The sequence below is a fragment of the Novosphingobium rhizovicinum genome, assembly GCF_040813635.1.
Lineage (GTDB): Bacteria > Pseudomonadota > Alphaproteobacteria > Sphingomonadales > Sphingomonadaceae > Novosphingobium > Novosphingobium rhizovicinum.
The window spans coordinates 1-47,867 of sequence record NZ_JBFNXR010000016.1; the positions used below are offsets into that span (position 1 = coordinate 1).

The window sequence follows — 47,867 nt, forward strand, 5'->3', positions numbered from 1 at the left end:
CAACGCCCACAGGTGACGCGGGGTGGAGCAGCCCGGTAGCTCGTCAGGCTCATAACCTGAAGGTCGTAGGTTCAAATCCTACCCCCGCAACCACCGGTGTCATACAGCCCTCAGCCACGAGGCGGGGGCTGTTGTCGTTTCTAGACCCCGGATTCGCTCGAGCTCCCGCAGCCGCAGCGAAATCCAGCATGCGGAAGAGATCCCCATGCGGTTCCATGGCGATCGGCCCCTAGCGCTGCTCGGAGGGACGGATCACGACCTTGTCGATAAGCGCACGGATTGTATCGCGAGCATAGGTCGCTTCCTCGCCCGTGAGATGCTCCTCGAGGTCGGCGACCGCCTGCTTGTAGATCGCAGCGTTGTTGGCCGGCAGGCGAACGACGTTCGCCGCTGGGGCCGAGGCTACTGCTGCGGCCAATGAAGCTGGGCACCGCTCGAGCGGTCCTGTACCGACGAGACCGTGATCCCAAGTCTCCCCGCCTCGTCGCGACCATCGAAACCTAGCGGAAGATCAGGAACAGCGCGCCACCGGGCTTCAGTGTGCGCAGGCAGCGACCGGATTGCGTGCCTCCAACAGCGTCCACCACAACAAGATCGACGTCGCGCACGATCTCGTGCGCCGCGACCCGGGTGTAGTCGATAAATTCATCGGCCCCCAGATCACGCAGCATTGCCTCGTTCTTGCCGACGCGACCGCGATGACGCGGGCGCCCCGCCATTTGGCGAGCTGGACTGTGAAATGGCCGACCCCGCCGCCGGCTCCGTTGACGAGAACCGTCTTTCCGTCGAGCGGCACCGGCACATGGCGATACGGCTGAACCGGGTTTGGCTCGTCATAACCCACATCGATCAGAAACTGCCACGCCGTTAGGAGCGACATGGGTGCGGCTGCCGCATGGATATGATCGATGCCGACGGGCTTCCGCTAAGTGGGTCGTCTAATAGTCCTTTTGTCGAGCCAGCCATTCATTCGTTCATAACTGATACCATGCGTATGCCGAGTACAGGGTCGTCTACGCGTTCGATGCAAAGTTGATCGCCGCAGGATGGGGCTTCAGCATCGTGTGCACGATTACCGCCAATTTGCGCGCGAGGGTGACTGCGGCTCGCTTGAAGCCAAGCCGCTCCTTCAGCGCCAGAGCCCAGGCGCGCAACGTGTTCGTCTCTATCGACCTGTTCAAGATGACCGAGGCCGCGTCGTACAGTAGGGTGCGTAACTTAGCGTGTCCGCAGCGCGAGATGTGCCCTTCATAAGCCACCTCCCCCCAATTGATATCGCTTCGGGGTCCGCCCGATCCAAGGGCCCACAGCGCGCGAGTTCTTGAAGTTGATCGAGTCCTCGACTGCTGCTGCAAAGTTGTAGCGGTGACCGTGCCCACACGAGGCACCGAGGTGAGCAGCCGGCAGCGTTGATCCGCGCCAGCCATCGCGATCAGCGGCTTGGCCAACTCTGCCACGCGAAGCCGAATGTCGCCCCAGGCCTGAAGCAACGGTAGAATCGTTCGCATCGGTCTTGTTTGCAGCTATGTCGAGAGCCGCCTTGGCATGGCGGGCGTCTATGCAGATCGCTGGCAAACCCTCCGCAGTCAGCGCATGAAAAAACTACACCGAAAGAGGCCTATCTCAACAACCACGCGCTTACATTCGGGGCGCGTTTGCGGATCACTTCTGTAAGCAGTTTTGGATCGGACGGACACTTGCCGCGCCAAACGCGCTTGCCATCCTGACAATCCGAAATCGAAGTGTCTTTCAGAGAAACATCGAATCATGCTGGGCTCGGTCCAAAGTCGTGAGCCCGTTCTTCATCTTATCGGGGGGGCAACCAACCTTCGAGCAATCCCGTGCATCTGGCCGGTGGCCGGCGCTCCCGCGATTACGTCATGTTCGTGCAGTGGGACATTTCGGTCTTTCCAACCACAACCAGGGAACGTCCGCTCCTGCCGAAAAGGGCCATTGTGGATGAGGCCGATGCACGCTCATGTATGGGGAAGACTTGGTGGAAAGCAGTCGTTCCGCGTTCGAGACTTTCGAGAGTGTACGATTGCGCGCGCGCGATGTACCAAAGCAACAGCTCGCGTTCAATGACTAGGTCGAGAGTGGTCATGTTTAAACCCTTCGATTGATTAAAAGCCGTGTTAGGATCAGCGCTGGCGTCATCAACTCGCGCTTAGTGTTTTGGGGAGAATGCAATGCTGTCGATCATCATGCTGGTTCTCGCCGCGCCCGTGTCGTCAGAGGCTGCGGCAGAACTCCCTCATGACATCGTCGTCGAAGCACAACGGATCGATGCCACGCTGAGCGGTTGCCTTACGCGCGGTTGCCCTACCGCAGAGGACATTCGTCTCTCGATAGCGCTTGCTGAAGCGCATTTCGCGAACGGCGCCTACAGAGATGCACACGACGTGCTTCGTGCTGCGATCGGACGAAATCGGCTTGCTGCAAAATCTTATCCCCGGATGGTCGCCGCACTTTATGAGGCGAGCGGGACAGTCAGTCTCCATCGCGGGGACATGGACGCGCATCGTACGGCGCACATAGGCCGATCCAGGACGCTTCGGGAGGGCCTGCCACCTGATGACCCCCAGGTGCTGCTCCTGGCCATCGAACAAGGCGACTTCTACGCAAAACAAGGCAACTGGCGCGAGGCGGATCGGCGGTATGCTGCCGCCGAACATCGCTATGTGGCGGCACAGGAGCCGCGGTTGGCCGCGCTAGTGGCATTGCGGCGGGCGTACCTGGCGTTCGCCCGCGAGGATCTCCCGCTCAGCGAGAGCCGGCTGCGTACAGTGGCGGCGATGCCTGCGGCGAACGATCCCGCCGTCGCGCAGTTACGGGCAGTGCTGGGCGCGCGCATTGCCTCCGCGCGTGGGGAGCAGGGCGGCATCGACACCTTGCTAGAGACGCTGCGGACGGACCCGGCCGAAGTGCCTGTGCTGCTGCATGAGGCTCCAGTCGAGCCACGCGCTGAAAGGCGCGCAGCAGACATGAACCAAAACCCTTCCCAGCGGAGCGCTACGCAGCCGGAGTCGAGCGCCGTCGCACCGATTCAGTGGGCCGACATCGGCTACATGGTGGCACCTGACGGCACTGTGTCCCAGGTGGATGTGCTGCGAGGCAATCGCGACCTTCGTTGGACGGCACTGCAGGTGAAGCGTATCGCAAGCCGCCGCTATGCGCCGCTCCGGTTGGCTCCGGGTCAGCCGGGGCTCTACCGGGTCGAACGCGTCACTTGGCGCGCTCAGCATGTTGTGCCGATAGGTTCTTTCATTAAGCGAGCTGCAGGAGTGCATTCTGTGCAAGTGCTGGACATGACAAAAGTGGCAGCATCGGCGCCCGATTGAGCCCGCCCCGCGCAGCGCAGCGCTACAATCGCCGCAGCTAAAGCCGCAGACCGTGCTGCAACGCCAAGCCGCTCAGGATGCATCTGCAGCAAGGGCAGGTGGTCACGCCGGTTCTATGTTCCGGTCGAGGATACACGTAGCTCCGGCCCTCCCAAAGAGGATCGGGATTCAGGAATGGCCGCGCCGTGGGGTTGTTGTCTGTCGGCGTTCAGGAGAGATTACAGGACTAGCTAACGTAACAGCTATGTTCGCCTTCACCTGAGGAGTTCCCTTGAGATACGTTGCCATCCTAATCTTGGTCACCGCGTCGGTCGCATCTCAGCCGCCCCGATCTCCTCCCAAAGGATCAGCAGAGCAGCAAGCTAACTATGAGCGAGGGCAGGCAAGCCAAGCCGCCTTCGAGCACAAGGTTTTCGCCGAAGCTGGAATTGAGCGATTAACGCACGCTGCAGCAGAGAAGCGGAACGTGAAGCAGGCGCTGTTCCAAGATCCAGCATGATGGTGCCCGTACAGGCGTCGAAATAGAGCGAATGGCGAATGGGCCGATCGCTCTGCGGGTGGTTAGTCGTGGCGAAAGAGTTGCTCCAGCAGTCCTGCCAGCTTCTGCCTGGGTACGTCTCACCACTCTTCAAGGCTCGTTGTTCATGCGAAAGCCGTATGCGCCTTGGGAACCGCCCAAGGCTGATGCGCCGCCTCTCCCTCCACCGCCGATCTGCCACGGTTGGATCGTTCGCTTTGGCACAGTGGATGCCACCGGGATCCGTACTGCAAGCTGGGCTTAATGTGGCGGCAACGAGCTTGGGGCGGCCTACGCTACTGAGATTGCTAAGTTGGACGTTTCGACACGCCCGGCCTGCAAGTTCGAGGAGACCAATCCCTTCTGGTCCTTCCGAGCGTGCTCTTCTCCTCCACCCAAATCATAAGGGCAGGCACGGGACCAACCTGCCGATCGTAAGGCTACTTTTAGGCCAAAGGCGCTGCAACACCACCTTTCGCCTTGCAGCGCTAAGCTGCTTTCTTGGCGATGCCGCTCAGGCCCTTTGTGAGCTGGAAGAGGCCATTCAGGCGTGACTTGGGATCGCCCCAGACTCGGGTGAGTACCAGTTTGTTGTCGGGCCGCAGTTTGACTGAGCCTTGCAGCCGCTCGGCGTAGGCGATCAGGCCCTCCGGGTTTGGAAACGCGTCATTGTGGAAGCTAACCAACGCGCCCCGGGCACCGACGTCGATTTTCGCGATGTGAGCGTCGATTGCCTGGCGTTTGATCTCGATCAGCTTGACGAGGTTTGCCGTTGCTTCCGGTAATGGACCGAAGCGATCGATCATCTCTGCTGACATTGCCTCTACCTCGGCGGCGCTCTCCGCATCGTTCAAGCGGCGGTACAAGGCCATTCGAACTGCCAGGTCCGGAACATACTCCTCAGGGATCATGATTGGTGCGTCGACGGTGATCTGAGGGCTGAGGCCCGAGGTGCTGCGCTCCAGGCCGGCACCTCCGGCTTTGGCTGCCAGAATGGCATCCTCCAGCATCGACTGGTAAAGCTCAAATCCGACTTCCCGGATGTGTCCCGATTGCTCGTCGCCCAAGAGGTTTCCAGCGCCTCGGATATCGAGGTCGTGGCTGGCGAGTTGGAAGCCCGCCCCGAGGCTGTCGAGATCGCCGAGCACCTTGAGGCGCTTTTCCGCGACTTCCGAGAGAACGGTATTGGCCGGGGTCGTCAGATAGGCGTAGGCGCGTAGTTTGGAACGTCCAACGCGGCCGCGGAGCTGGTAAAGCTGGGCAAGCCCAAAGCGGTCCGCACGATGAATGATAATCGTGTTTGCGCGTGGAATGTCGAGGCCGCTTTCGACGATCGTAGTAGAGAGCAGCACCTCGTACTTGCCTTCGTAGAAGGCGCTCATCCGTTCTTCCACTTCACCGGCCGCCATCTGACCGTGGGCGGATATCGCCTTTACCTCGGGGACATGCTTGGCGAGCCACTCCTCAATCTCAGCCATGTCGGCAATGCGGGGTACGACGATGAAGCTCTGCCCCCCGCGATGATGCTCGCGCAGCAGAGCCTCGCGCATCACCATATCGTCCCACTCCATCACGTAAGTGCGAACGGCAAGTCGATCGACGGGCGGAGTCTGGATCGTGGAAAGCTCACGCAGGCCGGACATCGCCATCTGCAGGGTGCGCGGGATCGGCGTCGCCGTCAGCGTCAGGACGTGGACATTGCTGCGCAGCTGCTTGAGCTTCTCCTTGTGGTTCACGCCAAAGCGCTGCTCTTCGTCGACAATAACGAGCCCGAGGCGCTTGAATGTCACGTTTTTCGACAGGATTGCATGCGTCCCGACGACCACGTCGACAGTGCCGTTTGCAAGCCCTTCACGCGTGGCCTTGGCTTCCTTGTCGGACACGAGGCGCGAAAGCCTCCCGACTTGAAGGGGAAAACCTGCAAAACGGTCCGAAAAACCCGCATAGTGCTGACGGGCGAGGAGGGTGGTCGGTGCGACAACCACGACCTGATGGCCTGCCATGGCCGCTACGAACGCCGCTCGCAGAGCAACCTCCGTCTTGCCGAAACCGACGTCTCCGCAAACGAGACGGTCCATCGGCTTGCCGTCCGAGAGGTCGTGGAGCACATCCTCGATCGCGCGTTCTTGGTCGTCCGTCTCATCCCAGGGGAAGCGGTCGACGAACTGATTGTAGGACGAGCCTTCCGCTTCGAAGACCGGCGCCTGACGGAGGGCCCGCTCGGCCGCAACTTTCATCAGTTCGCCGGCAATCTCGCGAATGCGTTCCTTCAGGCGAGCGCGACGCTTCTGCCAGGCCTCACCACCCAGCTTATCGAGCGGTACCCCCTCGCTCTCCGAGCCATATCGAGAGAGGACGTCGAGGTTCTCGACGGGGATATAGAGTTTGTCGCCGCCGGCGTACTCCAGCATCACACAATCGTGCGGGCTGGCACCGACGGGAATGGATTGCAGCCCTTCGTACTTGCCGATCCCGTGGTCCATGTGGACAACGAGATCCCCAGGCGTCAGTGCTGCCAGTTCTGCCAGGAAGGCATCGGAATCCTTGCGTTTCTTCTTCCGGCGAACGAGCCGGTCGCCAAGAATATCCTGTTCGGTGACGATCTCCAGGTCATCATTGGCGAAGCCCGTTTCCAGCGGCAGCACCAAAGCGGCAGGCCGGCTCTTGCTTGCCTTGCCCAAGGCGTCCTGCCAACTCTCTGCCATGGCCGGCTCGGGCGCTTTTGCCTCGCCCAGAATGGATGCGATGCGGGCGCGACTGCCGGTCGTGTAAGCGGCCAGCAGTGCCTTCTTCCCCGACTTCGTAATGGCGTGAAGGTGTCGGGCGGCAGCATCGTATGCGTTATCGCCGCGGGCGCGCTCGGGCGTGAAGTCCCGCGCATTGGTAAAGCCGAAATCGATAACCTTTTCGCTCTCAGGCTGGGCGAAGGGGTCGGCGCGGTGAGCCGGCCACTGCGTGGTGCAGGTCTCCAGCTCCTGCGCCGTCAGATACAGCGCCTCAGCAGCAAGGGGCCGATAACTGCCGGCCTTTTGCCCGGAGGTCTCCAGCCGCGACCTGTGGTAGTCATCAATGTCTTTCAGCCGCTCATCAACGGCGCCTTGCGCGGCACTGTCAAAGACGATGAGATCATCCTTGGACAAATGATCGAAGAGCGTGACAAGCCGCTCTTCAAACAGGGGCAGCCAGTGCTCCATCCCCGCCATGCGCCGCTCATCGCTTACGGCCTGATACAAGGGGTCGGCAGTGGCGTTCGCGCCAAACTGCTCGCGATAGCGGGCGCGGAAACGCTTAACCGTCTCCTCGTCCATGAGTGCTTCGCTGGCGGGCAGCAGGAGATGTTCGGCAACGGGACCTGTCGACCGCTGTGTCGAAGTGTCGAACAGGCGTAGCGTCTCCAACTCATCACCGAAGAAGTCGAGCCGCAGGCCCTGCTCCAGCCCCGAAGGTACGATGTCGAAGATGGAGCCTCGCACGGCAAACTCGCCGGCGTCGATGGCCGTGTCACTGCGTTGGTAGCCCTGCCGACGCAGGAGCCCGATGAGACTTTCATGGCCGATCTCCATGCCCGGCCTGAGCAGACGCACGGATTCCCGGATGCGAAACGGTGTGAGCACCCGTTGGAGGAGTGCGTTGACCGTTGTGACGAGGAGCTGTGGCCCCTCGCGTCGGGTCTGCAGGCGATGCAAGGCAGAGAGCCGGCGCGCGCTCACCGACAGGGCGGGGCTGGCGCGATCGTAGGGCAGGCAATCCCAGGCGGGGAACTCCACGATGTCGAGTTCAGGCGCGAAATACGAAGCAGCCTCGGCCACAGCGCGCATCTCACCCTCAGCCGTGGTGACGAAGACGGCACGACCGCCCTTTCCGCTCGTTGCAGCCGCCCGGGCGAGATCCGCCATGACGAGAGGCTGCGCTCCGCGGACGACGGAGGCAAGGATCAGCGGGGTTTTGGCGGAGAGTATCCGTTTAAAATCGGGCATGTGCGGGTGGAAGTCGCAAGAATAGAGGAGAGTTCCTGCCGCCGATAGGTCTACCGGCCATGTTCCACAAGCTCTCTCGGGGTTGCGGCTCGAAAGTCGGAGCCCGCCGACCGCGACAGCTGCCAAGCAAACAGATCAGCGAGGTATGTCCACGTAGTCCAGTTCCTGCATGCGGGTGAGCAGGGGGCCGGCAAAACGCTCAGGCACAGGCTGGGTCTTGAGTGCCCATGCCATGACGTCGACATCGTCTTCCTCGAGCAGATCCTCGAACCATTGGATTTCGTCGTCGGACCACTCGTGGTGAAAGCGATCGAAAAAGCACCCGATCATGTAGTCGGCTTCGCGCGTTCCACGATGCCATGCGCGAAAACGCATCCGTGCGAGGCGAGGTGTAAGCGCAGAGGAATGCTCTAGGGGGGTCTGCTCGGCCATGGCGGCGCCGGTAGGACACGGCGCCGCTTGAGGCAAGGTCTCACCCCTTGAGGGCACTGACGATCTCCGCCGTCGGCCGACCCGCCATCGTCTTCGCAAGTTCCTTCAGCAACACGCCTTCGAGCTGCTTGTGATAGCGTTTGCGCATCTCGCCGAGAGAGCGCGGGTCTGCGATGATGACTAGCTTCTCGATCTTGTGCTGTAGCACTTGATGGTTCAGCCAGTCCGCAGCCGCGATGGCGTGTGCGCTCTCGTCGAAGCTGTCGTTGCTGCCATCGCCTGTCCGGGAGGTATGAGGCAGGTTCACATCGTTCCGGCGCATGCCCGCGCTGAAGTTCGTCACCTCCAGTTCTGGAACTGGCAGCGGGTCAAGCTGCGGCTCAGCCTCAGTGCCGCTGTTGCGGTAAAGCTCAAAATTCCGACCGTCGACGAGTGCGAAAACGGTTCCGTGAGGCAATAGCATGACATCTCCTGCGTTTCTTGAAAGCAGGGTTGAAACGAGCGCCCCCGCAAGCACGTTCCGAGCGACTGGCGAAATGCTCCAGACACGGGCTAGAAGGCGCCGCATGCGACCAGAAGCGCTCAACCCCTTGTTCATCGAAGCCGAAGCGCTTGAAGGCGTCGGTCCTAAACTCCGGCGGCCGCTGGAGAAGCTCGGCCTGAAGCGAGTGAGGGACATTGCCTATCACCTCCCGGAGCGTTTTGTAGAACGTCGCGCGGTGGCTGATCTGGACGCGGCTCAGGTGGGGGAGAACGTGATCGTCGAGCTCACCGTTCGTGAGCACAGGTCCTCCCCCGGTCGTGGACCCTTCCGCGTGCTTGCCGAGGATGGGAAGGGGAATGTCTGCACGATCACCTATTTCGGGCGCGCGGCCTATTCGGGCAAGAAGGCCCTGCCGGTGGGGGCGCAGCGCTGGGTAGCAGGACGGCTCGATCAGTACGGCCAGATGCTCCAGATCGTCCATCCTGACCACGTGGCGGAGAGCGCGTCAGCCCTGGCAGGCCAAGTACGCGAGCCGGTCTACGGTCTGTCAGAGGGGCTGACACAGGGACGCATAGCGAACCTTGCCTTACAGGCGCTCAAGCGGGCACCACAGCTCCCGGAGTGGTGCGAGCCCGGCCTGATCGAACGCATGAGTTGGCCCGCCTGGCACGGTGCACTCGCCACGGCTCACCGGCGTAACGATGCCGCCGCAAGGGATCGCCTCGCCTACGATGAGCTCCTTGCGAACGCGCTCGCCCTGATGCTGGTCAGAGCGAGCAATCGTTCGCAGAGAGGATTGCCGCTGGTTGGCGATGGGCGGTTGCGCGCTCAACTGAGCCTGCCGTTCGCCTTAACCGGGGCGCAGCGCCGCTCGATCGGGGAAATCGAGGGCGATCTCGCGCAGCAAGCACCGATGCTGCGGCTGCTGCAGGGCGATGTCGGATCAGGCAAAACGGTGGTTGCGCTCTCCGCCATGCTGATCGCCGTGGAAGCAGGCGCACAGGCGGCCATGCTGGCGCCGACCGAGATCCTGGCGCGTCAGCATCACGAGACGCTCATGCGCATGGTGCAGGGGACGGGGGTGGAGATCGCGCTGCTCACCGGGAGAGACAAGGGGAAGGCGCGAGAATCGATACTGATGGGCTTGCTGGGCGGGTCCATCGATATTCTTGTGGGCACGCACGCCATCTTCCAGGAATCCGTCACTTACAAGAACCTGGCGCTTGCCGTGATCGACGAACAGCATCGCTTCGGCGTAAGTCAGCGGCTCCTGCTGGCCAAGAAGGGGCGCCGTACACCGCACTTCCTGGCGATGACGGCCACCCCGATCCCGCGCACGCTGACACTTGCGCAGTACGGAGAGATGGACGTCTCACGGCTGGATGAACTGCCCCCCGGCCGCCAGGCGATCGACACACGGGTCGTCTCGATCGAGCGCATGGAGGACGTGGTCGGTGCGCTTTCCAGGCACTTGGAGGGTGGGGGACAGGCATACTGGGTGTGTCCGATGGTCCGGGAGGGTGATGGGGAACAGGTGGGGGACGACCTCGCCGCAGCAGAAGCACGGTTTGCCAGCCTGAAAGCCAGGTTCGGAGAGGACGTGGTGCTTGTTCACGGCCAGCTGCGGCCTGAAGAGAAGGATGCGGCCATGGAACGCTTCTCTTCCGGCGAGGCAAAGCTGCTGGTGGCGACGACGGTCATAGAGGTCGGCGTTGACGTGCCGAACGCGACGCTGATGGTTATCGAGCAGGCAGAGCGTTTTGGATTGGCTCAGCTTCACCAGCTGCGGGGCCGGGTAGGGCGCGGCCAGGCCAAGTCGATCTGCTTGCTGTTGCGAGGTGCGGAACTGTCAGAGACCGGCCGACGAAGGCTGGCCTTGATGCGTGAGACGCAGGACGGATTCAGGCTAGCAGAAGAAGACCTGGAACTGCGCGGCGGAGGTGAACTGCTGGGCACTCGCCAGTCCGGCGACACACCATTCCGGATCGCGTCGCTGGAGCAGATCCAGCGCTTGCTGCCGATCGCGCACGACGATGCCCGATTGCTGATCGAACGCGACGGCGGCCTGTCTGGAGAACGGGGAGAGGCCGCTCGCTTGCTGCTTTATCTCTTCGAGCGGGACTGGGGCGTGCAGCTTCTGCGCGGAGGCTGATTGTCTGCTGCTCGCCGCGATCAGAAGCGAACTCGCGCTTCGACATAGCCGCGTCGTGGCACCGCTAGCTGGGCTACAGGCGCATAGATGTTCTGCCGGAATTCTATCTGTCGGCGCTTGAGCAGGTCGGCTCCCACGGCGGCGATTTCCAAGTTTGGCATCGGGCTCCAAGTCAGTCGCATGTCCAGCTTCGTATATGCCTCGCGGCCACCCGCGGGTGCTGCGCTGACGTGATGGGCGAAGCTGCTGAGTTGCAGATCGGGAGTGACTTCGAAGGTGTTTCGCAGCCTCACCTGATGCCGTGCGGAAAGGCCCGCGTCGATGAGCGGTGTAGCCAGCGCGGGCGGTATCGTCAGAGTTTGGTCGAGGTCCAGGAAGGAATAGGATGCCTCCAACTGCCACCACGGAGCAGGGCTGCCGCGGACCAGCAGCTCTACGCCTTTCCTCTCCGCCTGGGCGGCATTGCCAATCTCCACCGCGATACGCAGACCAATCGGCTGAACGGCGTTAGAGGAGTACAACGGGCCGGCTTCCACGACGTTGTTTGTCGCGAGATTGCGATAGCGGTTGTAGAAGGCGGCTATATCGAACGACCAGTCTGGCGCGAGCTTTCCTCGACCGCCTCTCTCTACTTTTGACAAAACAGCGCATGCACTTCTGTATCGATGTTGCTAGCGATCCTGAGGACAAGGCGGTCGAGCCTCAATGGCCTGCGGGGCATTGCAAATTCTGGCTCGACGTGCAGCGCCTGCTGAACTGACGGAGAGAGACATGACGCCTGCAGCCAAGGCTCAACCTGAAGGATGAGTGAAGCGGATAGCCTAGCACCACCAGCCCTTGACCATGCAGTTGGGGATGAAACCGGGATCGCCATGCCGGCTCACGAGGCGGCATTGCGAGAGGGGGGCGAAGCGTTCCTGACGCAAGCATTTCGCACCTTTGGCTCACTGCCTCCAGAGAACCGGGTGAGCCGGATCACGCGACTGGAGCCATGTCCTGGCGGCAGCACAGGGCACAAGCTGTTTCTTTCTGTCGAGTATGCCTCGGATGAGCCTGGTCTCGAGCGCGACTTGTTCGTCAAGTTCTCGCGCGACTTCGCCGATAGCCGGCGCGATCAAGGCCGCTACGAGATGGAAAGTGAGGCTCGTTTTGCGGCAGTCTCCCGGTCATCAGGGTTCCCCCTTCGCGTACCGACGGCTTATTTCGGAGACTTCCATAGCGAAAGCGGCACAGGTCTCCTGATCACCGAGCGTGTACGCTTCGGCCAGGACGGGATCGAGCCGCTTCACGGCAAGTGCCGGGACTTCGAGTTGGCAGACCCGCTGGCCTATTACCGAGCGCTGGTCACTGCATTGGCGCGATTGGCCGCAGCTCATAAGACGGGCGCGCTGACGGCCGATATCGAGCGGCGCTTCCCGCTCGACCTTGCCCGGGCCGGCGTCGATCCGATCGGTCGCGATGAGGCGGATGTACGCCGGCTGGTGGCACACTGCCGTGATTTCGCGGGCCAATACCCACGGCTACTGCCCGCCAATCTGCGCGAACCCGATGTCTACGATGGCGTCCTGCGCCAAGCGATCTTCATCCGCGATCACGAAGATCTGATCCGGAACGATCTGCTGAGCAATCCGGACCTCGTCGCATTGTGCCACTGGAATGCGCACATCGATAATGCCTGGTTCTGGAGGGACGCAGACCGTGAGCTCAGGTGTGGATTGATGGACTGGGGCAGGGTGTCCCAGATTACATTCGGAGCGGCTCTTTGGGGCTGCCTGAGCGCTGCACATCATGATGTCGTCGATCATGAACTGGATACGCTTATAGCATTATTCGTGCGGGAGTATCACGCCGCCGGCGGTCCCCGGCTCGACGTCGATCTCCTGAAGCGGCACTTCCTCCTTCATGTGGGTATCATGGGCCTAGCGCGAGTTCTTGCCATGCCGAAGGTCGTGCTTCTCCTGGTGCGCAACCCCGAGCAGATGACCGGTCCGCTCGATCCCCGCGTGCTTGCAAGCGGATCCGGCTATAACTGCCTGCACATATACACCAACCTATTGAAGTTGTGGTCTCGGGCGGACTTCGGCGGCAGTCTGGAGACGTTGACCCGGTGGTAAAGGTGGCTGAGGCGCGGCCGCTTGGCGGGACTGCTGCCGGACCGCGCCTCAGCCCGAAATCAGGGTAGCATCGATCCCGTTTCGACGAACCGCTGGTGCCAGGAGAGCGCCTCTTTAAGGAGTGTTGGCGACTGCTGTCCGTACGACCCTTCACGCGCCCGTGCGAAGTAATCGGCCAAGCCGGGGCGATAGTCCGGGTGAGCACAATTCTCGATGATGACGGCAGCGCGCTGCTTGGGGCTCAGGCCACGAAGATCCGCTAGTCCCTGCTCGGTAACGATGACCTGAACGTCTTGCGAGATATGATCGACGTGGCTGGCTTGTGGGACGATTGCCGAGATGCGCCCGCCTTTTGCTGTCGAGGGCGTGACGAAGATCGAGATGTAGGCATTACGCGCGAAATCCCCCGATCCCCCGATCCCGTTCTGTATGCGTGAGCCCATCAGGTGCGTGGAGTTTACGGCGCCGTAAATGTCAGCCTCGATCAGACCGTTCATTGCAATGCAGCCCAATCGCCGGATTATCTCGGGATGATTGCTGATCTCCTGTGGGCGCAGGATCATACGATCACGATACCGGTTCATGTCTGCATTCAACCGGGCGGCAGCTTCCGGGCTGAGAGAGAATGCGGTCGCGGAAGCCATGCGCAGCTTGCCGGCATCCAGCAGGTCGATCATGCCGTCCTGGATCACTTCTGTGTATGCGGTCATGTCCTCGAACGGGCTGTCTACCAATCCCGTAAGCACTGCATTGGCGATGTTCCCGACGCCCGACTGGATAGGCAAAAGTGACGCAGGAAGGCGCCCCTTGGCAACCTCGTGCTTCAGGAACTCCAGCAAGTGCCCCGCGATTGCGTGCGCAGTCTCATCCGGAGGGGAAAAGGGCAGGTTCCGGTCGGGAGCTTCCGTCTCCACGATTCCCACAATCTTGGCAGGATCACAGCGGAACCAGGTTTCACCGATCCGCTGGTCGGCACGCGTCAACGGTATGGGAACGCGGTTCGGGGGGAGAGCCGTCCCGTAGTAGATATCGTGCATGCCCTCCAGCGCGGCATTCTGCCAGCTGTTGACCTCAAGGATCACGCGTTCCGCACGGTCCAGCCACGTCTTGTTGTTGCCGACAGACGAGGAGGGGATCAGCGATCCGTCTTCCCGAATGCCAGCCACCTCAACAACGGCAACGTCCAGCGGACCGAGAAAGCCTTGCCACGCCATCGGGGCGACCTGGCTCAGGTGCATATCAAAGTAGTCCATCTGTCCGGCGTTGATCTTTTCGCGGGCGATGGGGTCGGAGTTATAGGGGAGGCGGAACTCTATACCGTCCGCCTTCGCCAAGGCGCCATCGAGTTCCGGACCGGTAGAAGCGCCAGTCCAGATACGAACTTTCGAGGGTCGTCCGGCGGCGTGCTCTGCCTCAATCTGTCGCGCCAGAGCGAGTGGGACGGCTTTGGGGTATCCTGAACCGGTAAACCCGCTCATTCCGATGGTGGTGCCGGAGGCGATTTGGGCGGCGGCGTCTTCCGCGCTCATGATCTTGTTGCGCAGACTGGCGCAGGCAATGCGGCTCATCATGCTGCGTTACTTTCCTCGCACATCGAGCTGACGCCGAAGCAGGATCAATGACGGATCGCCTTCAACGGCTTCGCCGGTGAAACCCATCTCACGCTCTAATGATATGGCCGCGTGATTGTCGCGGCTTTCGATCGCTTCCAACACCTTGATTCCTTTGTTTTGTGCGAGCCCTGCGAGGTGATCGAGCAGAGTCCACCCGATCCCGCGCCCCTTGTGATCCGCTCGGATCGAGATCGCAACCTCCGCGCGCTCCAACTGACTGTCCGCTGCGAGCATCGCGGCTGCAATCACGAGGCCGGGTTGATCCGAACCCTCCACAAGGAAGCTCATGGTGGTCTGCTGATCGACGCGAAGCATGTCGCTCAGCCGGGCATGGCTTACTTCATCAACGGCCGTCAGGAAGCGGAAGCGCAGATCGTCAGGTGTCACATGGCGAAAAAACTCGGCTAGTGCGGGCTCATCGGCTTCGGTGACCGGGCGGACCTGGAAGCGAAAGCCTGTTCTGGTCGTAAGGTGCTGTGTCGAACCAGCAGCGATCTGCTCGGGCGCACTGGAGCTATCCAGGCGATTGTCAGTCGTCTTCATCGGCGTCTTCCTTCTTGCAGGAGCTCGGTGCCCGAGCGACGGGAGTACAGATACTTCGTGGTTATCTGCGACCGGATCGACCAGGGCTCGGCCGTAACTCGGCAGGACGGGCCGGGGCAGAGTTAAACCGTGCACGTCCCTCCACCTCAGCTCCGTGGAAGCCGGCGTTCTTCGACGACACGCGTCAGCACAAGGGCCGCTCCGGTCTTCAAAGGATGGGGCAGGGCAGGCGGCATCTGTCCCGCCGGTTCCTCAAGATGCTCAACCGTATCGGGAGCGAAGCGTGCTCATCGGCGTGGTGCCGGAAGTACATAGCATATTCCACGCGGACACGCGCCGCGGAACATCCCTCGCATGGACCGTCTGCACGAGGAGGGTGAATTTTCGCGATGTTATGAATTGGTCGGGACGAGAGGATTCGAACCTCCGACCCCCACACCCCCAGTGTGATGCGCTACCAGGCTGCGCTACGTCCCGACCGGAGGTGCGCCTATAAGCAGGACTGTTGCGGAGTGCAAGCGCAACCCGCACACCTTTGATCACTTGGCCTGCGCGGTGAGAGGGGCGCGTTGCCACGCCTTTGCTATACTGCTAACCGCGCGCGCTGATAGTGCCGTCCCTGGACCGCCCCTCGCGATCGCGCGAGGCGGTGCAAGGCATCATACAAAAGGCGTTTCGCTGTCCATGCACACTTCCGTTCTTTCTCTGCTCGCTGCTGCCGGTACTGCCGGTGAGCCGCCGATCTGGCTCAGCTACCTTCCTTTCGTCGCGATGGGCCTCATCTTCTGGTTCCTGATCCTGCGCCCGCAGATGAAGCAGCAGAAGGAGCATCGCGCCAAGCTCTCCGCTATCAAGAAGGGTGACGAAGTTCTCACCGGCGGGGGACTGGTGGGTAAGGTCGTGCGTGTTGACGATCACTATGCGGAGATCGAGATTGCGCAGGGTGTAAGGGTGAAGGCCGTGAAGACCACGATTGCGGATGTGAACCCGCCAGTCGCCGCCAAGCCCGCCAACGACTGATCGGCGGAAAGGCGCTTTCAGCAATGCTCGATTTTCCCAACTGGAAGAAGGTCTGGTACTGGGCGATAACGCTCGTCGCAGTCGCTGCGGCATTGCCTTCGCTAGTCTCGATCGCGGGGCTCCCCTGGCCATCTGCACTGCCGCGGCCAACGATCAATCTGGGCTTGGACCTGGCCGGCGGAAGCCACATTCTGCTTGAGGCGGACAGAGGCCAAGTTGTCCAGCAAAGACTGGAATCGATGGAAGAGCAGGTTCGCACCCGTCTGCGAGCAGCTGAGCCGTCGATCGGAATCGGCGATATCTCCAGCCGCGACGGCCGCTTGTCGTTCATGCTCAAGGACCCTGCGCAGGTTGATGCTGCGCGCGAGGCCATCATGCCGCTCACCTATGGTGCGGGGCTGACCGGCGCACGCGATTGGGACATAGAGGTGATTGACGGCAGTCGCTTCGTGATTTCGCCCACCCCAGAAGGGGTCGAGCAGTCGGTCACCAACGCGATGGATACCGCGGTGGAAGTGGTGCGCAAGCGCATCGACGCACTCGGCACGCGCGAACCCACAATCCTTCGGCAGGGCGACGAGCGGATCGTGGTCCAAGTGCCTGGGCTCCAGGATCCAGCGGCGCTCAAGAATCTGCTGGGGCAGACCGCAAAGCTCGAATTCAAGCTTGTCGACGTAAATGCCTCGCCCGAGGACATCGCCCGTGGCATCGCGCCGCCGGGATCGCAGATCCTGCCGTTCGCCGAAGGGCAGCAGCAGGGGGGGCAAACCGCACTCGCAGTTAAGCGCCTGGGCGGTATCAAGGGCGATCAGCTGACGGATGCCAAGCAGGCATTCGATCCCCAGAACAATCAGCCGGTTGTCTCGATCACCTTCAACACCGCCGGGGGCGCTCGCTTTGCCAAGCTGACGAGTGAAAACGTCAATCGCCCCTTTGCGATCATCCTCGACGACAAGATCCTGTCGGCGCCGAATATCAATGAGCCGATCCTGGGGGGAAGCGCGCAGATTTCAGGCAGCTTCTCGGTCCAGGAGGCGACGCAGCTCGCGATTGCCCTTCGATCCGGCGCGTTGCCCGTGGACCTCGCAGTTATCGAGGAGCGCACCGTCGGCCCGGACCTTGGGGCCGACTCCATCCAGAAGGGCTTGATCGCGATGGCGGTTGGATCCCTGGGCGTCGTGCTGCTGATGGTCCTGGTCTACGGTCGTTTCGGCGTTTACGCGACGATCGCCTTGATCATCAACGTGCTGATGATCCTCGGGATCATGGCTGTGATGAACACAACCCTGACGTTGCCCGGCATTGCCGGTTTCGTGCTGACGATCGGTGCGGCCGTGGACGCCAACGTGCTCATCTACGAGCGCATGCGGGAAGAGAGAAAGAAGGGGCGCCGCGTGGTGGCAGCGGTTGAAAACGCCTACAAGGAAGCAAGCCGCGCCATTTATGACGCCAACATCACCAATGCGATCGCTGGCGTACTGCTCTTTATCTTCGGATCTGGGCCCGTGCGCGGTTTCGCCGTGGTGCTCATCGTGGGTCTGTTCACGAGTGTGTTTACCGGCGTGACGTTGACTCGCATGTGGGTCGCCGATTGGCTGCGCAAGGCGCGCCCGACAGATCTGAACGTCTGAGAGGAACGAAGACATGAAATTGCTCAAACTCGTTCCCGAGGACACAAATATCCACTTCCTGAAGTGGGGCACGCCTTTCTACGTGGTCAGCGCATTGCTGATCATCGCCAGTTGGGCGCTCGTCTTCACGAAAGGTCTGAATTACGGCGTCGACTTTGCCGGGGGGCAGGAAATCTCTGCCACCTTCACCCGCCAAAGCGAGGCTCCGATCGGAGAACTGCGGGAGCTGGTCGGCAATCTGGGCTACGGGGACCCTGTGATCCAGCGGTTCGGCGCGGCCAATGAGGTCTCTATCCGGACCAAGTTGCCCGAGAGTGCAGAAGGCAACCCCGCAGTGGCTGAGCAGATCAGCAACCGGATCGTCAGCGTTGTTCGGAAAGCCTACCCGGATGTGAGGATCGATAGCATCGACACCGTTTCCGGCAAAGTCTCGAGCGAGTTCCGCGACAAGTCAGTCTACGCTTTGCTGGCAGCGATGCTCGCGATTGCACTGTACATCTGGATCCGCTTCGAATGGCAATTCGGTGTCGGTGCGCTTCTGGCGCTGCTGCATGACGTTTCGCTGACGCTCGGCATGTTTGCGCTATTCCAGCTTGAGTTCAGTCTGCAGATTATCGCCGCTCTGCTCGCGCTCATCGGATATTCGCTGAACGATACGATCGTCATCTATGACCGCATCCGCGAGAACCTGAAGAAGTATCGCAAGATGCCGATCAGGGAGCTCCTTGATCTGTCCGTGAACGAGACTCTTGCCCGTACGGTCATGACTTCGGCCACGCTGCTGATTGCGCTTGTGCCGCTGCTCCTGTTCGGCCCTGAGAGCCTCTTCGGCATGACGGCTGCGATCACGCTGGGCATATTCGTGGGCACTTATAGCTCGGTCTATATGGCAGCGCCGATCCTCATCTGGCTCGGCACCAGTTCGGACAGTTTCGTTACCAAAGAGAGCCCAACGGACCGGCAGGAACGTCTGGCGCGCGAACGAGGCGCCTGAGAGTAGCCTTCAGGCGGTGGAGACATCCACCGCCTGAGCCACTGGCCGGCCTGCAAGAACATCGTGCCAAAAATGCACGATGTTCTCAGCACTGGCGTCCCAGCTAAAGTGCTTCGCATTTGCTGCGACGGCCGCCTGCGACGGCGGATTGGCAAGAATTTCGGTGACAGCAGCCGCGATGGCATCGGGGTTGCGATCGGCGATGCGCCCAGCGGAAGGATCTCTGACGATCTCGCGAGCGCCACCAATATCGGGAACTACGATCGGTGTCCCGCAGGCCAGTGCCTCCACCCAGACGTTTGCCAGTCCCTCGCTCGACGATGGCAGCACGAGGGCATCCGCTGCACAAAGAAGCGCGGGCAAGGCGTCGTGGTTGACCTGACCAAGAAAGTGGACACGCTCGGCCACACCCAGCTTTCGCGCATAGGCGCGCAATGCCGCTTCGTCCTCCCCCACTCCGGCGAGCGCCAGCCGTGCCTCAGGAATGCGCACGAGGGTTTCGATGGCGATGCGCTGTCCTTTGCGGGCGATGAGCGCGCCTGGTGTGACAAGCAACGGACCTTGGTTCCAGATCCCCAGTCCCGGGATGGCCGAAACCAGCGCCCGTGCCGCGCCACGATCAATGGGATGGAAGCGTTCGCGATCAAGCCCAGTGTAATGGATGGCTATCCGATCTGTCGGCATCCCAAGAGCGATCATATCGGCTCGTAGCGCCTCGCTGACCGCCAGCATCCCTGATGCTTGGCTCGCAGCCCGCAGCATCTGCTTCAGCGCTGCCGGCCGACAACCCCAGTAGTGGATGTCCGCGCCACGAGCCTTGATCGTGAGAGGTAACCCCAGTTCACGCGCAACGATTGCCGCTGCGGGCCCGTCAGGGAAGAAGAACTGCGCGTCGACGAGATCGAAGGGAGCCTGCGCGTGGAGGCGGCGTGCGAGCGGCAGGATTGCCTTTGCGATCCGGTAGGGATTGCTGTCCCCACCGATCTTCGGGATGAGAGGGAAACGCGGATAATGGACGTGCTGCCCCATCCCCATCCCATCGCTCGCGGCAGGAACGTCGCGAAGTTTCTTGTATGGCGCGGCAGCGCTCAATGGCCAAGGCGGCACACCGAGCGGGCTGACCATCACCAGGTCTACATCCCCGCGCGCTGCCACCGCTCGCATCTGATTCCCGACGAAGATCCCAAACCCGGGGCGGACAGGGTTGGGAAACAACGTGGCGATTGAGAGAATTCGCACTCGCTCAGAGCTTTCGTACCAACATTTCCGCCACCGCGTACCAAGCCGGGGCTTCGACGATGACCTGCTCCTCGCCAGTGCCGTGAGGGAGAAGGGTGAGACTGTCCGCGGTTTGATTGGCAAGCCGCCCGAAGGCGAAGCGACCACCCGGAAGAGGGGCCAGCACATCGCGATTGAGCGCCCGCGAGTTCTCATTCGGAGAGATTTCACGCAGCCAGACCTGGTCACCGGGGCGGTAATCGCCGCAGCCTGCTTCGATTAAAAGCACCCTCAGCGCTCCGTCGCCGGCAAGTGCCGTCGGCAGCAGTGCGTCGGTTGGGGCATGAGGAGCCTCGACACCCTTTCGGGTCAAGATTGCCGTGAGCTGCGGCTCGCTGGAGCTTTCGCTGCGCAACAGTACCTCAGGTTCCACCTCCAGAGCTGCAGCTATGCGGTTCATCCAGATCAGCGAGAGGTTCCGCATGCCCGTTTCGAGCCGCCCGATTGTCTGTGCCGTGGTGGCTGGCTCGCAAGCAGCCGCTACTTGCGCAAGTGTCATCCCCTTCTGAAGCCGGATGTCTCGTATACGGTTGATCATCTCACCTAATCTCGCGGCTAACCATTTTGGTTTTTCTGCTTTCCTACATCCACCAGGCTTTGGCAAGGTGTGGGTTCTGGCTGGCAGCGTGGAGCGCAAGCCTGGCTGCTGTGAACAGTTGCTTCTTCCTTCAACTGCAAGCTAAGTTCCGGGGCCATAAGTTTCTGGAGAAACACAAGAATGAAACGTCGCGAGTTCATGACCACCAGCGCCGCCGCTGTCGCCGCCGCCGCGTTCCAGCCCGGGCTTGCGTTGGCCCAAGCAGGCGATGCAAGGTTGAAGGCTGAACTCGACCGGATCTTCATTGGTGACGTCAACCTGTCGCCGGAGACCGCCACGAGCCGCGGTTTCGACAAGGGCGCGCGTGCCGCGCTCAAATTCCGGCTTGATGACGAAAGTGCCGCTGGTCGCGCCAAGCGCCTGGCCCATGCTCGGCGCTCGTTGCAGGAGCTTGAGGCAATCGCTCCAGCAAGCCTCAGCGATGCCGCCAAGCTACAGCGCGACGTTGCGATTTACACGCTGCAGCAGCGGCTGACGCCTGAGCAGTTCCAACTGGACTCCGTACGGCGTCCTTATCGCATCTTCCAGCAGGGCGGCTCCTACTTCAGCATCCCCGATTTTCTGAACAGCCAGCATACGATCGAGACCCGACAAGATGCCGAGGCGTACCTTTCGCGCCTCTCGGCTTTTCGCCAGTCCCTTGAGGACGATACGGCGTACCAGCGGCAGATGGCACCACGGGGCGTTGTGGCGCCACTCTGGTCGATCGACCTGACGCTCGGACAGATGCGCAAGTTGCGAGAACCTGCGGCTGCCGACAGCACCATGGTCAGTTCGCTGGTGCGACGTGCGCAGGAGAAGGGAATCGCCGGCGACTGGTCGGCGCGCGCGGCGAAAATCATCGAGGACGAGGTCTATCCAGCGCTCGATCGGCAGATGGCGCTCATGCAGGAACTGCGCAGCACTACGCCCGCCGGTGATGGGGTGTGGCGCCTGAAGGACGGCGATGAAATTTACGCTGCGGCGCTGAAGGACAGCATCACCACCGATCTGTCGCCTGATGAGGTGCATCGGATCGGCCTTCAGCAGGTTGCCGAACTCAGCGAGGAACTCACGAGCCTGCTCGATGCCGCCGGCTACAAGGGCGCGAATGTTGGCGAACGCCTGACCGCCCTGAATAACGCACCCGAGCAACTCTATGCAAACACGGACGAGGGCAGGGCGGCAATGATCGCCAGCCTCAACGATGGCGTTGAGCGTATGCAAGGTTTGCTGCCGCGGGCCTTTTCCAACGTGCCTAACGAACCGCTGGAGATTCGACGCGTGCCGCCCGAGATCCAGGACGGCGCTTCGAACGGGTACTACTACCGCGCGCCGCTCGATGGATCGCGACCTGCGATTTACTGGATCAACCTCAAGGACACGGCGGACTGGCCCAAGTATCAGCTTCCCTCACTCACCTATCATGAAGGCACCCCCGGCCATCACCTTCAGCTGAGCTATGCCAACACGAGTGACGATGTGCCGCTCTTCCTGCGGACGTTGTTCATTTCGGCATTTGGTGAGGGCTGGGCGCTCTACTCGGAACAGTTGGCGGATGAGCTTGGCGCTTACAGCGGCCTGGAGAAGGCAGGCTATCTGCAGTCGTTTCTTTTCCGAGCCGCGCGGCTGGTCGTCGATACTGGTATTCACTCGAAGCGCTGGAGCCGCGAGCAGGCGACCCGGTACATGGTCGACACTGTCGGCTTCGCGGATGCGCGCAGCCAGCGGGAGGTCGAGCGTTATTGTACGCAGCCCGGACAAGCCTGCAGCTACAAGATCGGTCACAACAAGTGGGCTGAGCTGCGCCAGCGAGCGCAGACGAGGCTTGGTGACAAGTTCAGCCTGCCATGGTTCCACGAGGTGCTGACGGAGGGACTGATGCCGCTCGAGATGCTGGAGCGGCGCGTAGACGAACGTATCGCGCAACGCATGCGCGCCTGACTGGCGATTCTGTCGGCGAGGGGCTCATGATGTCTCTCGCCGACAAACGTGTCCTTTGAGGCTGTAGCAGCCCCCTTAGACCTTCCTTCAGTCCTCGACCCTCAGTCCTCGACCATCGCAGCGAGTTCGAGCCAGCGTTCCTCTGCGGCACCTTTCGCCGCGCGCGCATTCTCAATCGAGGCAGTGAGGCTTGCGAACCGAGCGGGGTCGCGGGTGTAAAGTTCCGGGTCGGTGAGGGCTTGCTCATCCCGCGCGATGGCCCTGTCGAGTTCCTCGATTTGCTGCGGGAGCAACTCGTAGTCCCGCTGATCCTTGTAGGAGAGCTTGACCTTTGACCTGGCCGGTTGAGCAGGAGCTTCCCTGCGGGAATCTTGTGTGCCAGCTGCTTGCCCGCTCGAGCCTTTTGCTTTGCTCGTGACGCGCTGACGACGCTTGGCCTCCCAATCGGCGTAACCGCCAGCGATCACGTCGACGTGACCCGATCCATCGAGACCCAAGGTCACGGTTACGGTGCGATCAAGGAAGTCCCGGTCGTGGCTGACGATGAGAACCGTGCCATCGTAGTCCGCAATCACCTCTTGGAGCAGATCCAGTGTTTCGAGATCGAGGTCGTTGGTCGGCTCATCCAGTACCAGCAGATTGGACTTGCGAGCGAATTCCCGAGCAAGCAACAGCCGCGAGCGTTCTCCTCCGGAGAGGGTGCCCACTTTGGCATCGATGAGCCCAGGATCGAAGAGAAAATCCTTCAGATAGCCCTGCACGTGTTTACGCACGCCACGCACGTCAACCCAGTCACCTCCTTCGGCAAGGACATCCCGGATGCGCTTTTCGGGAGAGAGCAAGCTACGCTGCTGATCGATCACCGTGCCTTGCAGCGTCTGTGCAAGCGTGATCGAGCCTTCGTCCGGCTCAAGTTCGCCAGTAAGAATCTTGAGGAGGGTGGTTTTTCCCGAGCCGTTGGCTCCGACAAGGCCGATACGGTCACCACGCTGAATGCGCAGAGAAAAGTCGCGGATGATTGTACGCTGGCCTTCACCCGTGCCGAAGCGCTTGGTGACGTGCTCTGCAACGATGACAGACTTGGTCTTCGTCTCATCGGCCACGACCTTGAGCTTGGCTGTGCCCTGGGGGTTGAGCATGGCGGCGCGCTGGGCGCGCATCTCCCATAGCTTCTCCAGGCGGCCCTGGTTGCGCTTGCGGCGGGCGGTAACCCCCCGTTCGAGCCAGTGTGCTTCAAGCTTCAGTTTGGCATCTAGCTTGTCTGCGGCTCGTGCTTCTTCGGCATAGACCTGTTCCTCCCAGGCGTCATAGCCGCCGAAGCCCACGTCCTTGCGGCGCAACGAGCCGCGGTCGAGCCAAAGGGTAGAACGCGTCAGACGCGTGAGGAAGGTGCGATCGTGACTGATGACCACAAAGGCACCGTTGTAGCGCTGAAGCCAGCTTTCGAGCCAATCGATCGCGGCAAGATCCAGATGGTTGGTCGGCTCGTCCAAGAGCAGGAGATCGGGTTCAGATGCGAGCGCGCGGCACAAGGCAGCGCGCCGCCGTTCGCCACCTGATGCGCTGTGCGCCTCACGCGACAAGTCGATCCCCAGCTGCCCCGCGATCGCTTCAACCTCGTGACGAGGGGGGGCATCGTCGCCGGACAAAGCAAAATCGAGCAAGGTGTCATAGCCCTTGAAGAAAGGGTCCTGCTCAAGCGTGACTATGCGTGTCCCGGGCTGGACCGAGCGCGTGCCCTTATCTGCCTCCACCTGATCGGCAATCAGCTTGAGAAGTGTGGTCTTCCCGGCGCCATTACGCCCGATCAAGGCAAGCCGATCCCGGGGCCCGATAGCAAGGTCCAGATCGCGAAAAAGCCAGCCCGAACCCTGGATCAGTCCAAGGCCCTCCCAGCTTAGAATTGGTGCAGTCGCCATGGCTCCGCCCTAGCGGCGCGTCCGTGTCCGTGGCAAGTCACGGGGCAGATGTCGCGCATCAATCACAGCTACGGCGGAATTGCCCGCATTCACGAGGTGTTCAACGGAATGGCACTAGTCCGGCTCCGAGATGAAACGCAATAAAAGCCTTTGGATCATGGCGCTGGCTGCGAGCTATGCCGCTACTGCCCCCTCGATTGCCCACGCAGCCCCCGGCAGCGAACAGGGCGAGGTGCGCAAGGAACGCCGCGCGGGCAATGTGAGATCGCTGCGCGATATTGAGCGAAGCGTGCTGCCCCAGATGGCGGGAATGCAGTATCTTGGCCCCGAATATGATCCAGCCGCAATGGCTTATCGGCTGAAGTTCATCCAGGACGGCAAGGTGTTCTTTGTCGATGTTGATGCGCGTTCCGGCCGGATCATCGGACGGACGCGTTAGCTCACCGGGAACGGCGGGCTTTCTTGACCATTGCGTGCATTCGGCCCATTTCAGTGCGGCATCTGAGGGAGAGACGAACTTGCGCATCCTGATCGTCGAGGATGAACCCACACTCGGCAACCAGCTCAAGAACACACTCGAGCAACATGGCTATGCTATCGATCTTTCAACCGATGGCGAAGACGGCCATTTTCTCGGCTCGACCGAAGATTACGACGCTGTGATTCTCGACCTCGGGCTTCCCGAGATCGACGGGCTTACGGTTCTGGGCATGTGGCGCAAGGAAGGCCGGAACTTCCCCGTTCTTGTTCTGACGGCGCGCGATTCGTGGTCGGACAAGGTGGCCGGGCTGGATGCGGGCGCCGACGATTACCTGGCCAAGCCGTTCCAGACCGAGGAACTGATCGCGCGTCTTCGGGCACTGATCCGCCGCGCTTCCGGAAATACCTCCAGCGAGTTGACTGCCGGCGATGTCCGGTTGGACACGCGCTCCGGCCGCGTCACTCTGGCTGGAGAGCCGGTGAAGATGACGGCGCAGGAGTACAAGCTGCTTGCCTATCTGATGCACCATAAGGGTAAGGTGGTCAGTCGCAGCGAACTCATAGAACACATCTACGACCAGGATTTTGACCGCGATTCAAACACGATCGAAGTCTTCGTCACCCGTATTCGCAAGAAGCTTGGTGCAGACGTCATCACCACCATCCGTGGCCTCGGTTACAGCCTCGACGATCCCGCCGACGCGCCGCGAGGCTGACGCGGAGCCGCAGACGCCTCAGGCGTCAGAAGCGGTCACGTCTCCTGGTTCCGGCACGTCTGTGGGCGTGCCTGGCACCGGGTCGCTTGCGCGCCGCATGATGCTCATCGCGGCAGGTTGGATATTCATCCTCCTGCTGGGTGGGGGCGTTGCTCTGGATCGCATGTTGACGAGTCAGGTGACGCGCAACTTCGACGAGCAACTCGGCTATATGCTGACCGGCATGATTGGCTCGGCGGAGATCGGGCCCGACGGCGAGATCTTTTTCAATCGGCCCTTGGGCGATCAGCGGTTCCTTGAGCCGAACAGCGGTCTCTACTGGCAGATTCGAGGGGTCGGGCATGAGGATTTCCCCTCACGCTCTTTGTGGGATCGAACGCTCGAAGTGCCAGCCGATCACTTCGACTCGCAACCGCATGTGTACGACAGCACGCAGTTCGAAGGTGAGCCTCTGCGCGTGATGGAGCGCTCCATCATTCTGCCGGGCAGCAATACGGAGTGGATGTTCACTGTCGCTGCGAGCCGTGATGAGGTTGATGAGCAGATCAAATCCATACGCGCGATCCTCTTCTACAGCTTCGTTGGCCTGGGTCTCGGACTTCTTGCCATGGCTGGATTGCAGACGTGGTACGGCCTCTTTCCCCTTCGCCATGTACGCAAGGCAATCCGCCGCCTCAGAACGACTGGCGCCGCCCGGATGACCGAGCCGCTGCCCCAGGAAGTTCAGCCGCTAGTAGAAGAGCTGAATGCCCTGCTTGAGCATACTGACCGCCAAGCACAGGAAGCTCGGACCCATGCAGGCAATCTCGCCCATGCACTCAAGACGCCTCTTACGGTGGTGATGAACGCAGCGACCGCGCAGGCACCCGATCTGGCAGATACCGTCATGCGGGAAGCTGCCGTGATGCGGCGCCAGGTCGATCACCACCTTGCACGGGCTCGTGCTGTCGGACGGCGAGCAGCCGGCTTGTCGCGAGCGGGCGTGTGGTCAAGCCTGGAGGCGGTGTTGCGGGCCGTCGAACGGTTGTACGATGCGACTCGCTTCGATCTGGCCGGAAACCATGATGCGCAAGTGGCGCTGGAAAAGCAGGACCTGGAGGAAATCCTCGGCAACCTGATCGAAAACGCTGCGAAGTACGGCGGCGGCAGCGTGTTCGTGAGTGTTGACCAAGGCAACGATCCACGCTGGTGCGAAATCTGGGTGGAGGACGATGGCTCCGGCATACCTCCAGCCGAGCGTACGCGCATCTTCGACCGAGGCGCGCGGCTTGATACAAGCAAGCCTGGCACGGGGCTGGGACTTGCCATCGTACGCGACGTTGCCGAAATTTACGGTGGGTCGGTCGAGCTTGACGAAAGCGAAGACCTCGGCGGCCTGCTCGTCCGCCTGAGGTTGCCTCGCGCAATCAACTAACTGGTGCCGTTCGCCTTCGCCTGCTCGTGATGGCGGATTACCTCATCGATGATGAACCGCAGGAATTTCTCCCCAAAATCGGGATCAAGCTGGGCCTCCTCCGCCAGCTTCCTGAGTCGCGCGATCTGGCGCTCCTCTCGGCCGGGATCGGAAGCGGGCAGGTTGGTTTGCGCTTTGTAGGCGCCGACCGCCTGCGTGATCCGGAAACGCTCAGCAAGAATGTGAATCAGGGCAGCATCGATATTATCGATGCTCGCGCGGTATCCGGCGAGGACCGGATCGGGCGTGGTCGCGGCTGTATCGCCGGCGCGGGACATTGGCTCGCTCATGCGGCACGCCGCTAGCATGGTCGCACGAGCAACGCCACTCGCGGCTTTACGCTTGCGTTCGCGCGCTCATGCCCCCATGGCGCACGGCAATGAGCGCCGATGTCGTACCCCTGCGCCCGCGCGGAGCCGAGCCCTCGCTGTCCCCTATACTTGCGCTCACCGCGCAAGGGATGAACAGCGTCAACACCGTGATTCTCGACAGGATGCAAAGCGAGGTGCCGCTGATACCGGCTCTTGCTGGGCATCTGATATCCGGCGGAGGCAAACGGCTTCGGCCGATGCTGACTGTCGCGGGTGCCGAGCTGTGCGGTTATCAAGGGACGCGCCACCACAGGCTGGCGGCCGCGGTTGAGTTTATTCATACCGCCACCCTGCTGCATGACGATGTCGTGGACGGTTCCGATCTGCGGCGCGGGAAGGCTGCCGCCAACATCGTTTTCGGCAACCCCGCGACAGTGCTGGTGGGTGACTTCCTGTTTACACGCGCGTTCGAACTGATGGTGGAGGACGGCAGCCTCAAGGTTCTCAAGATCCTCTCCAAGGCTTCGTCGGTCATCGCAGAAGGGGAGGTCGACCAGCTCGTCGCCCAGCGCCACATCGAGACCAGCGAGGAGCGGTACCTTTCGATCATCGGGTCCAAGACCGCTGCTCTGTTCGCCGCTGCGACGCGGATCGCCGCAGTTGTCGCGGAAAAGACCGAGGCGGAAGAGCTGGCGCTGGACGCCTACGGCCGCAATCTGGGCATCGCCTTTCAGCTCGTCGACGATGCTATCGACTATGATTCCGAAGCTGAGGAGAGCGGCAAGGGCAAGGGCGACGACTTCCGGGAAGGGAAGATGACCCTTCCGGTCATTCTCGCCTATGCGCGCGGCTCTGAGGAAGAGCGCAGGTTTTGGCAGGACGCTATCGCAGGGTTCCGGACGGAGGACGAGGATCTCGCCCATGCCGTGGCGTTGATCAATCGCCATAACTGCGTTGAAGCAACCCGGGAGCGGGCGCGGCACTACGTGCAGCGCGCGATCGACGCCATCGCCGGTTTCCCTCCGACGGCTGCGCACGATGCTATGGTTCAAGCGGCGCTGTTCGCCGTCTCCAGGCGATATTGAGCAAGAAAAAGGCGGGGTCGGCTAACCGCCCCCGCCCGTCTACATCGCCGAAGGTGAATGCTCGCCTTCGTTGATTGTGATGCTTACTCCTCAAGCTCTTCGTCGTCGTCCACTTCGAGCGCCTCTTCCTCATCGCTGTCGAGAGCCTCTTCAATGGCTTCGGCGATGATATCGAGAGCATCGTAGTCGGCGACAAACTGAGTCATCTCACCGTCCTTGTCCTCGATCTTGATGATGTAATCCTCGCCCTTTCGAACGATGTTGAACGTTCCCAATTCCCTTGCGGCCATGTCTTGTCCTCCGATCACCATGCGGTTCCGGATCGCTAACCCGAGGGCGGCGAGTTGGTTGCACAGCGGACCACGCCTCACCGCAAAACCTGGAGCTGATCCCATGGCCTCCCGGTGTGTCATCAGGTAACAGCTGAGGCGTGAGCAAGCTTCCAGTCTATGACGTGCTCCCCGAGCTGCTGGGCGCGCTCAACGAGAGCGGGGCAGCTGTGCTCGTTGCCCCTCCGGGCGCCGGTAAGACGACCGCCATGGCCCCGGCGCTGCTCAATCAGGAATGGTGCACGGGCAAGGTCATTCTGCTTTCCCCCCGTCGAGTTGCTGCCCGCGCGGCGGCTGAGCGCATGGCGGAGGCTCTCGGCGAGAAGCCTGGTGAAACGATCGGATACCTGACCCGACTGGACTCTCGAACGTCGAGCCGCACCCGAGTGCTGGTGATGACGGAGGCCATTTTCGTCGCATCGGTGCTCGAAGACCCGGAACTTGCCGGAGTATCCGCAATCCTGTTCGACGAGGCGCATGAACGGCACCTCGATAGCGACCTCGGGCTCGCCCTTGCGATCGAATGCCGTGATGTCCTGAGGCCCGAACTGCGCCTCCTCGTCATGTCCGCGACTATCGATGGAGCCCGCTTTGCGCACCTGCTCGGCGGAGCGCCGGTGATTGAAAGCGAAGGCAGAGCCTATCCGCTAACGATCCGTTGGCTGGGCTCGGCTCCTGAGAAGCGCCTGGAGGACGCCATGGCTTCGGCGATCCTTACGGCCTGGCGTGAGGAGAAGGGCGACATTCTAGCTTTCCTGCCAGGCGTGTCCGAGATCAACCGGCTGGAGACCTTGCTCAGCCAGCGCCTGCCGGGAGCGCTGGCGCTTCCACTTCACGGGCAGTGCGAGCCACAAATGCAGCGGGCGGCGATCCGGAGCGATCCGCAGGGCCGTCGGCGCATTGTCCTCGCCACAGCAATAGCGGAAACCTCGCTCACCCTCGAAGGCGTCACTGTGGTTGTTGACTCAGGACTGAGCCGACGTGCAGAGTTCGACCGCGTGGCGGGGGTTACGCGTCTGGTCACGCATCGGGCAAGCCGCGCCGCGGCTGCTCAGCGTGCCGGTCGTGCGGCACGCCAGGAGCCCGGCGTCGCCTATCGGCTCTGGGAGGAGGCGGCACACCTCGGACGTCCTGAGTTCGACTCGCCTGAAATAGAAACAGCGGATCTCGCTCATCTGACTTTGGTGCTTGCGCAGTGGGGCAGCAGCGATCCCGCCGAACTCGCGTGGCTTGATCCTCCCCCGGCGGCTTCGCTTGCCGCTGCACGCGCGAAGCTGCAGACGTTGGGCGCGCTTACCGAGAAGGGGGGGGCGGGGGGGCAGATTACGCCGCTTGGTCGAGCAATCGCGAGCCTGCCTATGGATCCGCCCCAAGCGGCCATGGTCTTGTACGGAGCCGCGCTTGGGGAGGCGCAGACGGCCGCGCGCCTGGCCTTGTTGCTGCAAGAGCGCGGGCTGGGGGGGCGAAGCGACGATCTCATAAGCCGTTTGCGGCGTTGGGAAATGGATCGCACACCGCGCTCTGAAGCGTCTCGAAGGCTGGCGACGGGCTGGGCCAAGCGTGGCGAAAAGCTCGTGGAAACCACTGGAGCGCTCCTACAGACCCGGAAGAACGCTGCCGCTGCCGGTCCTATCCCCCCGGAAATTCTGCTCGCGATGGGCTATCCCGACATGGTTGCCCGTAGAAGAGACGCCAAGGGCGAGAACTGGCTGTCAGCTGGTGGGCGCGGCTATACGCTCGATCCCGCCTCGTCCCTCGCGGGAAGTGAGTGGATGGTCATTGGCGATGCGCAAGGACAGGCCAAGGGCGCTCGCATTCTTTCTGGTGCGGCGCTCGAAGGCACAGTTGTAGAACGCTGGCTGGCGGACCGGATAGAACGACGAACCACGCTGCGCTGGGGTGAGAGTGAGGATCGGGTCGAGGCGCGTCTGGAACGACGCCTTGGAGCGATCACGCTCAGTAGCGGTCCGGATCCAGCGCCTTGCGCGGATGCCATACGCGCTTTCCTGTTAGAGCATGTGCGGGGTAAAGGGCTTGAGATAGTCCCGTTCGGGAAAGCTGCTCACTCGCTGTTGAGACGGGCTCGCTACGCAGAGCTAGAGGCTTTGTCGGCAGAAGCCTTGCTCGCAGATCTCGATGAGTGGCTGGGGCCGTTGGTCCCTCGTAGACTCGACGGCATTGACCGGGCCGCACTTCATGAGGCTCTGGAGAACCGGCTCAGCTGGGATGATTGGCAAACGCTCCAACGGCTGGCTCCGCCCGAATTCACCAGTCCAGCAGGTACCCGTCACGCCATCGACTATGAAGACGAGGCTGGTCCGTCTGTAGAGGTGCGGGTACAGGCGCTCTTCGGATTGGACACTCATCCCACCTTCGGCAATCCACCACAGGCACTGCTCCTGAAGCTGACTTCACCAGCGGGCAGGCCTTTGCAGTCGACCCGGGATCTGCCGGGATTCTGGCGCGGTTCCTGGCGAGACGTGCAGCGCGAGATGAAGGGGCGGTATCCCCGACACCGGTGGCCTGACGAACCCTGGCGCGAAGACCCCAGCCTGAAGACACGCAACGCCTTCGAAGCAACGAAGCGTACTTGATTTTGGATCCGATTCGCGCGCATGGCTCTTGTCATGAGTGCACGCATTTATCAGCGCCCCAAGAACGCCATGCAATCGGGCAAGGCTCTGCTGGATCATTGGATCCTTGAGTTCGTTCCGGCCGAGGCAAAAAGGCCTGACCCGCTGATGGGCTGGGCCGGCTCGGGAGACACGCAACAGCAGGTGAAACTGACATTCCCCTCAAAGGATGAGGCGATTGCCTATGCCGAGCGCTACGGCATCTCCGCTGTCGTGCATGTTACCCCGCCGCGGCGGCTGAAGCTCCAGGCTTACGCGGACAACTTCCGCTGATCTGAAGCGTAGCGGGCTTGCATTCGGATTGCAGGCCCGCCATATGCGCGGCCGGGAGTCGGGTGGACGTTTGCGTTCGCCAACCTGGTCAGGTCCGGAAGGAAGCAGCCACAACGGATTGCGACGGGTCACTCGGCTCCTTTTTTCCTGACAATCATGGCCTCAGGCCCTACCCTCAGGCGATGAACGAATCCCGCGACATGTTCGGCGACACTCCTCCGTGGCAGCCGGATGGAGAGGACGCTCCCGCCTCGACCGCCGAGCTGGAAGCGGCCGGCCAATCCGCCATGTTCGAAGATGCTGCTGCCATTTCAACGCCGCCTCGCGTCGCAGAAAGCGCAGAACCCGCGGATCTGACCCCACCAGCGCCGCTACAGCCAAGTCTCGACGCTACTGACCTCCATCAGACCACTGCCGCGCAGCCGTATCGCGTACTTGCACGCAAGTACCGGCCGCAAACCTTCGCCCAGCTGATCGGGCAGGAGGCGATGGTCCGTACGCTGGCCAATGCCATCAAACGGGACCGGCTCGCCCACGCGTTCTTGATGACCGGTGTGCGAGGAGTTGGGAAGACATCGACTGCGCGCCTCATCGCCAAGGCGTTGAACTGCGTGGGGGCGGACGGGAAGGGTGGTCCGACCATCGATCCGTGCGGTGTCTGTGAGCCTTGCACGGCCATCGCCGAGGGACGCCATATCGATGTAATCGAGATGGACGCCGCCAGCCACACGGGCGTAGATGACGTGCGAGAGATCATTGAGGCGGTCCGCTACGCTGCGGTATCCGCTCGCTACAAGATCTACATCATCGACGAAGTTCACATGCTGTCTCGCAATGCTTTCAATGCTTTGCTGAAGACTCTTGAGGAGCCGCCGCCGCACGTAAAGTTCCTCTTCGCGACGACCGAAGTCGATAAGCTGCCGGTCACGGTTCTCTCGCGCTGCCAGCGATTTGACCTGCGCCGCATTCCTTCTTCCATGCTGGGCGAGCATTTCGCGCACGTCTGTGAGAGCGAAGGCGTACAAGCAGAGCAGGAAGCGCTGGCCATGGTGGCCGCCGCTGCCGAAGGATCTGTGCGCGACGGTCTGTCGATCCTCGACCAAGCCATCGCCCATGCCGATCTCGACGGCGAAGGGCTGGTGTGTGCAGCGCGCGTGCGCGACATGCTGGGCTTGGCGGACAAGGGTGCGCAGCGCAACTTGTTGAAAGCGGTCCTCGCCGGCGATGGGCCAGGCCTGCTCCAGCAGGTGGCCCAGCAGTTCGCACTCGGGGTGGAGCCGATTGCGTTGATGCGCGGTGTCATGAACCTCGTGCACCGTGTCACGGTAGCCCAGGTCGGTGGCAATGCGGCGGATGCGCCTTCCTCCGAGGAGCGCGAGGCTCTTGAGGACTGGGCAAGAATCCTGAGCGCGGGTCAGTTGCACCGGCTGTGGCAGCTTCTGCTCAAGGGTTACGAGGAGGTGAAGTCCGCGCCTGATCCGCTTGTAGCTGCGCAGATGGCATTGCTTCGCGTTATGCACGCATCAGATTTGCCGGACCCCGGCATGCTTGCGCGCAAGCTGGAAGAAATCGCCGCCCGGCCAGCTTCCCCGCAGGTGCCCTCGACGCAGGCTGGTGATGAACCGATCGGGGGCGGAGGTTCGCCTGCGTCCGGCCATTCCACGGTGAGCTGGGACGCGCTCGTTGAAGAGGTGGAACACGTGATCGGGCTTGGGATGGCGAGCACGATGCGAATGCAAGTTCGCGTGGTCGACCTGGCTGCGGGTCTGCTGCGCTACACACAGCCACCAGAATTCAAGGAAGACATCACCAGCTTGCTGCGCAGCGCCCTTGCAAAGACGACGGGTGAGGCCTGGCAGGTGGAGAAGGTCACCAGCGAAGGTGCGCCGACGCTGGTGGAGCGCGAAGAGCAGAAGAAAAAGGCCGATGAAGATGCGGTTCGCAGTGCACCCCTTGTGGCTGCCACCTTGGCCGCATTTCCCGAAGCAGAGTTGATCGAAGATGATCGCCAGTCCGCAACGGGCGGCGCAAACCGTAGTTGGAGACGCTGAAATGAAGTCGATGGAAGAGATGATCAAGGCGGCCCAGGCCGCTGCCGAGACCATCCAGCAGCAGATGAACCAGACTCAGGCGAAGCTTGATGAACTGGAAGTTGAAGGCCTTTCGGGCGGCGGTCTCGTCAAGATTCGCTGCTCGGCCAAGGGGCGGGTCATCGGGGTGTCGATCGACGACAGCCTCATGCAGACGTCAGAGAAAGCCATCCTCGAGGATCTGATCGCCGCGGCTTACAACGATGCTCGCGTTAAGGCGGATAGCGTGGCCGGCGAAGAGATGGCGAAGGCACAGCAGGGGATGGGATTGCCGCCAGGCTTCAAGATGCCGTTCTGAAGCGCCCTTGCCGATTGCTTGGCGTGCGAAGAGTGCGCGCTTGCAGCGCTAAGCGGTACGGCGATCCACAACATCGCCAACCACACCATTGCACCGCGCGGAGGAGGGCCCCATATTCGGCAGGTTAACGCCGGATTGTGCCGGCAGCGCGCGACGATTGCGCCCTATTCATTGGATAGATTCGTGAACCTGTTACCACTGCTTCCGCTTCGTGACATCGTGGTCTTCCCCGGTATGGTCGTCCCGCTTTTCGTGGGGCGCGAAAAGTCTGTTGCCGCACTTGAGGCGGCAATGGCTGGCGGCAAGGACATCTTCCTTCTCGCCCAGTTGGACCCGGGCTGCGACGATCCGGATCGCGACGATCTTTACGATACCGGTGTCATCGCGAATGTTCTTCAGCTGCTGAAGCTGCCTGACGGCACCGTACGCGTGTTGGTCGAAGGGCAGGAGCGCGCGCGGCTCGAGGGGCTGCGCACCGAGACGACGGCCGAAGGCGACATGTTGGTTGCGCAGGTCGAGGCAGTGGAACCGGTCGGCGCATCGGGCACCGAAGTCGCTGCCATGATGCGGCAGGTCGTCGAGCAATTTGGCGAATACGCCAAGCTCAACAAGAAGCTCTCCACTGACGCTAGCGAGCAATTGGGCGACATCGAGGACCCCGCGCGCCTCGCCGACACGGTAGCGGCGCAACTCGCTGCGAAGGTGTCGGACAAGCAGGCGGTGCTGTCCGAGCCGGATCCTTTGAAGCGGCTCGAAATGGTCTTCTCCTTCATGGAAGGCGAACTCGGTGTTCTGCAGGTGGAGCGCAAGATCCGCGGTCGCGTGAAGCGGCAGATGGAGAAGACGCAGCGCGAGTACTACCTGAACGAGCAACTCAAGGCGATCCAGTCGGAACTGGGCGGGGGCGACGGCGAGGACGCGAACGAACTCGCGGAGCTCGCAGAAAAGATCGAAAAGGCAAAGCTTTCCAAGGAGGCCAAGGAGAAGGCCACCGCGGAGCTCAAGAAGCTCAAGGGCATGCAGCCAATGAGCGCCGAAGCGACCGTCATCCGCAATTACCTGGATGTGCTGCTTGGTCTCCCCTGGGGCAAGAAGAGCAAGCTCAAGCGCGACATTTCCGAAGCGCAGGCGGTGCTCGATGAGGACCACTATGCACTCGACAAGGTGAAGGACCGGATTATCGAGTATCTCGCGGTCCAGGCCCGCACAAACAAGCTGAAGGGGCCGATCCTCTGTCTCGTCGGCCCTCCAGGTGTCGGCAAGACCTCCCTTGGCAAGTCGATCGCGAAGGCGACCGGGCGTGAGTTCATTCGCCAATCGCTAGGCGGTGTGCGCGATGAGGCCGAGATCAGGGGGCACCGTCGCACTTACATCGGCTCTCTGCCTGGCAAGATCATCACGAATCTGCGTAAAGCGGGAAAGAGCAATCCGCTCTTCCTGCTCGATGAGATCGACAAGCTCGGTCAGGACTTCCGCGGCGATCCGGCTTCGGCGTTGCTCGAAGTACTCGATCCGGAGCAGAACGCGAAGTTCCAGGACCACTACCTCGAACTCGACTACGATCTTTCAGACGTGATGTTCGTGTGCACCGCGAACTCGCTCAACCTTCCACAGGCGCTGCTCGACCGTATGGAGATCATTCGGCTCGAGGGTTATACCGAAGATGAAAAGGTCGAAATTGCGGAGCGCCATCTGGTCGCGAAGCAGATCGATGCGCATGGACTGAAGGAAGGGGAGTTCGTCCTCGAGCAAGAGGCGCTTCGCGATCTGATCCGGTACTATACTCGCGAAGCCGGCGTGCGAACGCTTGAGCGTGAGATTGCACGCCTGGCGCGGAAGTCCCTGCGGCAAATTCTTGAAGGTAAAGCGCAGACGGTCACGATCACTCCAGAGAACCTTCACGAGTTCTCCGGGGTCCGCAAGTTCCGCCATGGCGTATCCGAAGAGGAGAATCAGGTTGGCGCCGTCACCGGGCTGGCCTGGACCGAGGTGGGCGGAGAACTGCTGACTATTGAAGCAGTCACCGTACCCGGAAAAGGCCAGATCAAGGCAACGGGTAAGCTTGGCGAGGTCATGAGCGAGTCGATCCAGGCCGCTTTCAGCTTCGTGAAGGCGCGCTCGCCTGCTTACGGCGTCAAACCTTCGGTGTTTAACCGCAAGGATGTGCACATCCACTTGCCGGAAGGCGCGGTGCCCAAGGATGGCCCAAGCGCCGGGATTGGGATGGTCACCTCTATCATCTCCACGCTCACCGGTATTCCGGTCCGCAAAGACGTCGCCATGACGGGCGAAGTCACCTTACGCGGCCGGGTTCTGCCGATCGGCGGGCTGAAGGAAAAGCTGCTCGCAGCTCTGCGGGGAGGAATCACCACTGTGCTGATCCCGGAGGAAAACCGGAAGGATCTTGCCGAGATTCCGGAGAACGTGAAGGAAGGTCTCGAGATCATACCGGTCAGCCACGTCGACGAAGTGCTGGCAACGGCACTGACGGAGCCAGTGCAGGAAATCGAGTGGACCGAGGCTGACGAACTTGCAGCTGCGCCGCCCCATGCTGCGGCTCCGGGCTCGGCTGCAACGGCGCACTGAGGTAGACCAACGGGCGAGGGGGCGGCTGCCCGGCCGCAAGCCCCTCGCTTGTAATCACGAACTGCGGAGGCTAACCCGCGCGCTTAAGCGGCGCGGTCGCGGGACTTTACCAAGAAGGATAGATGGATGGGATATCGGGTAGCAGTCGTCGGAGCGACGGGTAACGTCGGCCGCGAGATGCTCAACATTCTGGCAGAGCGGGAGTTTCCGTGCGACGAGATCGCTGCGGTGGCTTCGTCTCGCTCGACCGGTACCGAGATCGAGTTCGGCGACACGGGCAAAATGCTCAAGGTCAAGAACATCGAGCATTTCGACTTCACGGGGTGGGATATCGCGCTCTTTGCAGCGGGTTCCGAGCCGACGAAGATCTATGCGCCCAAGGCTGCATCGCAGGGCTGCGTCGTCATCGACAACTCTTCGCTGTATCGCATGGACCCAGATGTTCCGTTGATTGTGCCCGAAGTGAACCCTGAGGCGATCGACGGTTACAAGGTGCGCAACATCATCGCGAACCCGAACTGCTCGACGGCGCAGATGGTCGTGGCGCTCAAGCCGCTTCACGATGCGGCCAAAATCAAGCGCGTCATTGTCTCGACCTATCAGTCAACTTCCGGTGCCGGTAAAGCCGGTATGGACGAGTTGTTCAGCCAGAGCCGCGCAATTTTCGTGGGCGACCAGGTTGAGCCGCAGAAGTTCACCAAGCAGATCGCCTTCAACGTGATCCCGCACATCGACGTGTTCCTAGACGATGGCTCCACTAAGGAAGAGTGGAAGATGGTGGTCGAGACCAAGAAGATCCTCGATCCCAAGATCAAGCTCGTCGCCACCTGCGTACGCGTCCCGGTCTTCGTGGGCCACTCGGAGTCCATCAACATCGAATTCGAGAACGAACTGTCGGCTGAGCAGGCACAGGATATCCTGCGTGAAGCTCCCGGCATCATGTTGGTCGATAAGCGTGAAGACGGTGGATACGTCACGCCCGTCGAATGCGTGGGCGATGGGGCCACTTACATCAGCCGCGTTCGCGAGGATCCGACGGTCGAGAACGGCCTGGCACTCTGGTGCGTGTCCGACAATCTCCGCAAGGGCGCGGCGCTGAACGCGGTGCAGATTGCTGAGTTGCTTGGCAGACGGCACCTGAAAAAGGGCTGACCGCATAGCGCCGATAGCCGACGTCATCTTTGCGGTGCGTCGGCTGTCGGGCCCGGCGCATAACGCCTTGGAGCGAAACGCCGCCAGACATCGTAACCCGGCATCGTATAGCGCCGGATGCGGCGATGATAATCTATATTATGTTAATTTTGGATTGGCCGAAAGGGCTATCCGGCCATCCCGCCCGATTGTAGCACCCGGACTACCAGAACCACTGCGATGATGATCACGGCCCAGATCAGCGCGAACTTCAGCCGCTGACCACGCTCCATTGAGCGAGTGACGAGGCCGCGCCAGACAAGAAACAGCGCACCGAGCACGGTGACAATCGATACGATCAACTCCGCTCTCATGCAGCCAGCACCAGTCCATCAAAGCCGACGAGTACGTGCGCTGGAACCTCGTCTGATAGAGAGGCGTAGTCCATACTTTTATCGAGATGCGTGAGAACTGCACGCCCGACCCGCGCCGCATCTGCCAGTTCCAGAGCCATGCCAAGGTGCGCATGCGTTGGATGCGGCTCGCGACGGAGACAGTCCACAACAAGGATGTCGCAGTTGACGAACAGTTCGACCATCTCCCTGGTGATCTCGCTAAAGTCGGTCGCATAACCTATCGACTTACCGCCATGATCGAACCTGTATGCGGTCGACTGCGCTGGACCATGCGGCATCTGGCAGCTCGACACTCCGAAACCTTCGCAGATCCTCAGGTTCTTAAGGTCGTCCAGCGACGCAATGGTCGGATAGCCAAACTGGCCGGCGAAGACGTAGCCAAAGCGCTGTCGCAATCGGCGCGCAGTCTCTGATCCCGCATATCCCGGGATCGGTCCTCCACGACCGTAGCGGAGCGGTCGGAGATCGTCGATCCCGTGACAGTGGTCGGCGTGATCGTGGGTCCAGAACACCGCATCTATCCGCGTAATGCCGCAGTTGAGCAACTGGCTGCGCAAATCCGGTGAGGTGTCCACCAGAAGGCGGCTGCCTGCGTCGTTTTCAACAACGATAGAGACGCGGCTCCGGCGGTTGCGCGGCTCTGCCGGATCGCACAGGCCCCAATCTATTCCTTCCTCACCGCCCAATCGCGGCACACCGGTTGAAGTTCCACTGCCAAGAAGCGTTACTTTCACTGCGCCGCTTTCTGGAAGAGTGAAAAGAAGTTGCGGGTGGTGACTTCAGACAGGTTCTCAAGAGATGACCCGCGCAGGTCCGCGAGGAACTTGGCCGTATCCGCAGTAAAGGCAGGCTCACACGTACGACCGCGGTGCGGTACCGGCGCCAGGAAGGGCGCGTCCGTTTCCACCAGCAGGCGTTCCTCCGGCAGTTCCGCCGCAATCGCCTGCAAGCCTCTGGCATTCTTGAATGTTACGATCCCCGACAGCGAGATCGAGAGCCCCTGGTCTAGCATGCACTGGGCGAACTCCGCCGACGCGGTGAAGCAGTGGATCAAGGCCGGGAACGCGCCCTTCCCCATCTCCTCCTTGATAATCGCTGCGGTATCTTCCTCAGCATCCCGAGTATGAATGATCAACGGCAATCCGGTTTCCCGTGAGACGTTGATGTGAGTACGAAACAGCGCTTGTTGCGTTTGGCGATCAGACTTGTCGTAGTAGTAGTCTAGTCCTGTTTCCCCGATCCCGATGACTTTGGGGTGCGCTGCCGCCTCCAGCAGCGCGGCCTCGCCAAGATCTTCGTGCGCATCGGCCTCGTGCGGGTGTATTCCCACGCTCGCCCAGACATCGGCCTCTTGATCTGCGGTCGCAATCACCGCTTCCCACTCTGACCTGCGAGTCGAGATATTGAGAAACCCGCCGATTCCAGCGGCGCGAGCACGGCTCAAAACGCCCTCGCGGTCCTCGACGAGGCCCTCGTATTGAAGGTGGCAGTGGGAGTCTATCAGCATCAGGCGCCTTCGGTTGCCGCGGCTTCCGGCATCTCGAGGCGAGGGAACACGCCGCTGGGCTGGCCGATGCGGAAGCCGCTTTCGGCCAAGTCTTCCAACCAGCGGTCGTCAGAGAGCGATGCATACTCGCGTGCGTGCGAAGCCACGCCCATCTGATCAAGAAGCTTGTCGATAGCCGACGGCGCTACCGGACGAACAGCAATGGCCAAGCTGCGGACACAGCGAAGAAGCGTCATCAAAACCGCCTGCATGCGATCGGGATCGGTCTTGCGCAGAGCCCAAGGCGCCTGTTCATCGACATATTGGTTACACGCGAAGACCGCTCTCATCCAAGCTTCGAGTCCGTCGCTGAAGTCCAGGTCAAGAAAGGCGCGGCGCAGGCCTGTAATGCCGAGTGCGACGGCATCCCCGAGCGTCACATCCGCCTCGGTGAGCTCATGATGCGGACGCAAATCGCCATCCATGTTCTTGAAGATCATCGACAAAGTGCGTTGAGCCAGGTTGCCGAAGCTATTCGCGAGCTCTGCGTTCGCGCGGGTGACGATCGCTTCGGGTGAATAACTGCCATCCTGCCCGAAAGCGACCTCACGCATGAGGAAGTAGCGCAAGGTGTCGACGCCATATTGCTCCGCCAGCAAGAGCGGATCCGTGACGTTCCCGAGGGACTTCGATTCCTTCTGCCCGCGATTAAGAAGAAAGCCGTGACCGAATACCTGTTTCGGTAGCGGCAAGCCGGCGCTCATCAGGAAGGCGGGCCAGTATACTGCGTGAAAGCGAACGATGTCCTTGCCGATCAGGTGAAGGTCGGCGGGCCACCACTTGGCATAATCACCGGTTTCGTCGGGAAAGCCCAGGCCTGTGATGTAGTTCGTGAGCGCGTCGACCCACACATACATCACGTGCCCCTCACTCCCAGGCACGGGCACCCCCCAGTCGAAGCTTGTGCGCGACACGCTCAGGTCTCGCAGTCCGCCTTCCACGAAGCGCATGACTTCGTTGCAGCGGCTTTGCGGACGGATGAACTCAGTTGACCGGTAGAGATCCAGCAGGCGCTCCTGATAGCGGGATAGCCGGAAGAACCAGCTTTCCTCGACAGTCCACTCTACGGGAGTGCCTTGGGGGGACAACTTCTCGCCGCCCTCACCCGTGACCAGTTCAGCCTCATCGTAGTAGGCTTCGTCGCGAACGGAATACCAACCTTCATAGCGATCCAGGTAAAGGTCGCCCGCTGCCTCCATTCGGCGCCAGAGATCCTGAGCGGCAGACTGATGACGCGGCTCCGTGGTACGGATGAAAGTGTCATACGCGATGTTCAAAGAATCGCACATGACCTTGAAATGAGAGGACATTTCATCAGCCAGTTCCGAGGGAGTGGTTCCCAGGTCGCGCGCCTTCTGCGCCATCTTGAGGCCGTGCTCATCCGTGCCCGTCTGCAGCCGTACGTCAAAGCCTTCGGCCTTGCGGTGTCGAGCGATGACGTCCGCTGCGATCGCTTCATAAGCATGGCCGATGTGAGGACGGCCGTTTGGATAACTGATGGCGGTTGTGATGTAGTAGGGATCGGCCATGCGCCGCCGCGACTTTCTCTGACTATCGATTAATGGTGAGCAGCTTCTCTAAGCGCGGCGGCCGAGGCCAGCAACCCGCCAATCTCCAATATAAGCAGGCCTGAATCGAAATTGTAAGTGGGCGCCTGCGCTGACAAGCGCGTAAGTGCTGCATGTGCCTCGATCACCGCTGACTGCTGCCGCGATGCTGCAGACGGCAGCGTGGCCGCGAGCACAGCACGCGCAAGCTCAAGGACAGCAAGTTGCCTGTCGCGCGAAGGCCTCGCCCCCATCGCGTCGGCTAGCATGCCTCGCAGGCGGAATTCGGGGTCGCCTTCCGAAAGAATGAGATTCATCGCGCGGTATATTTTGCCGAGATCATGCTGAACGTATGCCAACGCCACGCCGGGTGAGCCTTGGGCCGCCGCAATCGCCTCTCCTCGCAATGACACCTCTGCTTCGGGAAAATCGCGCAGAAGAACCGCGTTCAGGCTTTCCGCCGAGAGGGGAGCAAATCGCAGGACGCGGCAGCGTGAGCGAACGGTGGGGAGCAACCGTCCCGGTTGATGCGCGACAAGCAGAAAGAATGTTCCGGAAGGAGGCTCCTCCAACGCTTTCAACAGGGCGTTCACGGCACTTTTCTCAAGATCGTCGGCCGGATCGATCACGATTGCCCGGCGGCTTCCGACCGTCGGCTTCGTCGACAGGCGGCGGATCATGCCACGGACTTGATCGACGCTGATATTGCGCTTGGACTGGTACGGCTTACCGTCTGCCTTTTTCTTCGCTTCGTCCTCGTTGGCAGGCAGATGCTCGAGAATGTGGATGTCGGGGTGAGATTCTGAATCCCACTGCTCCAGCGCACCTTCCCGAACAAGCTCCGTGGCGGCGGCCCGAGCAAATGCCCCCTTCCCCAAGCCCTTCGAACCAGCAAGTAGCCACGCATGATGCATGCGTTCCGAAGCGAGTGCTTTCAGCCACTCCTGCCAAGCAGCGTCTTGCCCGACTACCGAAGAAAACGTCACAAGAGCTTCTCGACGGCTTCCAGAACCAACGCGTGAGTGGCCTCGACCGTGCCGTTTCCATCGATCAAAGCAAACCGCTCGGGCTCCTCTTGCGCATATTCGCTGAAGGCCGCAGCCACCCGCGCATGGTATTCCGGCGATCGTGCACCGATCCGGTCGCTGCTCCCGCCATCCCGCAGCGAGAGCCTCTGTTCTGCAACTTCAGGCGAGACGTTCACCAGCACGGTAAGTGCGGGCAGCAGCCCCTCGCTCCCGATCTGGTGCAACTTTCGGATCTCCGCGTCGCTCAACCCTCCCGCTCTCCCTTGATAGGCGCGGCTCGAGTCCAGAAAGCGATCGCAGATAACCCAGCGTCCTTTCGCAAGGGACGGGCGGATCAGTCGCTCGACGTGATCGGATCTGGCGGCTGCAAACAGCAATGCCTCGGCACGCCAGTTCCAGCCGTCTCCTTCGTTCGCCAGCAGCAGATTGCGAATGGCCTCGGCTCCGGGGGTACCCCCAGGCTCCCGAGTTAGTACCACCTCAAGACCGCGCCGCCCGAGGGCCTCTGCGAGCAGCCGAGCCTGAGTGGACTTGCCGGCGCCCTCCCCGCCTTCGAACGCGATGAACGTGCCGCTTCGCATCAGAAAATATTCAGCAGTCCGTTGCGCATTCGTGCCAGCAACCCTGCGACCGGCACGTCCTGCGCCGCGTAAAGCGGGATGCGCGAGGACTCGACACCGTCAACCTTCACTTCGACCTCTGCCACCTGAGAACCTTTCTGAACCGGCGCCACAAGGGGCCCCTTATAGTGCAGAGTCATCGAGACGCGTGCCTTCGAATACCGCGGCACCGTCGCGTACAACGCGCGGTTCGCCACGAGGGGGACGGTTGTTGTAGAACCGTCTTGGACGCGCGCGCGCGCAACTGTCGCGCCTTCGGCGAACAAAGGATAGCTGCGCCATTGGGTGAAGCCCCATTCAAGCAATGCCTTGGCAGCTGCATCACGCTCGGTATGAGTCCGTGCGCCCGCCAGCACCATGACAAGCCGTCGTCCATTTCGTTCTGCCGAGCCGAGAAAATTGTAGCCGGCTTCACGTGTATAGCCGGTCTTGATGCCATCGGCTCCCGGCACGACCCCGACTGTAGGGTCGTGGCTACGCATGGATATGTCCTGCCAGCGATAGCGCTTCTGCCCCGAAAAGTGCTTGTAAAGCCGCGGGTAGCGCATGGTCATCGCGTCCGCCAGCCGCACCAGGTCACGAGCGCTGACAAATGTCTGCCCCTCGTCCATCCATCCGTTTGGCGTGTTGTAGTGGCTGTGCGTCATGCCGAGACGGCGCGCGGCGTCGTTCATCATCAACGACCAGGTTTCGACTGTTCCAGCATACCCGTGGGCCAGAACCATGGAGGCATCATTCGCGGACGCTGTCATGATCCCATGCAACAGCGCGTCAGTCGTGACCGGCTGGCCAGGCTTCAGGTACATCGAAGTACCTTTCGCAAACCACTCGCGTGAGATCTCCGGTGGCACCACGAAGGTACGGTTCAGAGGCAGACGGCCCGCGCCAATCTCCTCAAACGCGACATAGGCTGTCATGACTTTCGTCACCGATGCAGGCAGGAAGCTGACATCAGACCTACGCGCGACGAGCACCTCTCCGGAGCCCAGATCCACTAGCATACTCACCGGCACGCGGAACACTTCCGACGGCACCATCGGCGTTGCAGCAAGAGCGCTGGCCGGCAAAGGCAGCGCAAGAAGGAACGTTAGCAACCGCTTCAAAACCCGCGAACTCCCGCGCACCGCCCCATGCAGTGCATCCAGGCCGCGGCTAGCCGATCTCAGTCCGCGCGCTGGATTCGGGCGTCGCTATAGCCCGCTGCCCTTGCCTTCTCCAGCGCTGGTGCAGCTTCTCCACTGTCGATGAAGGGGCCAAGCCGGACTCGCCAGTATCGGCCCGCCTGAGTGACATGCCCATCCAGTTGCTTTGCCACTTTGTCCGCGCGCTCAGGAGCGGAGAAGGCAGCCACCTGCACAACAAGGGTCCCGTTCCTCCCGGTGACTTGGCGCTCAGCGCTTGCGGCGGCCTGCGTTCTCGACACAGTTGGGGGCAAGGGCGCGGCGCTGGAAATCGGTCCGGACGAGGCCTTTACCTCTGCAGCATAGACACCGATTGCCGCCGGTTTGGACGTCTGCACTGCCGCTGAAGACACATTCGCGGCCGGCTTGGGCGTCTGGTCGGCAAGTTTGCGTCGCAAGACTTTCAGGAGCGACTCGGGCGTGTCCATCCTCCGCGGTGCGGCCTCACCTGTTCGCAAGCGGGAACGCTCCACTTCAGGCGGATTGACTCGGCGCACCCGGACCGCAGCGCGATCTTTGGCGACACCCAATTGCTCGGCTGCGGATGGGGCTAGAGCGATGACGCTGTCATTTACCATCGGGCCCCGTTCGACAAGCCGGATAACGATGGTGCGCCCGCTATCGAGCGCCGTTACTTCAACGTAGCTCGGCAATGGGAGTGTCTTGTGAGCGCCCGTAAGTGGAGGCAGGCCTTCCTGCTGAACCTTGGCGTAGCCGACCGCATCGTAATTCAGCTGGTCAACGGGGGTCCATCTGACGCCCTCAATATCAAACGGATCGCCGATAGTGACCGGGTAGTCGGCAGCCGGTCCGGCCTGCGCGACGTCGGTTCTCTCCGGATGTGCCTCCACTGCAATGCCATAGCCGCCCGCAAGCAACAGAGCCGCGACAGGTAACGTACGGCTAGCGGGCAATCTCATCGGCTAACAATCCCACGGACAATGCATAGTAGTTCGAGCAATTGTACTGCAGGATGACACGATAATTCCCGGTTAACAGATAAGCGGGGGTGCCAGGACCATCTGGTTGAAAGAGGGAAGCAAGCACGTCCTGGCCGATGGGGCTGCTCGGGACCACGCCCCGTTGACGCCATTCAGCCACTGTCAGCCAGCGCCCATGCCGCGCGTGGACACGGTCGCAAGAGGGGGCTGCCAGCTTGGTGTCGAAATTTCCCATGGAAAAGCCGGCCGGTACCGTCGCACGTACGCCCCAGGGCTGACCGGGGCGCCATCCGGCGTCACGGAAGTAATTGGCGATCGAGGCGAGCGTATCGGCATCACTGTTCCAGATGTCGGCTGTGCCGTCTCCGTCGCCATCGACTGCCAGACGGAGGTAAACGCTTGGGAGGAACTGCGGGTTACCAAACGCACCGGCCCAGCTCCCTTTCAGGCGGTAAGCGGGAACGCCTTCGTCTACCATCTTGAGGAGCCCGATCAGCTCGCCCTCGAACAAGCCACGGCGCCGCCCCTCCCAGGCCAGAGTGGCCAGAGATCGAGCGAGATCGAAGTCCCCCAGGTAGCTGCCGTAGTTGGTTTCATGCCCCCAGATCGCCATCAGCACCGAACCCGGCACTCCGTACCGCTGCTCAATCCCGGGCAAAAGCCGGGCGTCACGTGCATAGCGCTCTCGTCCCCGCGCAATCCGAGCGGCGTCCACATGCCGCGCAATGTAAGGCGCTGCGGGCGGCGGCGCTGAACTGCGGGAAGGCTGGCCGGAATCCAGCTCTATCACGCGAGTATTCGGGGTCAGCCCCGTCAGCACACGGCTGATCGTGGTACTGCTAACACCCTCACGCCGCGCACGTGCGGCAACAGTCTCGAGGTAGGTATCAAACCCTTGGCCGCCCGGCTGAGCTTGCGCAGCCGTGAAAGGCATAGCCAGCAAAGCTAGGAAAAATGGGCGAGCCAGTTTGCAGTGCACCTGGCGAAACATGAAGCGTCCTATCATTCCTGCTGGATCTGGCACAAAGGGCGGGCGATGGGAATGCCCGCTGCGTGCAAGTCACCGCGAGGAAGCCACCCTTCCCCCTAACCGATATGCAGCCAAGCGTATGCTTCGGCTTGCACACTCTGATCATTCAGCTATGCGCAACTTTGCGCGGGACAGGTGGCCGAGCGGTTTAAGGCACCGGTCTTGAAAACCGGCGTGGGTGCAAGCTCACCGTGGGTTCGAATCCCACCCTGTCCGCCATGTCCCTTTCCACGCGCTGCTGTAAGGTTTCAAGAAGCCTGCTGACACGGGCTTTATATCCTGCCGTATGGTTCCCTTGTGTTCCGCTACCAGCAGGATCGTTTTTGGGGCACAATTGACGCACTGCCTACCCCTCGTAGGGGAACACGCGCTCGGGATCTTCGTGCTCAAAGGCCTTATTGTGCTTCATGGACGGAAGGATGGGTCGATGCGATCCCTGACCGACTTGCCCAGCAGACCGGCCTCTCTAGACGTACCGTCGCGGAGCAGTCTAGGTGCTGCGGCGGTATCTTGAGATGCTCGGCCACTCGTCACCCTCGGGTGCGAGTGCCAAGTTGGCATCTTACCCCTCCTCTAGAACAGAAGGGAGAGTGGCCTGAAGGCGCAAGGGCGCCCTCAGGCGTCAGATTTGTATTGTCCCTTGCCTAGATGCTCGTTCCGCCGCCCAGAGTATCCAGCGACCAAGAGCAAAGGACATGCCAAGCCGTTGCCGCCGGGCGCACTGAGGGCATGTGCAAGTATGCCGCTAGGTGCATCTATGCGCATCAGCGGAGCGCTCGGCCGAACCGCCCTTCGACCTAGGATCGAAGGGGGCTGAGCGGGTCAGCGGCGATGCGTCAAAACCGACACAAGAGGTGCGCGGGCGAGGCGGGAGAAAAGCGCGGTCTGAGAGGTCGAGGCAACGAAGCATACCCTTACGCCATGGGCATCTCTAGCGCCTAACCAAGCAGATCAAGGCCGACTGGGATCCGCCGCTAATTAGGAGAATGCGTCATAACATTATCTATTTCGTCGGTCGGATTGCTTAGATAAGCTAAGCACACGACTCGGGAGGATATCTGCGATGCACCAGCAAACTACCGTCAGCGAATTCGCGGACATCGACCTGGAGGCGTTCAACTGGCGCATCCCGACTGGGCGCTACACGTCTGCGGAAATCCAGGAACATCTGCGGAAATCCAGGAACAAGAGCGCGAACGGATCTGGAGCAAGGTGTGGCAGATCGTCGGCCGTGCGGATGAACTTCCGAACACTGGCGACTGGAAGGTCTACAAGATCTTCGACCAATCATTCGTGATCGTCCGCGGCCGCGAGGGTCAACTTCGCGGCTTCGTCAATTCATGCCGCCACCGGGGAAACATCCTGTGCGAGAAGCCGAGGGGCCACTCGGGTCGGTTCACCTGTCCCTACCACCTGTGGACTTATGGTCTTGACGGTAAGCTGTTGGCGGTAGCTCGGCCCGATCTGGTCGGCGACATCGACAAGGCTGAACACGGCTTGGTGGAAGTGCCGGTGGACACATTCGCAGGGTTCATCTTCCTCAATCCGGACCAGGCGGCTCGCCCCTTGGCCGAGTTTTTGGGCCCCGAAGTCGTAGAACGTCTTTCGGCCTACAAGCTCGACGAGATGACCCCGGT

General features: G+C 61.4%; 42 protein-coding genes, 3 tRNA genes, 1 other RNA gene and 1 pseudogene. 22 read left to right on the plus strand and 25 right to left on the minus strand.

The window, feature by feature from the left end:
- Positions 1–16 precede the first annotated feature (16 nt).
- Positions 17–93 (plus strand) — tRNA-Met (locus ABUH87_RS01255).
- A gap of 136 nt (positions 94–229) precedes the next feature.
- Here the strand turns inward: ABUH87_RS01255 and ABUH87_RS01260 are convergent.
- Complete coding sequence (locus ABUH87_RS01260) at positions 230–418, minus strand: hypothetical protein (RefSeq protein WP_367768166.1); 189 nt, start codon at positions 416–418, stop codon at positions 230–232.
- 82 nt (positions 419–500) lie between these two features.
- Positions 501–719 (minus strand): zinc-binding dehydrogenase, encoded by a 219-nt coding sequence (locus ABUH87_RS01265; protein WP_367768169.1) that lies wholly within the window; start codon positions 717–719, stop codon positions 501–503.
- Between the two features lie 20 nt (positions 720–739).
- Here ABUH87_RS01265 and ABUH87_RS01270 point away from each other — a divergent pair, with 20 nt between their 5' ends.
- The gene (locus ABUH87_RS01270) at positions 740–871 is read left to right on the plus strand and encodes a hypothetical protein (RefSeq protein WP_367768172.1); all 132 of its coding nucleotides are present in this window, start codon (positions 740–742) and stop codon (positions 869–871) included.
- Between the two features lie 142 nt (positions 872–1,013).
- On the opposite strand, the gene ABUH87_RS01275 is transcribed toward ABUH87_RS01270, so the two are convergent.
- Complete coding sequence (locus ABUH87_RS01275) at positions 1,014–1,181, minus strand: hypothetical protein (protein WP_367768304.1); 168 nt, start codon at positions 1,179–1,181, stop codon at positions 1,014–1,016.
- Between the two features lie 54 nt (positions 1,182–1,235).
- Positions 1,236–1,508, minus strand: a pseudogene (locus ABUH87_RS01280) (IS110 family transposase); the annotation flags it as partial.
- 681 nt (positions 1,509–2,189) lie between these two features.
- Here ABUH87_RS01280 and ABUH87_RS01285 point away from each other — a divergent pair.
- Entirely contained in the window at positions 2,190–3,341 is a 1,152-nt protein-coding gene (locus ABUH87_RS01285; protein WP_367768174.1) for a hypothetical protein, read from the plus strand.
- 1,005 nt (positions 3,342–4,346) lie between these two features.
- On the opposite strand, the gene mfd is transcribed toward ABUH87_RS01285, so the two are convergent.
- From mfd to ABUH87_RS01300, 3 genes are all read right to left on the minus strand, one after another.
- Positions 4,347–7,835, minus strand: a complete 3,489-nt coding sequence (mfd, locus tag ABUH87_RS01290) for a transcription-repair coupling factor (RefSeq protein WP_367768177.1) — start codon at positions 7,833–7,835, stop codon at positions 4,347–4,349.
- 135 nt (positions 7,836–7,970) lie between these two features.
- The gene (locus tag ABUH87_RS01295) at positions 7,971–8,267 is read right to left on the minus strand and encodes an FAD assembly factor SdhE (RefSeq protein ID WP_367768180.1); all 297 of its coding nucleotides are present in this window, start codon (positions 8,265–8,267) and stop codon (positions 7,971–7,973) included.
- A 40-nt stretch (positions 8,268–8,307) separates the two neighbouring features.
- A complete protein-coding gene (locus ABUH87_RS01300; protein ID WP_367768183.1) occupies positions 8,308–8,730 on the minus strand; it encodes a baeRF12 domain-containing protein in 423 nt (140 codons plus the stop codon).
- Between the two features lie 103 nt (positions 8,731–8,833).
- Here ABUH87_RS01300 and recG point away from each other — a divergent pair, with 103 nt between their 5' ends.
- A complete protein-coding gene (gene recG, locus ABUH87_RS01305) occupies positions 8,834–10,903 on the plus strand; it encodes an ATP-dependent DNA helicase RecG (protein WP_367768186.1) in 2,070 nt (689 codons plus the stop codon).
- A gap of 20 nt (positions 10,904–10,923) precedes the next feature.
- Here the strand turns inward: recG and ABUH87_RS01310 are convergent, their stop codons facing one another.
- Positions 10,924–11,544: a TonB-dependent receptor domain-containing protein gene (locus ABUH87_RS01310; protein ID WP_367768189.1), complete on the minus strand. Its 621-nt coding sequence runs from the start codon at positions 11,542–11,544 to the stop codon at positions 10,924–10,926.
- A gap of 162 nt (positions 11,545–11,706) precedes the next feature.
- Between ABUH87_RS01310 and ABUH87_RS01315 the strand changes: the two genes are divergently transcribed.
- Complete coding sequence (locus ABUH87_RS01315) at positions 11,707–13,017, plus strand: hypothetical protein (protein ID WP_367768191.1); 1,311 nt, start codon at positions 11,707–11,709, stop codon at positions 13,015–13,017.
- Between the two features lie 59 nt (positions 13,018–13,076).
- On the opposite strand, the gene ABUH87_RS01320 is transcribed toward ABUH87_RS01315, so the two are convergent.
- From ABUH87_RS01320 to ABUH87_RS01330, 3 genes are all read right to left on the minus strand, one after another.
- Entirely contained in the window at positions 13,077–14,588 is a 1,512-nt protein-coding gene (locus ABUH87_RS01320) for an acetyl-CoA hydrolase/transferase family protein (RefSeq protein WP_367768194.1), read from the minus strand.
- A 6-nt stretch (positions 14,589–14,594) separates the two neighbouring features.
- Complete coding sequence (locus ABUH87_RS01325) at positions 14,595–15,173, minus strand: GNAT family N-acetyltransferase (protein ID WP_367768197.1); 579 nt, start codon at positions 15,171–15,173, stop codon at positions 14,595–14,597.
- 400 nt (positions 15,174–15,573) lie between these two features.
- Positions 15,574–15,650: transfer RNA gene (locus ABUH87_RS01330), tRNA-Pro, on the minus strand.
- A 207-nt stretch (positions 15,651–15,857) separates the two neighbouring features.
- Between ABUH87_RS01330 and yajC the strand changes: the two genes are divergently transcribed.
- The 3 genes from yajC to secF are packed head-to-tail and all read left to right on the plus strand — an operon-like array spanning position 15,858 to position 18,818.
- Positions 15,858–16,193 (plus strand): preprotein translocase subunit YajC, encoded by a 336-nt coding sequence (gene yajC / locus ABUH87_RS01335; RefSeq protein ID WP_367768200.1) that lies wholly within the window; start codon positions 15,858–15,860, stop codon positions 16,191–16,193.
- Between the two features lie 23 nt (positions 16,194–16,216).
- On the plus strand, positions 16,217–17,824 hold the full coding sequence (gene secD / locus ABUH87_RS01340; protein ID WP_367768203.1) for a protein translocase subunit SecD: 1,608 nt from the start codon (positions 16,217–16,219) through the stop codon (positions 17,822–17,824).
- 13 nt (positions 17,825–17,837) lie between these two features.
- The gene (gene secF, locus ABUH87_RS01345; protein ID WP_367768207.1) at positions 17,838–18,818 is read left to right on the plus strand and encodes a protein translocase subunit SecF; all 981 of its coding nucleotides are present in this window, start codon (positions 17,838–17,840) and stop codon (positions 18,816–18,818) included.
- Positions 18,819–18,827: 9 nt separating this feature from the next.
- On the opposite strand, the gene ABUH87_RS01350 is transcribed toward secF, so the two are convergent.
- Positions 18,828–20,057 carry a glycosyltransferase gene (locus ABUH87_RS01350; RefSeq protein ID WP_367768210.1) on the minus strand — a complete coding sequence of 410 codons (1,230 nt, stop codon included), beginning with the start codon at positions 20,055–20,057 and terminating at the stop codon, positions 18,828–18,830.
- 4 nt (positions 20,058–20,061) lie between these two features.
- Positions 20,062–20,634, minus strand: a complete 573-nt coding sequence (locus tag ABUH87_RS01355; RefSeq protein ID WP_367768214.1) for a helix-turn-helix domain-containing protein — start codon at positions 20,632–20,634, stop codon at positions 20,062–20,064.
- Between the two features lie 180 nt (positions 20,635–20,814).
- Between ABUH87_RS01355 and ABUH87_RS01360 the strand changes: the two genes are divergently transcribed.
- A complete protein-coding gene (locus tag ABUH87_RS01360) occupies positions 20,815–22,617 on the plus strand; it encodes a DUF885 domain-containing protein (RefSeq protein WP_367768217.1) in 1,803 nt (600 codons plus the stop codon).
- Between the two features lie 101 nt (positions 22,618–22,718).
- On the opposite strand, the gene ABUH87_RS01365 is transcribed toward ABUH87_RS01360, so the two are convergent.
- Entirely contained in the window at positions 22,719–24,536 is a 1,818-nt protein-coding gene (locus tag ABUH87_RS01365; RefSeq protein WP_367768220.1) for an ABC-F family ATP-binding cassette domain-containing protein, read from the minus strand.
- Positions 24,537–24,666: 130 nt separating this feature from the next.
- On the opposite strand from ABUH87_RS01365, the gene ABUH87_RS01370 reads away from it, so the two are divergent.
- The 3 genes from ABUH87_RS01370 (at position 24,667) to ABUH87_RS01380 (ending at position 27,146) form a co-directional block, all read left to right on the plus strand.
- Entirely contained in the window at positions 24,667–24,975 is a 309-nt protein-coding gene (locus tag ABUH87_RS01370) for a PepSY domain-containing protein (RefSeq protein ID WP_367768223.1), read from the plus strand.
- A gap of 79 nt (positions 24,976–25,054) precedes the next feature.
- Entirely contained in the window at positions 25,055–25,732 is a 678-nt protein-coding gene (locus ABUH87_RS01375; protein ID WP_367768226.1) for a response regulator transcription factor, read from the plus strand.
- A gap of 97 nt (positions 25,733–25,829) precedes the next feature.
- Positions 25,830–27,146, plus strand: coding sequence for a sensor histidine kinase (locus ABUH87_RS01380; RefSeq protein ID WP_367768301.1), 1,317 nt, complete (start codon positions 25,830–25,832; stop codon positions 27,144–27,146).
- Here the strand turns inward: ABUH87_RS01380 and ABUH87_RS01385 are convergent.
- Positions 27,143–27,475 (minus strand): chorismate mutase, encoded by a 333-nt coding sequence (locus ABUH87_RS01385; protein ID WP_367768229.1) that lies wholly within the window; start codon positions 27,473–27,475, stop codon positions 27,143–27,145. The genes ABUH87_RS01380 and ABUH87_RS01385 overlap by 4 nt on opposite strands.
- Positions 27,476–27,564: 89 nt before the next feature.
- On the opposite strand from ABUH87_RS01385, the gene ABUH87_RS01390 reads away from it, so the two are divergent.
- The gene (locus tag ABUH87_RS01390) at positions 27,565–28,581 is read left to right on the plus strand and encodes a polyprenyl synthetase family protein (RefSeq protein WP_367768233.1); all 1,017 of its coding nucleotides are present in this window, start codon (positions 27,565–27,567) and stop codon (positions 28,579–28,581) included.
- An 83-nt stretch (positions 28,582–28,664) separates the two neighbouring features.
- Here ABUH87_RS01390 and ABUH87_RS01395 read toward each other — a convergent pair whose 3' ends face one another.
- Entirely contained in the window at positions 28,665–28,976 is a 312-nt protein-coding gene (locus ABUH87_RS01395) for a hypothetical protein (RefSeq protein WP_367768245.1), read from the minus strand.
- A 35-nt stretch (positions 28,977–29,011) separates the two neighbouring features.
- On the opposite strand from ABUH87_RS01395, the gene hrpB reads away from it, so the two are divergent.
- The 7 genes from hrpB to ABUH87_RS01430 all read left to right on the plus strand — a co-directional run bounded on the left by hrpB (position 29,012) and on the right by ABUH87_RS01430 (position 37,942).
- A complete protein-coding gene (gene hrpB / locus ABUH87_RS01400; RefSeq protein ID WP_367768249.1) occupies positions 29,012–31,504 on the plus strand; it encodes an ATP-dependent helicase HrpB in 2,493 nt (830 codons plus the stop codon).
- 33 nt (positions 31,505–31,537) lie between these two features.
- Positions 31,538–31,816, plus strand: a complete 279-nt coding sequence (locus tag ABUH87_RS01405) for an ETC complex I subunit (RefSeq protein ID WP_367768252.1) — start codon at positions 31,538–31,540, stop codon at positions 31,814–31,816.
- 51 nt (positions 31,817–31,867) lie between these two features.
- Positions 31,868–31,962, plus strand: an RNA gene (ffs, locus tag ABUH87_RS01410) — signal recognition particle sRNA small type.
- A 36-nt stretch (positions 31,963–31,998) separates the two neighbouring features.
- Positions 31,999–33,867, plus strand: coding sequence for a DNA polymerase III subunit gamma/tau (locus tag ABUH87_RS01415; protein WP_367768255.1), 1,869 nt, complete (start codon positions 31,999–32,001; stop codon positions 33,865–33,867).
- A 1-nt stretch (position 33,868) separates the two neighbouring features.
- A complete protein-coding gene (locus ABUH87_RS01420) occupies positions 33,869–34,204 on the plus strand; it encodes a YbaB/EbfC family nucleoid-associated protein (protein ID WP_367768258.1) in 336 nt (111 codons plus the stop codon).
- A 183-nt stretch (positions 34,205–34,387) separates the two neighbouring features.
- A complete protein-coding gene (gene lon / locus ABUH87_RS01425; RefSeq protein ID WP_367768261.1) occupies positions 34,388–36,790 on the plus strand; it encodes an endopeptidase La in 2,403 nt (800 codons plus the stop codon).
- A gap of 126 nt (positions 36,791–36,916) precedes the next feature.
- Entirely contained in the window at positions 36,917–37,942 is a 1,026-nt protein-coding gene (locus ABUH87_RS01430) for an aspartate-semialdehyde dehydrogenase (RefSeq protein WP_367768265.1), read from the plus strand.
- Positions 37,943–38,109: 167 nt separating this feature from the next.
- On the opposite strand, the gene ABUH87_RS01435 is transcribed toward ABUH87_RS01430, so the two are convergent.
- Genes ABUH87_RS01435 through ABUH87_RS01475 form a run of 9 tightly spaced genes read right to left on the minus strand, consistent with a single transcriptional unit; the run spans position 38,110 to position 46,134 of the window.
- Complete coding sequence (locus ABUH87_RS01435; protein ID WP_367768268.1) at positions 38,110–38,295, minus strand: hypothetical protein; 186 nt, start codon at positions 38,293–38,295, stop codon at positions 38,110–38,112.
- On the minus strand, positions 38,292–39,071 hold the full coding sequence (locus ABUH87_RS01440; protein ID WP_367768271.1) for an MBL fold metallo-hydrolase: 780 nt from the start codon (positions 39,069–39,071) through the stop codon (positions 38,292–38,294). The genes ABUH87_RS01435 and ABUH87_RS01440 overlap by 4 nt, the downstream gene beginning before the upstream one ends.
- Positions 39,068–39,844 (minus strand): TatD family hydrolase, encoded by a 777-nt coding sequence (locus ABUH87_RS01445; protein ID WP_367768274.1) that lies wholly within the window; start codon positions 39,842–39,844, stop codon positions 39,068–39,070. Before ABUH87_RS01445 ends, ABUH87_RS01440 begins: the two co-directional genes overlap by 4 nt.
- Positions 39,844–41,412: a methionine--tRNA ligase gene (gene metG / locus ABUH87_RS01450; RefSeq protein ID WP_367768277.1), complete on the minus strand. Its 1,569-nt coding sequence runs from the start codon at positions 41,410–41,412 to the stop codon at positions 39,844–39,846. Before metG ends, ABUH87_RS01445 begins: the two co-directional genes overlap by 1 nt.
- Before the next feature lie 29 nt (positions 41,413–41,441).
- Positions 41,442–42,416, minus strand: coding sequence for an AAA family ATPase (locus tag ABUH87_RS01455; protein ID WP_367768280.1), 975 nt, complete (start codon positions 42,414–42,416; stop codon positions 41,442–41,444).
- On the minus strand, positions 42,413–43,039 hold the full coding sequence (gene tmk / locus ABUH87_RS01460; RefSeq protein ID WP_367768283.1) for a dTMP kinase: 627 nt from the start codon (positions 43,037–43,039) through the stop codon (positions 42,413–42,415). Before tmk ends, ABUH87_RS01455 begins: the two co-directional genes overlap by 4 nt.
- Positions 43,039–44,181, minus strand: a complete 1,143-nt coding sequence (locus tag ABUH87_RS01465; RefSeq protein WP_367768287.1) for a D-alanyl-D-alanine carboxypeptidase family protein — start codon at positions 44,179–44,181, stop codon at positions 43,039–43,041. Before ABUH87_RS01465 ends, tmk begins: the two co-directional genes overlap by 1 nt.
- Positions 44,182–44,240: 59 nt before the next feature.
- Positions 44,241–45,179, minus strand: coding sequence for an SPOR domain-containing protein (locus ABUH87_RS01470; RefSeq protein WP_367768291.1), 939 nt, complete (start codon positions 45,177–45,179; stop codon positions 44,241–44,243).
- A complete protein-coding gene (locus tag ABUH87_RS01475; RefSeq protein ID WP_367768294.1) occupies positions 45,163–46,134 on the minus strand; it encodes a lytic murein transglycosylase in 972 nt (323 codons plus the stop codon). Before ABUH87_RS01475 ends, ABUH87_RS01470 begins: the two co-directional genes overlap by 17 nt.
- 225 nt (positions 46,135–46,359) lie before the next feature.
- Between ABUH87_RS01475 and ABUH87_RS01480 the strand changes: the two genes are divergently transcribed.
- A tRNA-Ser gene (locus tag ABUH87_RS01480) sits at positions 46,360–46,449 on the plus strand.
- Between the two features lie 993 nt (positions 46,450–47,442).
- The coding region (locus ABUH87_RS01485; protein WP_367768297.1) for an aromatic ring-hydroxylating oxygenase subunit alpha at positions 47,443–47,867 on the plus strand (425 nt) is incomplete at its 3' end.

Coding starts and splice junctions, on each gene's coding strand:
- ABUH87_RS01265 (WP_367768169.1), bottom strand. CDS start 719: ATGGCGGGGCGCCCGCGTCATCGCGGTCGCGTCGGCAAGAACGAGGCA.
- ABUH87_RS01270 (WP_367768172.1), top strand. CDS start 740: ATGGCCGACCCCGCCGCCGGCTCCGTTGACGAGAACCGTCTTTCCGTC.
- ABUH87_RS01285 (WP_367768174.1), top strand. CDS start 2,190: ATGCTGTCGATCATCATGCTGGTTCTCGCCGCGCCCGTGTCGTCAGAG.
- mfd (WP_367768177.1), bottom strand. CDS start 7,835: ATGCCCGATTTTAAACGGATACTCTCCGCCAAAACCCCGCTGATCCTT.
- ABUH87_RS01295 (WP_367768180.1), bottom strand. CDS start 8,267: ATGGCCGAGCAGACCCCCCTAGAGCATTCCTCTGCGCTTACACCTCGC.
- ABUH87_RS01300 (WP_367768183.1), bottom strand. CDS start 8,730: ATGCTATTGCCTCACGGAACCGTTTTCGCACTCGTCGACGGTCGGAAT.
- recG (WP_367768186.1), top strand. CDS start 8,834: ATGCGACCAGAAGCGCTCAACCCCTTGTTCATCGAAGCCGAAGCGCTT.
- ABUH87_RS01315 (WP_367768191.1), top strand. CDS start 11,707: ATGAGTGAAGCGGATAGCCTAGCACCACCAGCCCTTGACCATGCAGTT.
- ABUH87_RS01320 (WP_367768194.1), bottom strand. CDS start 14,588: ATGATGAGCCGCATTGCCTGCGCCAGTCTGCGCAACAAGATCATGAGC.
- ABUH87_RS01325 (WP_367768197.1), bottom strand. CDS start 15,173: ATGAAGACGACTGACAATCGCCTGGATAGCTCCAGTGCGCCCGAGCAG.
- yajC (WP_367768200.1), top strand. CDS start 15,858: ATGCACACTTCCGTTCTTTCTCTGCTCGCTGCTGCCGGTACTGCCGGT.
- secD (WP_367768203.1), top strand. CDS start 16,217: ATGCTCGATTTTCCCAACTGGAAGAAGGTCTGGTACTGGGCGATAACG.
- secF (WP_367768207.1), top strand. CDS start 17,838: ATGAAATTGCTCAAACTCGTTCCCGAGGACACAAATATCCACTTCCTG.
- ABUH87_RS01355 (WP_367768214.1), bottom strand. CDS start 20,634: ATGATCAACCGTATACGAGACATCCGGCTTCAGAAGGGGATGACACTT.
- ABUH87_RS01360 (WP_367768217.1), top strand. CDS start 20,815: ATGAAACGTCGCGAGTTCATGACCACCAGCGCCGCCGCTGTCGCCGCC.
- ABUH87_RS01365 (WP_367768220.1), bottom strand. CDS start 24,536: ATGGCGACTGCACCAATTCTAAGCTGGGAGGGCCTTGGACTGATCCAG.
- ABUH87_RS01370 (WP_367768223.1), top strand. CDS start 24,667: ATGAAACGCAATAAAAGCCTTTGGATCATGGCGCTGGCTGCGAGCTAT.
- ABUH87_RS01380 (WP_367768301.1), top strand. CDS start 25,830: ATGATGCTCATCGCGGCAGGTTGGATATTCATCCTCCTGCTGGGTGGG.
- ABUH87_RS01385 (WP_367768229.1), bottom strand. CDS start 27,475: ATGAGCGAGCCAATGTCCCGCGCCGGCGATACAGCCGCGACCACGCCC.
- ABUH87_RS01390 (WP_367768233.1), top strand. CDS start 27,565: ATGAGCGCCGATGTCGTACCCCTGCGCCCGCGCGGAGCCGAGCCCTCG.
- ABUH87_RS01395 (WP_367768245.1), bottom strand. CDS start 28,976: ATGGGATCAGCTCCAGGTTTTGCGGTGAGGCGTGGTCCGCTGTGCAAC.
- ABUH87_RS01405 (WP_367768252.1), top strand. CDS start 31,538: ATGAGTGCACGCATTTATCAGCGCCCCAAGAACGCCATGCAATCGGGC.
- ABUH87_RS01415 (WP_367768255.1), top strand. CDS start 31,999: ATGAACGAATCCCGCGACATGTTCGGCGACACTCCTCCGTGGCAGCCG.
- ABUH87_RS01420 (WP_367768258.1), top strand. CDS start 33,869: ATGAAGTCGATGGAAGAGATGATCAAGGCGGCCCAGGCCGCTGCCGAG.
- ABUH87_RS01430 (WP_367768265.1), top strand. CDS start 36,917: ATGGGATATCGGGTAGCAGTCGTCGGAGCGACGGGTAACGTCGGCCGC.
- ABUH87_RS01435 (WP_367768268.1), bottom strand. CDS start 38,295: ATGAGAGCGGAGTTGATCGTATCGATTGTCACCGTGCTCGGTGCGCTG.
- ABUH87_RS01445 (WP_367768274.1), bottom strand. CDS start 39,844: ATGCTGATAGACTCCCACTGCCACCTTCAATACGAGGGCCTCGTCGAG.
- metG (WP_367768277.1), bottom strand. CDS start 41,412: ATGGCCGATCCCTACTACATCACAACCGCCATCAGTTATCCAAACGGC.
- tmk (WP_367768283.1), bottom strand. CDS start 43,039: ATGCGAAGCGGCACGTTCATCGCGTTCGAAGGCGGGGAGGGCGCCGGC.
- ABUH87_RS01470 (WP_367768291.1), bottom strand. CDS start 45,179: ATGAGATTGCCCGCTAGCCGTACGTTACCTGTCGCGGCTCTGTTGCTT.
- ABUH87_RS01475 (WP_367768294.1), bottom strand. CDS start 46,134: ATGCCTTTCACGGCTGCGCAAGCTCAGCCGGGCGGCCAAGGGTTTGAT.